The sequence below is a fragment of the Eubacterium ramulus genome, assembly GCF_003122485.1.
In the GTDB taxonomy this organism is placed as follows: Bacteria; Bacillota; Clostridia; order Lachnospirales; family Lachnospiraceae; genus Eubacterium_I; species Eubacterium_I ramulus_A.
The window spans coordinates 1-52,072 of sequence record NZ_JRFU01000008.1; the positions used below are offsets into that span (position 1 = coordinate 1).

41 protein-coding genes and 1 tRNA gene are annotated in these 52,072 nt (G+C 42.1%); 5 read left to right on the forward strand and 37 right to left on the reverse strand.

Going from position 1 to position 52,072, the window contains the following annotated elements:
- Positions 1 to 30: 30 nt before the first annotated feature.
- The 8 genes from LG34_RS00540 to LG34_RS00575 all read right to left on the reverse strand — a co-directional run bounded on the left by LG34_RS00540 (position 31) and on the right by LG34_RS00575 (position 9,688).
- Positions 31 to 780 carry an MBL fold metallo-hydrolase gene (locus LG34_RS00540; RefSeq protein WP_109214374.1) on the reverse strand — a complete coding sequence of 250 codons (750 nt, stop codon included), beginning with the start codon at positions 778 to 780 and terminating at the stop codon, positions 31 to 33.
- A 77-nt stretch (positions 781 to 857) separates the two neighbouring features.
- Entirely contained in the window at positions 858 to 1,859 is a 1,002-nt protein-coding gene (locus LG34_RS00545) for a lipoate--protein ligase (RefSeq protein WP_109214375.1), read from the reverse strand.
- A 268-nt stretch (positions 1,860 to 2,127) separates the two neighbouring features.
- The gene (locus tag LG34_RS00550) at positions 2,128 to 3,438 is read right to left on the reverse strand and encodes an acetyl-CoA hydrolase/transferase family protein (protein ID WP_109214376.1); all 1,311 of its coding nucleotides are present in this window, start codon (positions 3,436 to 3,438) and stop codon (positions 2,128 to 2,130) included.
- A 102-nt stretch (positions 3,439 to 3,540) separates the two neighbouring features.
- On the reverse strand, positions 3,541 to 4,653 hold the full coding sequence (locus tag LG34_RS00555) for a 4-hydroxybutyrate dehydrogenase (protein WP_109214377.1): 1,113 nt from the start codon (positions 4,651 to 4,653) through the stop codon (positions 3,541 to 3,543).
- A gap of 21 nt (positions 4,654 to 4,674) precedes the next feature.
- Complete coding sequence (gene lpdA, locus LG34_RS00560) at positions 4,675 to 6,414, reverse strand: dihydrolipoyl dehydrogenase (protein WP_109214378.1); 1,740 nt, start codon at positions 6,412 to 6,414, stop codon at positions 4,675 to 4,677.
- Between the two features lie 9 nt (positions 6,415 to 6,423).
- The gene (locus tag LG34_RS00565) at positions 6,424 to 7,764 is read right to left on the reverse strand and encodes a dihydrolipoamide acetyltransferase family protein (RefSeq protein WP_109214379.1); all 1,341 of its coding nucleotides are present in this window, start codon (positions 7,762 to 7,764) and stop codon (positions 6,424 to 6,426) included.
- 24 nt (positions 7,765 to 7,788) lie between these two features.
- Positions 7,789 to 8,763, reverse strand: a complete 975-nt coding sequence (locus tag LG34_RS00570; protein ID WP_109214380.1) for an alpha-ketoacid dehydrogenase subunit beta — start codon at positions 8,761 to 8,763, stop codon at positions 7,789 to 7,791.
- 16 nt (positions 8,764 to 8,779) lie between these two features.
- Positions 8,780 to 9,688 carry a thiamine pyrophosphate-dependent dehydrogenase E1 component subunit alpha gene (locus LG34_RS00575; protein ID WP_109214411.1) on the reverse strand — a complete coding sequence of 303 codons (909 nt, stop codon included), beginning with the start codon at positions 9,686 to 9,688 and terminating at the stop codon, positions 8,780 to 8,782.
- Between the two features lie 406 nt (positions 9,689 to 10,094).
- Here LG34_RS00575 and LG34_RS00580 point away from each other — a divergent pair, with 406 nt between their 5' ends.
- A complete protein-coding gene (locus tag LG34_RS00580; protein WP_109214381.1) occupies positions 10,095 to 12,230 on the forward strand; it encodes a sigma-54-dependent Fis family transcriptional regulator in 2,136 nt (711 codons plus the stop codon).
- 164 nt (positions 12,231 to 12,394) lie between these two features.
- On the opposite strand, the gene LG34_RS00585 is transcribed toward LG34_RS00580, so the two are convergent.
- The 12 genes from LG34_RS00585 to LG34_RS00635 all read right to left on the reverse strand — a co-directional run bounded on the left by LG34_RS00585 (position 12,395) and on the right by LG34_RS00635 (position 25,187).
- Positions 12,395 to 13,246 carry a MerR family transcriptional regulator gene (locus LG34_RS00585; protein ID WP_109214382.1) on the reverse strand — a complete coding sequence of 284 codons (852 nt, stop codon included), beginning with the start codon at positions 13,244 to 13,246 and terminating at the stop codon, positions 12,395 to 12,397.
- A 260-nt stretch (positions 13,247 to 13,506) separates the two neighbouring features.
- Positions 13,507 to 13,941 carry a transcriptional regulator GutM gene (locus tag LG34_RS00590; protein WP_146190156.1) on the reverse strand — a complete coding sequence of 145 codons (435 nt, stop codon included), beginning with the start codon at positions 13,939 to 13,941 and terminating at the stop codon, positions 13,507 to 13,509.
- 26 nt (positions 13,942 to 13,967) lie between these two features.
- Complete coding sequence (locus LG34_RS17220) at positions 13,968 to 14,093, reverse strand: hypothetical protein (RefSeq protein WP_256385919.1); 126 nt, start codon at positions 14,091 to 14,093, stop codon at positions 13,968 to 13,970.
- A gap of 128 nt (positions 14,094 to 14,221) precedes the next feature.
- On the reverse strand, positions 14,222 to 15,718 hold the full coding sequence (locus tag LG34_RS00595) for a sodium:solute symporter family protein (protein WP_109214384.1): 1,497 nt from the start codon (positions 15,716 to 15,718) through the stop codon (positions 14,222 to 14,224).
- Positions 15,719 to 15,835: 117 nt separating this feature from the next.
- Positions 15,836 to 16,435, reverse strand: a complete 600-nt coding sequence (locus tag LG34_RS00600) for a nuclear transport factor 2 family protein (protein WP_109214385.1) — start codon at positions 16,433 to 16,435, stop codon at positions 15,836 to 15,838.
- 12 nt (positions 16,436 to 16,447) lie between these two features.
- A complete protein-coding gene (locus LG34_RS00605; RefSeq protein WP_109214386.1) occupies positions 16,448 to 17,662 on the reverse strand; it encodes an MFS transporter in 1,215 nt (404 codons plus the stop codon).
- Positions 17,663 to 17,690: 28 nt separating this feature from the next.
- Positions 17,691 to 18,881, reverse strand: a complete 1,191-nt coding sequence (locus LG34_RS00610; RefSeq protein ID WP_181369241.1) for an MFS transporter — start codon at positions 18,879 to 18,881, stop codon at positions 17,691 to 17,693.
- Positions 18,882 to 19,051: 170 nt separating this feature from the next.
- Entirely contained in the window at positions 19,052 to 19,771 is a 720-nt protein-coding gene (locus tag LG34_RS00615) for a cupin domain-containing protein (protein ID WP_158582261.1), read from the reverse strand.
- Positions 19,772 to 19,838: 67 nt separating this feature from the next.
- Positions 19,839 to 20,843, reverse strand: coding sequence for an NAD(P)-dependent oxidoreductase (locus LG34_RS00620; RefSeq protein ID WP_109214389.1), 1,005 nt, complete (start codon positions 20,841 to 20,843; stop codon positions 19,839 to 19,841).
- Positions 20,815 to 22,053, reverse strand: coding sequence for a M24 family metallopeptidase (locus LG34_RS00625; RefSeq protein ID WP_109214390.1), 1,239 nt, complete (start codon positions 22,051 to 22,053; stop codon positions 20,815 to 20,817). Before LG34_RS00625 ends, LG34_RS00620 begins: the two co-directional genes overlap by 29 nt.
- A 332-nt stretch (positions 22,054 to 22,385) precedes the next feature.
- Positions 22,386 to 23,390, reverse strand: a complete 1,005-nt coding sequence (locus LG34_RS00630; RefSeq protein ID WP_109214391.1) for an amidohydrolase family protein — start codon at positions 23,388 to 23,390, stop codon at positions 22,386 to 22,388.
- Between the two features lie 294 nt (positions 23,391 to 23,684).
- Positions 23,685 to 25,187, reverse strand: a complete 1,503-nt coding sequence (locus LG34_RS00635) for a sodium:solute symporter family protein (protein ID WP_109214392.1) — start codon at positions 25,185 to 25,187, stop codon at positions 23,685 to 23,687.
- A gap of 297 nt (positions 25,188 to 25,484) precedes the next feature.
- On the opposite strand from LG34_RS00635, the gene LG34_RS00640 reads away from it, so the two are divergent.
- Positions 25,485 to 27,494: a sigma-54-dependent Fis family transcriptional regulator gene (locus tag LG34_RS00640; RefSeq protein ID WP_109214393.1), complete on the forward strand. Its 2,010-nt coding sequence runs from the start codon at positions 25,485 to 25,487 to the stop codon at positions 27,492 to 27,494.
- 333 nt (positions 27,495 to 27,827) lie between these two features.
- On the opposite strand, the gene LG34_RS00645 is transcribed toward LG34_RS00640, so the two are convergent.
- The 9 genes from LG34_RS00645 to tig all read right to left on the reverse strand — a co-directional run bounded on the left by LG34_RS00645 (position 27,828) and on the right by tig (position 39,078).
- Entirely contained in the window at positions 27,828 to 29,936 is a 2,109-nt protein-coding gene (locus tag LG34_RS00645) for a SulP family inorganic anion transporter (RefSeq protein ID WP_109214394.1), read from the reverse strand.
- 8 nt (positions 29,937 to 29,944) lie between these two features.
- On the reverse strand, positions 29,945 to 30,754 hold the full coding sequence (locus LG34_RS00650) for a metal ABC transporter permease (protein ID WP_109214395.1): 810 nt from the start codon (positions 30,752 to 30,754) through the stop codon (positions 29,945 to 29,947).
- A complete protein-coding gene (locus LG34_RS00655; RefSeq protein ID WP_330427517.1) occupies positions 30,755 to 31,591 on the reverse strand; it encodes a metal ABC transporter ATP-binding protein in 837 nt (278 codons plus the stop codon).
- Positions 31,588 to 32,580, reverse strand: a complete 993-nt coding sequence (locus LG34_RS00660) for a metal ABC transporter substrate-binding protein (protein ID WP_109214396.1) — start codon at positions 32,578 to 32,580, stop codon at positions 31,588 to 31,590. Before LG34_RS00660 ends, LG34_RS00655 begins: the two co-directional genes overlap by 4 nt.
- On the reverse strand, positions 32,570 to 33,178 hold the full coding sequence (gene yihA / locus LG34_RS00665; protein ID WP_109214397.1) for a ribosome biogenesis GTP-binding protein YihA/YsxC: 609 nt from the start codon (positions 33,176 to 33,178) through the stop codon (positions 32,570 to 32,572). The genes LG34_RS00660 and yihA overlap by 11 nt, the downstream gene beginning before the upstream one ends.
- The gene (gene lon / locus LG34_RS00670) at positions 33,168 to 35,504 is read right to left on the reverse strand and encodes an endopeptidase La (RefSeq protein ID WP_109214398.1); all 2,337 of its coding nucleotides are present in this window, start codon (positions 35,502 to 35,504) and stop codon (positions 33,168 to 33,170) included. Before lon ends, yihA begins: the two co-directional genes overlap by 11 nt.
- Before the next feature lie 185 nt (positions 35,505 to 35,689).
- Positions 35,690 to 36,949 (reverse strand): ATP-dependent Clp protease ATP-binding subunit ClpX, encoded by a 1,260-nt coding sequence (gene clpX, locus LG34_RS00675; protein ID WP_109214399.1) that lies wholly within the window; start codon positions 36,947 to 36,949, stop codon positions 35,690 to 35,692.
- A 24-nt stretch (positions 36,950 to 36,973) separates the two neighbouring features.
- Positions 36,974 to 37,558, reverse strand: coding sequence for an ATP-dependent Clp endopeptidase proteolytic subunit ClpP (clpP, locus tag LG34_RS00680; protein WP_021737465.1), 585 nt, complete (start codon positions 37,556 to 37,558; stop codon positions 36,974 to 36,976).
- Positions 37,559 to 37,734: 176 nt separating this feature from the next.
- The gene (gene tig, locus LG34_RS00685) at positions 37,735 to 39,078 is read right to left on the reverse strand and encodes a trigger factor (protein ID WP_109214400.1); all 1,344 of its coding nucleotides are present in this window, start codon (positions 39,076 to 39,078) and stop codon (positions 37,735 to 37,737) included.
- Between the two features lie 346 nt (positions 39,079 to 39,424).
- On the opposite strand from tig, the gene LG34_RS00690 reads away from it, so the two are divergent.
- Positions 39,425 to 40,978: a putative DNA modification/repair radical SAM protein gene (locus tag LG34_RS00690; RefSeq protein ID WP_109214401.1), complete on the forward strand. Its 1,554-nt coding sequence runs from the start codon at positions 39,425 to 39,427 to the stop codon at positions 40,976 to 40,978.
- 17 nt (positions 40,979 to 40,995) lie between these two features.
- Positions 40,996 to 41,754: a TIGR03915 family putative DNA repair protein gene (locus LG34_RS00695; RefSeq protein ID WP_109214402.1), complete on the forward strand. Its 759-nt coding sequence runs from the start codon at positions 40,996 to 40,998 to the stop codon at positions 41,752 to 41,754.
- Positions 41,755 to 41,959: 205 nt separating this feature from the next.
- Here the strand turns inward: LG34_RS00695 and deoD are convergent, their stop codons facing one another.
- The 7 genes from deoD to LG34_RS00730 all read right to left on the reverse strand — a co-directional run bounded on the left by deoD (position 41,960) and on the right by LG34_RS00730 (position 50,309).
- Positions 41,960 to 42,682: a purine-nucleoside phosphorylase gene (gene deoD, locus LG34_RS00700; protein ID WP_109214403.1), complete on the reverse strand. Its 723-nt coding sequence runs from the start codon at positions 42,680 to 42,682 to the stop codon at positions 41,960 to 41,962.
- Positions 42,683 to 42,827: 145 nt separating this feature from the next.
- On the reverse strand, positions 42,828 to 43,670 hold the full coding sequence (locus LG34_RS00705) for an N-acyl homoserine lactonase family protein (RefSeq protein ID WP_109214404.1): 843 nt from the start codon (positions 43,668 to 43,670) through the stop codon (positions 42,828 to 42,830).
- Positions 43,671 to 43,691: 21 nt separating this feature from the next.
- Complete coding sequence (locus tag LG34_RS00710; protein ID WP_109214405.1) at positions 43,692 to 44,621, reverse strand: glycyl-radical enzyme activating protein; 930 nt, start codon at positions 44,619 to 44,621, stop codon at positions 43,692 to 43,694.
- Positions 44,618 to 44,920, reverse strand: a complete 303-nt coding sequence (locus tag LG34_RS00715; protein WP_109214406.1) for a glycine radical domain-containing protein — start codon at positions 44,918 to 44,920, stop codon at positions 44,618 to 44,620. Before LG34_RS00715 ends, LG34_RS00710 begins: the two co-directional genes overlap by 4 nt.
- Before the next feature lie 16 nt (positions 44,921 to 44,936).
- On the reverse strand, positions 44,937 to 47,195 hold the full coding sequence (locus LG34_RS00720) for a pyruvate formate lyase family protein (protein WP_109214407.1): 2,259 nt from the start codon (positions 47,193 to 47,195) through the stop codon (positions 44,937 to 44,939).
- 103 nt (positions 47,196 to 47,298) lie between these two features.
- Positions 47,299 to 48,543, reverse strand: coding sequence for a purine-cytosine permease family protein (locus LG34_RS00725; protein WP_177957401.1), 1,245 nt, complete (start codon positions 48,541 to 48,543; stop codon positions 47,299 to 47,301).
- A gap of 257 nt (positions 48,544 to 48,800) precedes the next feature.
- Entirely contained in the window at positions 48,801 to 50,309 is a 1,509-nt protein-coding gene (locus LG34_RS00730) for a sigma-54 interaction domain-containing protein (RefSeq protein WP_109214409.1), read from the reverse strand.
- A 182-nt stretch (positions 50,310 to 50,491) separates the two neighbouring features.
- On the opposite strand from LG34_RS00730, the gene LG34_RS00735 reads away from it, so the two are divergent.
- Entirely contained in the window at positions 50,492 to 51,841 is a 1,350-nt protein-coding gene (locus tag LG34_RS00735) for a uracil-xanthine permease family protein (protein WP_109214410.1), read from the forward strand.
- A gap of 156 nt (positions 51,842 to 51,997) precedes the next feature.
- On the opposite strand, the gene LG34_RS00740 is transcribed toward LG34_RS00735, so the two are convergent.
- Positions 51,998 to 52,070: transfer RNA gene (locus LG34_RS00740), tRNA-Gly, on the reverse strand.
- Positions 52,071 to 52,072 lie beyond the last annotated feature (2 nt).

A 52,072-nucleotide genomic window follows, 5' to 3' on the forward strand; every position in this document is an offset into this window, starting at 1 on the left:
CTTGCGCTGACCAGAATCACGCACCAAGTCTCACGTGCGTTCGACTTGAGCATCGATCCATGCCATATGTTCTGCAATTTCTACTTCTTCCCCGTATGTTCCAGTGAACCGTTCCACTGCCTGCATTCCAATCATCCAGTAATGGCAGGTGTCATCTTCCTGGGCCGGCAGATGATACAAAACGATCCGGTCTGCATCCAGTGCGTGAATACACTCCATTCCGCTCTCACTGCCAAGCTGATACAGATTCACAAAGGCAATATCGATATGATATGCATAACGATGAAATGCTGTCGCATCTTCCACACTAAGGACACCGTCTCCGGACACAAAAAATGCTTCGTTTCCCATTTTGACCAAAAATGTCTCATGTGGATCGTTTTTCCACGGTTCTCCACCGTCATGAATGGTCCGTCTGGTGATGATCTCTGCATTTTTAATGTGTATGCGACACATGTCCTCCCCAAGGTCATGAACCTCTGCATGGGAGGCTTCCCAGTCCGGTGCATATACGGTAAGCTGCCGTCCACGCTCTGCCATCTGACTGCAATATGCCGCCGTCAGCTGTTCCTGATAATGATCCGGATGCAGATGGGTAAAAAGCAATCCGTCTACTTGCTGCAAAATTCCACGGCATTGCTTCAAATCCGCCATCCACGCCTCCGGCATGGCAGACATTCCGACTTTACTTCCATCATAAATGCCATCGATCAGAATACCGGTGCCGTTCCGGTAAAAGAACAGACCGGCATTTCCGATATGAAAAATAGCTGTTTCCATCTCATTCTCCCTACTGATGATTCTGCCAGACTTAACTTGCAGGTCTACTCAAGATAAACTGACATATTCTAATAAAATTACTCTGTCAGCAGGCAAATAAAGGCATCTTTATCCAGATGACTGTAGCAGGATTCCAGATCAAAATCTTTCAGGCGCTCTGCCAGTGCCTCTGGCTGCAACGAACATCCCTTTAAGGTCTCCTGTAATTCTTCCGTATCACCATTTCCAAAATAATCGCCAAAACTGCGATATGCGGTAATACATCCGTGTTCTACATTCATACTGATCTCAATCTGTCCACACCCTTCAATTCTGCGCTTTTTCTGTACAGAGAACTCCGGTGATGCGCCGTAATTCCATTCCCAGGTATTGTAACGTTCTTCCTGAATCTGCTGAATGCGTTTTAATTCTTCTTCACTCAGATGATGGATTTCCACGTCTTCGCCCTGAACCATGTACTGTTTTAAAATATTTTTAAAGGTCTCCATGTCCATATCCGCCGGTGCGTACGGTTTGATATTCGTCACACGGCTTTTGACTGATTTAAAGCCTTTGGATTCGTATTTGTCACTGGAAACCTGCAGCGCTTTTGATACCACAGACAGATCCGAATCAAACATCAGTGTTCCATGGTGCATGATTCTTCCATGCTTGATATACTGGGAATTGCCGGAAAATTTCTTTCCGTCGATGGTGATATCATTTCTTCCACTGACTTCTGCCTTTACTCCGATCTGCTCCAATGTGTTAACTACTGGTGTACAAAATGCATGCAGATTTAATGTTTCCATATCTCCGGTATCCGCGATAAAGGTAAAATTCACATTTCCCATGTCATGATAAACTGCCCCGCCCCCGGACAATCTGCGTACTACCGTGATCCCATGCTCTCTGACATATGTCTGATTAATCTCCTGTGCCGTATTCTGATGTTTGCCCACGACGATGGTATTATGATTCTGCCATAGCCAGAAATACTCTCTATCATTCGGCATTTCGTCAAATACATACTGCTCCAGCGCCAGATTAAATCTCGGATCATTTGAGTTACTCTCGATAAAAACTACTTTTTTTCCCATGTCTTCTCCTTTAGTCTTCCTTTTATTGCCATTTTTTAACAGGAAATTATCCGTCTTCACTCGGGTTTATTTTATCATACATTCCATATATGTTCGATAGTTTTTTCGTAAATTTCCAAATTGCAAAAGTTCTCCTATCAGATTCTCAATACTGCAAAAGGAACCATCGCTGCCGATGGTTCCTTTTGGATAGAGGGTTAGATAAGGGTTTTGAATATACTCATCTGTTATCAGAGAGGGATGGCGTCCTTTTCTGAAACTCATATATTCAATCTTCCAGTTTGCAGCGAAATCTGTTTTCATACTCCTGTTTCAGACTTTCTCTGAACGCAGGCGCTGCGATATGAATCAACTGGCGTGCACGCTCTTTTAACGTACAACCATGCAATTTTGCTATTCCATATTCTGTTACGACATAATCCACATCACATCTGGATGTCGTAACTGCTGCTCCTTCGGCAAGCAGCGGTACGATTTTGGAAATGGTTCCTTTTGCAGCAGTGGCAGGCATTGCCATAATCGTTCTGCCGCCTTTTGACATATTGGCTCCACGTACAAAATCAACCTGACCACCGACACCGGAGATCTGTTTTAAGCCTACAGACTCGGAACAGACCTGTCCCATCAGATCCACTTCCACACAGGAATTGATAGATACCACATTGTCATTCTGGCAGATGACTCTCGGATCATTTACAATATCCACCGGTTTCATCTGAACCATCGGATTATTATCTACAAAATCATATAATTTCTTTGTTCCCATCAGGAACGTTGCCACGCACTGACCTTTGTCAATCTGTTTGCATTTGTTGGTAATAACACCCGCATTGATCAGATCAACTACACCATCGGAAAACATTTCCGAATGGATACCAAGATTTTTTTTATTTTTTAAAAACATCAAAACCGCATCTGGAATCGCTCCGATTCCAAGCTGCAGACAATCGCCGTCTTTTACCAGAGATGCTATATGCTCTCCAATCTTTTTCTGCACTTCACCGATCTTTGGTGGCTGAAGTTCAATCAGATCAGTATTTACCGGGACAATGTAATCCAGCTCAGATACATGGATAAAATTATCTCCCATGGCTCTTGGCATTTTTTCATTCACCTGTGCAATCCGAATAGCCGCACACTCAGCTGCCGCTTTGGTATAATCACAGGATACTCCCAGAGAACAGTAACCATGTTCGTCTGGCGCACTGACCTGAAGCAGTGCTACGTCTACATGCATGTCCTTACGAAGCAAATCCGGCACTTCAGAGAAGAAAACCGGCGTAAAATCTGCACGTCCTTCCTCTACTGCCTGTCTGGTAGTTCCTCCGACAAACAATGCATTATGTCGAAAATGTTTTTCCATCTCCGGTGCGCAGTAACCGGCTTTTCCCATAGCAACCATATGTACCACTTCTATCTCTTTCCAGTCATATTTTTCAGCTGCTTCTGTCATTGCATCTGTGAGAACGACCGGTTCTGCGCAGGCATGCGCTACAACGACACGATCTCCGGAATGGATGTGGGATACTGCTTCTTTTGCCGTACAGATTTTTTGTTTATATACTTCTTTCCAGTTCATAAAAACTCCCCATTTCTTGCAGAACCCATTACTACTGATTTTTCTTATAAACCTGGCAAACGAAACACTTGATTTCGTCCGCCGGGTTTGTTCCTGTTTTTATCAGTAAAGTTCTCGATATATTTTGATCAGTCTGTCTCTGTCTAACGGCACGAAGTTATTTGCCAGCAGACGCTGCTGATTTTCCAGTACAGAATCTGCAAATTCTTCAATCTCAGACTCCTTCATGCCATACTCATGTAATGTTTTTTTCTGGATGATCACATTTAACAGTTTCTCCAGCTCCTCATAGACATCTTTCTCATCGCATCCAAGAATATGTGCAATAAATTTATTCAGAACTGCGATCTCCCCATCGGTTTTCAGTTCCATATAATTTTTCATAACTCCGGTAAACATCGCATAATTGGATTCTCCATGTGCCACATGATAAGTAGCACCCAACGGATAGCTCATTGCATGAACGGCTGCACAACCTGCATTTGCAAAGGCAATGCCCGCATAGTTAGAAGCCATCAGAAACTGGCTGAGCAGCGCAATCCGTGCCTCTTTTCCTTTTTCTGCAATTTCTTTATAACCATTTAAGATCATGCTGATCGCCTGATAGCCAAGCAGCCTTGTTGTCTCATTTCCCTTCGGGGAAAGGCTGGACTCAATGGCATGGATCAGTGCATCAATAGAACTTGTTGCAAATACACCAAACGGAAGTCCTTCCAACAACTCTGGAATGAGTACGGCGGTATCGGCATACATCTGATCCACTGCCAGACCTTTTTTGGTTCCTCTGCTGTTTAACGCAAGGATGGAAATGTTGGTCACTTCGGAACCCGTTCCACAAGTGGTCGGAATCAAAATCAGTTCTTTATTTTTTACCGGTGGGATTTTGCCGTCATACAGATCCAGAACCGGGGAAACTGTCCGTAACGCAAACAGCTTAGAAATATCAATAACGGTTCCGCCACCGATGGCAATGACACGTTTATGTTCCCCTTTGATATCCTTATACATCGCTTCTACCATGTCATCGGATGGCTCCCCTGCACCGTATTTTTCCTGAAAGATCACATCACATTCCAGATTCATCTGTCCGAAATACGGATTGTAAATATACTCATTTGTGATAACCAGATCTCCTTTGCCCGGTTTGAATTCATCTACAAATTCCTTTACAGTATCATATTTAAAAATGGTTGGTTTTAACATTAATTCCTGCATTTGTTCTCCTTTCGCCGATGCTTAAAAGTTAATAGCCCGGCCATAGAAAGCTGCCATAAATGCCTCCGGCATTGCCTCAGAAACTGTCGGATGCGGATGGATGGCTCCGATCACTTCCTCAGCAGTTGCTTCCAGATTCATTGCTACAGAGATCTCTCCGATCATATCTGTCACATGTTTTCCGTACAGATGTACACCAAGAATCTCTCCCAGTTCTTTATCCAGGATCACTTTTACAATTCCGTCGGTGTCTCCCTCTACCAGAGATTTGCCGTTTGCCATCATCGGGAATTTGCCAACCTGAATGTCATAGCCTTTTTCTTTTGCCTGTTTCTCTGTCAGACCGATGCAGGCAATTTCCGGATCAAGATAGATACAGGATGGGATTCTGCCGTAATCCATTTCATGATCAGCTTCACCACAAATGTCTGCCACTGCAACAAAACCTTCGTGGGATGCGGTATGTGCCAGCATAACTTTTCCATTGACATCACCGATGGCATAGATATTCGGAATATTTGTATGCATATGACCGTCTGTCTTGATTGCTTTTTTCTCAAATTCGATGCCGATGCCCTCTGTATTCAGCCCGTCGGTATTTGCCACACGTCCGACCGCCATCAGTACCACTTCTGCCTCTACAGCTTTCTGTTCTCCGTTGTATTCATAAATCACGCTGTTATCTTTTACTTTCTGTACTTTTGCACCGTTGCAGAATACCACACCGTTTTTCTCCATACGTTTTTTCGCCATATCGGATACTTCTTCATCTACCATTGGCAGGATGTGATCCATCAGCTCCAGAACGGTTACTTTGGAACCAAGGTGTGAAAATACATGTGCAAACTCAATTCCGATTACACCACCGCCGATGATTGCGATGGACTCCGGAAGCTTATCTATATTTAATGCTTCGCGGCTTGTGATTACATTTGTATTGCCTTCCAGCGGAATAAACGGCGGCATAAATGTGTTGGAACCGGTAGCAATAATGAAGTAATCAGATGTATAAGTTTTTCCTTCTACTTCGATGGTATGTGTATCCACAAAGGAAGCATGACCGTTGATGATCGATACTTTATTCGCGCGTAACAATCCCTGTACGCCGGTTGTCAACGTCGTTACTACACCGTTTTTGCGATCCTGCAGCTTCTTCATATCTACTTTTAATGCAGATTGATCTACTCCGAAAATTGCAAATTTCTCTGCTTCTTTCATCTCGGTATACAGATTTGCGGTACGAACCAATGTCTTTGTCGGGATACATCCCTCATTCAGACATACACCGCCAAAATGTTTTGCTTCCACAATGGCTGTTTTCTTGCCGGACTGAGCAGATTTGATTGCTGTCTCATAACCGCCAGGGCCAGCACCGATCACGATCACTTCGTAATCGTATGTTCCGGAAGCTGCTGTCGGAGCCGGTGTCGGTTCTGCTGCTTTTGCAGGTGCTTCTTCCTGTACCGGAGCCGGTACATCCACCTCTGCGCCTGCTGCCGCCAGTGCTGCGTCCGCATCCTCGCCCGGATCGCCGACAACGGCGATCGGGGTGAATACGTCAGCAGTTTCACCTTCTGCAAGGACAATTTTTAATACGGTTCCATCTGCGGTAGCTTCTACCGGCATCGTTGTTTTATCTGTATTGATTTCAAAAAGGACTTCACCCTTTTTGATGCTTTCGCCTTCTTTTCTGTGCCATTTTACCAACTCGCCTTCATCCATATTGAAACCGAGTTTTGGCATAATGATTACTTCTGCCATGACGCCCTCCTACAGTAAGATTTTTAACGGATTTTCCAGCAGTTCTTTCATATACTCTACAAACTGAGAAGCTAACAGTCCATCGATCAGTCTGTGGTCAACAGAAAGCTGGATGTTCATCATCGGACGGATCACAATCTTATCCTCACCATCTTCTTCGATGACAACTGGTGTCTTACGAACAGAGCTGATGGAAAGAATTGCTGCCTCTGGCGGATTAATGATCGCAGTAAAGTTGCCGATACCGAACATTCCAAGGTTGGAAATTGAGAACGTTCCGCCTGAATACTCCTCCGGTTTCAGATGGCCTTCTTTTGCACGGTCAACCAGATCTCTGTTTTCTTCAGAAATGGCTGTCAGCGTCTTCTCCTGTACATTTTTGATGACAGGAACGATCAGACCATTATCACCAGCGACTGCCACACCGATATTGGTACTCTTATATGTCACGATATTGCCATCTACCAGAGAAGAATTAATTCCCGGGAATTTCTGTAATGCTTTGCTTGCTGCATAAACAAGGATGTCAGATACTGTAATTTTTCTGTCAGATACTTCGTTCATCTGTTTACGGAAAGCAGTCATATTTGTTGTATCTACAGCGTCTGTAAAATACAGATGTGGTGCGGTAAATTTGCTCTCAGCAAGTTTATCACCGATAATCTTACGTACTCCCTTGTAAGGAACAGAAGAAAGAATCTTCTTGTCCGGATTTTCTGCAGGTGCTGCCGCCGGAGCTGCACTTGCTGCTTTCTCCACATCGGCTTTCATGATCTTGCCATTGATGCCGGTTCCTGCTACGGTAGCGAGATCCACACCACTCTTTTCTGCCAGTTTTCTTGCAAGTGGTGATGCTTTGATATCTTTCGCTGTGATGCCGCCTCGGAAACCTGTTCCTTTGATATCTTTTAAGGATGCAGGATCAATCCCCTCATCTTTTACCAGTTTCTTTGCCTTCGGTGTCAGCTTCAGATCTTTGACATCCACTGCCGGAGCTGCTTCTGCGGCTGTTGCAACAAGTGCCGCGTTTTCTTCCTCAGCAGGTGTTGCCGGAGCGCTTCCACCTTCTGCACCCTCACCATAAGCTGCCAGTGCTGCGTCTGCATCTTCTCCTGCTGCACCAACAACTGCGATCGGAGTAAATACATCTGCATATTCGTTTTCTCCGAGCATTGTTTTTAATAACACACCGTCACCGGTTGCTTCTACCGGCATCGTTGTCTTATCCGTATTTATCTCAAAAAGCACTTCGCCTTTTTTTACTTCTTCGCCGACTGCTTTGCACCAGCGTACAAGCTGTCCCTCGTCCATATTAAATCCGAGTTTCGGCATACAGATTACTTCTGCCATTTTTATGTCCTCCCATTTTTATACTTATAACATCTCTTTGATTGCTGCGTAGATTTTCTTGTCATCCGGAATCAGCGGGAACTCCAGAGCCGGGCTGAATGGAAGCGGAACATCTGCCGTACCGAGACGTTTCACCGGTGCCTCCAGATCATAGAACACTTCCGGCATAATTCTGGTTGCAATCTCGCCGCTGATACCAAAGCTCTCATGTCCTTCATCTACGATGAGCAGTTTTCCTGTTTTCTTCACAGATTTGATGATTGTATCTGTATCAAGAGGTACAATAGTTCTCAGATCGATATGATCAACAGAAATGCCTTCTTTCTGTAATTTTTTAATTGCTTTCTCTGCTTTTACAGTCATGATAGAGTTTGTTACAACTGTAATATCATCACCCTCGGATACCATTCTTGCCTGTCCGAATGGGATGGTATAATCTTCATCTTCCGGAACATCAAATTTGGTTGTGTAAAGCATTTTATGCTCGAAAAATACAACCGGGTTGTTGTCGCGGATTGCTGTTTTCAATAAACCTTTTGCCTCTGCTGCTGTGGACGGAACAACAACTTTCATACCCGGACAGTGAGCAACCCATGCATGGAAAGACTGGGAATGCTGTGCTGCGGAAGAACGTCCACCACCGATCGGCATACGGATAACCATCGGAACGCTTACCTGTCCACCGGACATATAAGTGATTTTTGCCATCTGGTTACAGATCTGATCCATACAAACCATCATGAAATCACCGAACATCAACTCAATAACCGGGCGAAGTCCACGTAAGGCAGCTCCAACGCCCATGCCGACAAATCCCTGCTCAGAGATCGGTGTATCTTTACATCTTAAGTCTCCGTACTTGTCCATCAGACCTTCGGTACATTTGAAGTTTCCACCGAGGAATCCAACATCCTCACCCATATTAAATACAGTGTCATCTCTTGCCATTTCTTCATCTAATGCTTCCCGAACGGCATCTCTATACATCATATTTTTCATTTTTCTGTTCCTCCTCTTAATCTACAAATACGTCGGTATAGGCTTCTGCCATATCCGGATATGGACTTTCTTCTGCAAATTTACATGCTTCCTGAATCTCTTTTTCTACCATCTCTTTAATCTCAGCAATTTCTTCGTCTGTCAGAAGTTTCTTATCCTCAAGGATCTTCAGTGGTTCTTTTGCTTTCCACTCTTCTACTTCTTCCTCCGGACGATACAGACCAGGATCACCTACGTGATGTCCCTGCCAACGGTAAGTCATACACTCAATAATGGTTGGTCCGCCGCCTTTTCTTGCTTTTTCTACTGCTTTCTGTGCTTCTTCATATACTTTAAATACGTCATTTCCATCAATTGTGATACCTTCGATACCGTATCCTGCGGCACGTTTTGCAATATGATACTCTTTTGTTACACGACGGATATCTACGGAAATACCATACAGGTTATTTTCTACCACATACACGATTGGGAGATCCCAGGCTGCTGCCATGTTGATGCTCTCATGGAATGTTCCTTCATTGGAAGCGGAATCACCGAAGAAACATACGGTAACTTCATCTGTTCCCATGTATTTGGATGCATATGCGGAACCAGTTGCGATTGGAATCTCTCCGCCTACGATACCGTTTGCACCAAGAATACCTTTGTCCATTGCCATGATATGCATGGATCCACCTTTACCTTTGGAGTATCCGGTTGCTTTTCCGAGGATTTCTGCCATCATCTTGTTCAGATCTGCCCCTCTGGAAACCAGATGTCCGTGTCCACGATGTGTACTTCCGATAAAGTCACGTTCCTCTAATGCGCCACATACGCCGGCTGCTACTGCCTCTTCCCCAAGATACAGATGTGCCAGTCCCGGCATCAGACCTCTTTTATAAAACTCAAATACTTCTTCCTCAAATCTTCTGGTCCGATACATAATTGTGTAAAACTCTTTTGCTTTCTGTTTTTGTTCCTGCTTTGTCACGTCAAACCTTCCTCCCTTTCAACAATTTGATTGTGATTTTCTTGTTACTCTATATTCAGCAAAACTTGTGCCAATTTTTTCTGATTATTTCCTGCTTTTCTATCATTTTATCCGATTTTTATGTGACATTTTGGCGCATGTGTGCTATTATCTTGTGTGACACATATTTGTATGGCACACTTCTGGGTGGCACACTTTTGTGCAGCACTCCTTTAAGCGACACACTTTTCGTATTGCAGTTTGTTGTCACACTTTTATATGATATTCTTGATGCTACATTTTCTGTACAGCAGATGTGTACACATAACACTACTTATAACTAAATGTAAATGGGATATTTTACAGGGGAGGAGATTTTATGATTTCAGATACTTATCTGTCTGCCTTAAAGCAGGCACGCAAAGATTTTATGGAAGGAACCGGTCATCCGGAAATGATCATTCGGGAAGAAGTGCTGGATTCCTGGCGGCGTTCCCGGGCATTTCATATCAATGCACAGGATGCCCGCTGCAACATTTTGACACAGGAGCAATTACAGGAAGCCATTGCAGAAAATCAGGTCCTTTACGATATCGCATCTTCCTTCATTGATTATCTGTACCAGATCGTAAAAGGCTCCGGATTTATGATCATGTTTGCAGATCAAAACGGGCATGTTCTGAAACTTGTAGGAGATGCAGACATTGTAGAAACGGCTAAAAATCAGGATATTCCATTGACAGAAGGCAGCTGTCGTCTGGAATCGGTGCTTGGCACAAATGCCATCGGCACACCATTGTTTTCCGGTAAACCAATCCAGCTGTTTGCTTATGAGCACTATTTTGAGCTGAGTTCTAACTGGACCTGTTCCGGTGCTCCGATTCTGCTCAAAGACCAAATTCTCGGTGTCATCTGCATCAGCGGTTCCTGGGAACGGGCACATCCCCACACCCTTGGCATGATAATGTCTGCTGCCGAAGCAATTTCCCGTCAGCTTTATCTGACCGAAGCAAACGAACATCTGATTGCTATGCGAAATCAGCTTCAGACCAGTATTGATTCCATTCACAGCGGTATTGTTCTGCTGGATGCAGATTATAACATTTCATATGTAAATGCGATCACACTGCGTACTCTGAATTTTGCGAAAGAGGACATGTTAAATCATTCCTACCGGGAGATTTTTCCAAATCTGGAACTTGAAAAATTAAAAGAAAATACCTACGATTTTGAAACAACCGTCTGCGGAAAACAGGAAGCCTTTAAATGCTATATCAGCATTAAATTTGTGGCACCAACCAACTACAGCAACAAAGAAAGTTTTCTGATTTCTTTCCGGAAAACAGAATATATCCAGCAGCTAGCTAACAAAGTTATGGGTTCGGACGCTCATTATACTTTTCAGAACATTATCGGCGAATGTCCTGCACTACAGCGTTTAAAAGGTCTTGCCTTAAAGGTTGCTCAGGGAAATACCAGTGTTCTGATCACCGGGGAAAGTGGAACCGGAAAAGAATTGTTCGCCCAGTCCATCCACAATAACAGTCCACATTCAAACGGTCCTTTCGTTGCCATCAACTGTGGTGCGATTCCGAAAGATCTGATTGAAAGTGAGCTGTTCGGCTACGATTCCGGCGCTTTTACCGGGGCAAAAAAAGAAGGTCGCGCCGGTAAATTTGAGCTGGCAAACGGTGGCACAATCTTTCTGGATGAAATTGGTGATATGCCTTACGAAGTACAGGTGCGGCTGCTGCGTGTCCTTCAGGAAAAATCTGTCACACGTATCGGCGGTAAGAAATCCATTCCATTAAATGTGCGCGTCATTGCAGCGACCAATGTCAATCTGGAAGAAGCGATTGAAAATCACGTATTCCGAAGCGATCTGTATTATCGGCTGAATGTTTTTAGTCTGCATATTCCTCCGCTTCGCGAACGTGGTAATGACATTTTTCTGCTGACAGATCACTTTCTACAGAAGTATCAGAATCCGAAAAGTGAACCGATCACAAAAATTTCAGAAGAAGTTCGAACAATCTTTGCAGCATATACCTGGCCGGGCAATATCCGGGAACTGGAAAATGTAATTGAACGCTGCTGTATTCTGACCTCTAACGGAACACTGACAAAAGAAGCCCTTCCTTCCAATATGCAGCATGTCCTAGAAAACCAAAATCAGATACAGTCAGAAAATGACATGAAAACAACGGCAGCCAGTTCTGCATCACCTGTTGTTTCCGGCAATTTGCCACTAACAGACATCCCTGCTGAAAATATGTCATCGGTTCAGGATACTTTTGTATCCCCGACAGAATCCGTGATGAACACGGATCACATCACTTCAGCTATTACCGCTGAAGAATCGGAGAAATTACTGATTATCGAACATCTGAAACAATCCGGTGGAAATGTAAAAAAAGCATCCGACAGCCTTGGTATAAGCCGCCGCACGCTTTATCGTAAACTTGAAAAATATGAAATTGATCCGGCAGAAATCCGATATCTGACTCACCGATAGGATAACAAAAGCGGAACAAACATTCATTATATCACCGAAAAATGATGTAAAAGAGAGCAGAAAAACTTACCTCTGCAGCTGACGGTCGTCTTGCCGGGAAAAGTTTCCTCTGCTCTCTTTATTTACGTTATTTTTTATCAGAAAGTCTTTCTTCTCTGTTTACCTCAACGTCTGATATAGATCTGAAGCTGCGAAAAGTCTACTTTTTCCGTATCCGTTATTCCCTGAAATGTCGTATCCAGTAAACACTCATCGATCAGATTTCCCTCTGTCTTTATATCATGTTGTTTCGCCCATTCCAGCAATTCGTCTACTGCCTTTCGTTTATATGGCATGTCGAACCGATTCATACACAAATACTCTCCTGCTGGAAGTGTCTTGATATTTTCACTATACTGCGCTATATCAATTTCTGCGTTCTCCGGCAGATAAATAAATCCACCTGCTTCTTCCAGCCAGTCCTCATTTTCCAGATTTTTTTCCGGGAAAAATGCTCCCCATCCAAGATCATCTGAAAAATCCTGCTTTCCAAGTTCTTTTCTGATATTCATAAACGTCTGATACAGTTTACTTCGTGTCATGAATGTTGTCCCCCATGGCATCATAAACAGCATTCTTTTGGGGAAATATTTGATCATTGGAATCGATACTGTATATAACTCCAGTCCTGCCCGCTCTAATGCATAAATCCGGTTGTTGATTTTTTCCACTTTACGGTTCATGCTTTCAATATCTGTCAGCATCTTCTCCCGCGATGCCTTCAATCCCTTCTTGATATTATCCAGACTTTTCTTTTTAATATTCGCCTTGATAACTTCCAGCGGAACATTATTATTCTTCAAAAAAAGAATTTCCCGCAATTCCATGATCTGACTTGTCGAATATTTCCGGTATCCATTCGTGTCAATAAATTCCGGTTTAAACAAATCAATGGAGTCATAATAAATCAAAGTCTGGCGCGACACCCCAACCGTATCTGCCAATTCTTTCACTCCCAACCATTGCCTGTCTTCCATTTAAGTACCTCCTCTTATGTTGAAAAGTTTATTTGACTTTTACCCCCCCCCAAGACCATGGACTGAAAATCGCGCATTGTATTTTCCCATGTAATCATTATAACCGTTTTTTCCTCATATTTGAATTTTTTTTCGAAGTACAAAAAAAGCCGAAAATTCCCGGAATTACTCCGGGAATTTCGTGTTCCGTCATATACGGATATTTTTATGTATCTGCCATCTGATCATACAGTAAAGCGGACATTCGCAATCCGCTTTCGCTACTTGCTCATGAACGCAGTCGCTTTGCGACCTGCGTTCAGATTACAGCGTTTCCTGTAATCTTCCTGCAAATTGCACACTGCGCGGTAGACTTTTTTATCCTGTTGCAATTTTGTTACGTCTATAGTCGGAATATATTGACCAATAAGCTGATCGGCCTTTACTTCCCTAGAAGGTTTTAAGAGAATTGAGGTATATAAATAGCTTGCATCCAGAATCTTTCCCTCCGCATCAGAAGCTGCAAGAACATACATCTGCAATGCGAAAAATTTACCATTGATTCCACGAAAGACACGTGGTGCTTTTGCACCAAGCCGGTGAAGTATGTTATTCATTTTTACTACCTGAAGATATTGAAAGAATCCGGTAATCGCCCAGATTACTCCTACAACAATAATAATGTTCGAAATTGTATAAATTGATATATGTCCCATATCTTTCACCAGCCTTTTTCAAAATTCTATTTCGTGTTTTCCTGTTCTTTTCGTTTTTTTGCTTTTCCAACTCCAATCAGGCAGCTCACTGCAAAAAATGCCATAATGCACATTACACCTATCATATATACCTGAGCAACACTATCTGCCATAATATGTTCTCCTTCCTGTTATTTCTTTCTGTGTGTCAATGTGTAAATTAACTGACCGCATGCACACAGTACAAGAATTAATACGATTGTAATAATAAAAAGTTTTAAAAACATCCTGTACCTCCTGTCTAGTTCTGCTGCTCTCTCATTTTTGCTTCTGCGATCTTGTAATATCCCGGCTCGCCGTTTTTACTTACAAGATTACCGATCACGAGAATTACGATTGTCAGAATGCATGTTACATATGCATTCGGTAAAGTTACGCCGATTGCACCTGCAACAGCTGCCTGAATACCGGTAAAGGACCATAAAATGTTTGCAATCCAGGAAACTGCCAGTGCTGCGATTGCAACTTTTGAATTTCTTTTCCAGAACAGTCCAAATGCAACCAGGAAGAATACCGGAATTACCCATGAGAATACCCATCCGATCGCATCAAGAATCGTCGGTAATGCAGTTGATGTGATCATTGCACATACCGCCAGAATGACGATGAGGATTCTTGTCACATTTGTTGCCTGTTTCGGAGTTGCTTTCGGATTAATATAACCAAGATAAATATCATTTACCCAGATAGTGGACGGTGTTAAACTTGTCATTGCAAAGGTTGAAAGAATTGCTGCCAGCAATGCTGCCAGTAAAACAGCACTGATCCAGCCTGGTAACAGATCAACCAACATTGTCATAGCTGCTTCTTTTGCTCCGGCTGCCGCATATTCCGGAATCGCACGTGCTGCCAGACCAAGAATGACCGCAAACACACCGAATAAACCATTTAATGGAGCTGCCAGCCATACCGAACGACGGATCGTTTTCTCGTCCTTCGCACTCATCATCGTCTGCATCAGCATCTGGGAAATACCCTGACAGAATGTAACTGCAATAATCTGACCTACTGCAAAGGATATAAACAGGTTTGCATTTCCAAACACATTTGTCATAAATGATTCTTCACCTGTAAATGTATCCATAATAAAGTTAAAGTTTCCACCCGGCATCTTAAATGCTACTGCTACTGTCGCAATAATCAGACCAATATACATCACGGTTGCATTTACTACGTTTACAGCACCAAGCTCTTTCATTCCCGCAAAAACAACCCAGAGAATACCGATAATCGCACCTACAATAATAGAATTCTGAAGCGGCCATCCCGTCAGTGCGGTAATAACAATACCCATACCCTGACATTCCAGAACAAGTACACCCCAAACCTGTCCTGCCATCGTACATGAAATAGCCAATGCCACTCCAGGACCATACATATCTTTTAAAAGTTCCGGTACTGTGGTGATACCAAAATGGCGAACCCACTGTCCGGTTGCAAAACAGGCTACAACAACCATTAAAACATGCGCCAGGCTGAACCAGATTGCTATTGCGCCCATTCCGTAAGACATTTCAAATACACCTGTAATATGTGCCGAACCTAAAACCGTCAACGCAATCGTCGGTGCCAGTGTAATAACTCCCATGTTACGACCTGCCAGAAGGAAGTCTTTATCATCCCCACTTACTGCTGCAGTATGGGCTTTCTTCTTTTCTACCGCCTTTAAAACTATTGAGACGATTGCTACCACTGCTATTTCATATATAATAACAGCAAGAATCAATCCAACTTTCATTTTCTACCTTCCTCTCCTTAACAAGAAAATTTTTTTAAAGAATTAGCGGACTCAGATAGAGTGCTAGAATATACACTTATGATTGATTCAAACATTGACACAGAGGAGCTACGCCAATTAATCAAATACTTTACCTGGATCCGGGATTGGATATTCTCCCTTCAGAATATTGTCACGTTGACCGGACCACCAGGCAACATTATTGTCTATCGCTTTTACAATTAAGTCCCAGTTTCCATCTGCCATATCGTAATAATATGCCAGACTGTCGTTCACTGCATCAATTTCGCAGACCTTGCCATCACGGAAGCGCCAGTATTCCACGACCCGCATTTCAACACGCATCCCTTCTCTGCGTTCGCCTTCCAGAAAGCCAGCGTATGCACCAATTGGGAATTCACCGGACCATATAAATTCCCATACTAACAAGTCCTCTGTTTCTACTGCAGATTTGTCCGTTATTTGAACATTTTTCCATCCGTTTCCATCTGCCCGGAAATAACGCGACATGGTTTCAACTGCAAATTCACCATCCATCCACCCCTGTTTTTCAACAGGATTAATCATATGGAATTCCGGCGTTCTATGCCGATAGTCTTCGGTACAACAATCCTTGAATACATCTTTATCTCCTGCAAACATTCTGTTTACCATGGCTTTTGCAAATTCCAATTTGCTTGTAGATTCTGTTGCTTTGATGACTTTTACTTCGTTCATTAAAAACCCTCCTTAATGTGTGGAATATTCCGATAAATCGTAATTGTGCTTTGGTTTAATCACAAAGGCCAAAATCATGGCAAGAGCACCACACACAATGTATAAAATTCCTCCAACAACACACTGTGTCCTTCCATCAAGTCCAAAGCTATTGAAGATAAATGGGGAAAGGAATCCACCAACGCCTATCATAAAGCTCACAATGGATATTGCCTTTGATTGATTTTTATATGGAGTCAAGCTACCATTCTTTGCATAAATACTTGGCATCAGAAACGCGGATCCGGCCCCCAGACAAATAGCACCTATAATAAAGACCCCGGTTGTAACTGCATTCGAAGCGATCAGTAACGCAACACCGCCAAGCCCCATGCCAATAAAAAGGGTGACATATTTAATCTTTTGGAATACTTTACCGAAAATCAGACCAAAAATAATGGTTCCGACATTAATGAACGCATAAATCATGCCGCTCTGAGCCGGCGTAGCAATCTGTTCACTGATAACAATCATTGCAACGTTTGTGATGAACACATAGAAGAAAATCCAATGTAATAAGACAAAGATTGAAAACAACCAAACAGACCCGGGGACTTTGACATCCACGCTTTGATTACCCAGAACTTCCTTTTCAAATTCCATCTTGGCTTTCCGGTCAGGCTCCGGAAGGAAAATAAGAGGTATTGCGATAAACGCAAAACCGAGAAGCACTGCCCAGAAGCAATAATACCATTGAATTCCTGCAAGCCAGCCTCCAATCAGCGTAAACGCTGCCCCACCAAGGCTATTAAAGGTATCTCGCATTCCTGTCAGCGTATGCTTTTCCTTTCCATCAAAGAAATCCACAATAAGGTCAATAGACAAAATAGTACAGAACCCAACTGCAAATCCGAGTATGATTCTGAAAATCAGAATTACATAAATGTTTGTATGGAAAACTGCAGGTCCTAAACCTCCAACCAGCAACAACACTGCACTCAGCCATAGAATCGATCTTTTCCGCACATGAGTGATGAGTGGCGTATAGAAAAATGGAACCACAGACATGATTAACGGTGGAACCGTTGAAATCATGCTTACGACAGTATAACTTGCGTCCGGAAATATACTCGCAATGGTTCCAAGTGCGGACGTCGCAGAGCCCATAACATTATTAAGCATTGCTACACAAAGTATTGCCAACTTAAGTGTCGCGTTGTTTTTTCTTGTTCTTTCATGTACTTGCATCTTTTTTCTCCTTTAAAAACTATAGTACCTATATGTCTCTTTTCACATCGATCCTCCTGTTTACAATGAACAGAAAAACCGCTGTTGCTACGAATAATATGGCTGTTAACCACATTTGCCCTCTTGCATCCAATCCGATATTATTGAAGATGTACGGCGAAATGAAGCTGCCGATTCCCAGAAACAGATAGGAAACAGAAACGGCTTTTGTTGCTCCTTCATAACGAACCAAACTGGTATTACGTTCCATAATTCCCGGAGTTACAATTCCACTACTGAAACCCAATAGAAACATTGCAACAATAAAACTCCCGATAGAACGCGCCATGAACGCAGTAAACATTGAAACCGCCGCCACCATCATTGCTAGTGGAAGAATGATATATCCCATTTTTTCGAGCAATTTCCCGAAAAAGGCAGAACTGATTACTGTACCCAGCGTCATAAAGGAGAAAATCAATCCTACCTGTGATTGCGCTGCGATTCCCTCAGTGATTAACACCGTTGATGCATTGGTAATAATTACATAAGCAAACAGCCAGAATAAGCACAGAAAGAATCCGGTAATCCAAACAGAAAAAGGAGTTTTGACCTTTTGGTGCGTTATATTTTGGTTTTCTACCTTCCGGTTCGCCAATTTTTTCTCTCGCATCGGTTCCGGTAAAAAAATAACTGGAAAAAGAAGAAAGATGACTGCTACGAGATAGGCAAAAAAGCAATAACTCCAATGATAGCTTGCTAAATATCCTCCTAATGTCTGGAACAGAATCCCACCAAATCCAGTAAAAGTAGAAGACCATCCAACCATTTTGGCACGTTCGTTTCCTTCAAAAAAGTCTACAATCAAGTCGATGCACAGCGGCATAAAGATCCCGCAAGCGACTCCAACCAGTAATCTGAGGAGCAAAATGATAAAAATATTAGAATTGATAAAGGCCGGACCAACACCTCCAACCAAGAACAGCACAGCTGTAATGATTAGTATCCAACGTTTTTTAAACAGCTGAACCAACTTGGGATAAAAGATTGGCATAATAGCCAACATAAGCGCAGGCAAAGTTACTATCATGCTAATCAATTGATACCCGGCATTCGGGAAAGCCTCGGAAATGGACTGCAATGCAGGTGTCGCTGCTCCCATTCCATTATCCTGCAAAGCAATCAGCAGAATCAGTATCTTTAGTACATTTCTGTTAATACCTTTTGTGTGCAAAGCCATGCCTCCTTCTACATTTTTTCGTGTTGTTGATTCCTTGAAGTGTCTGTAGGACACAGACATGTTTACTTTATACATAGTATATCATGTTAAAAAAAACGGCAGACTAGTCATAATTTATAGATTTGTCTGCCGCCTTTTTAATACCTATGTTTGTTTGTAAAAACTGTTACCTAACGGCAAGGGCTTAATGATAAAGCAAAACGTACGCACTGTTTGCTTACATTTTCAATCTCCCATTTTGCTCCCATTGGAATAACAACAGCATCTTCCTGTCTGTTCATTTCCAGTTTTTCACCATCAACAGTTGCTACACACTGACCATTGTACATATATGCGATCACGTCAGATTTCGGAGTATCCAATGTCAGTTTTGCACCCGGATATACATCAACAATATGGAATTCCTGTGTCGGAGAACCTGTTATTTCTTCATCTGCCAGTGTAAAGAAAGTTACGCCTTCTTTTTCTGTTACTTTTGCATCATTTACGTTCTTGATATACGGCTCAGACTGTTTAAATCCTCTTGGACAGAGTGTAACAAGGAATTTCAGATTTGCTGTTCCGTCCGGATACATCTCATGGTCATAATTACCTGGTGTCCACATGATATCGCCTGCTTTGTAAGCATAACGTTTTCCGTTCATCATGGAATATCCTTCACCTTCCAGAATGTAGAAAATGTGATCTGCCGGACCGTGGTTTGCGATTAATGCAGCTCCGCCATATGTAATCTCACAGGTTGAAAAATACTGATATGTCCACTCTGTTCCTGCCGGATCATAGCCCATCTTTGCCGCATTTGCAAACGGTCTGGAATGTGCGCCTACGTGCTGAACCGGTGCCATATCTCTCATATCATAAAAATTCTGTACATATGCTTTAAAGCTCATAATAATATCCCCCATATCATCTTAATCTTTTTATTCAATATTTCCTGTTTTGTTTATCTGTTACCTGTTATCTCTTATATCCACATGCATCTTCCAGAACCTGTGTCAGAATAGAGAAATCTTTCTCTGCTCTGCCTGTTGCAGAAGCTGCCTGAAGCTGCTGTCTTGTGATTGCTGTAGCAGGCATGGATACGCCATACTGTTTTGCTGCATCAAACGCAAGATCCAGATCTTTCATCATCAGTTTTACAGTAAATGCCGGTGCATATTCGCCCTCTGCGATTAATTTTGCTTTGTATCCGCAAAGTGGTGAACCTGCTGCAGAACCTGCAATAACTTCACAGACCTGAGCAACATCCAGTCCTGCTTTTTCGGATAATACAACTGCTTCTGCTTCAATCTGCATGGTAGATGCGATCATTGTATTGATTGCAAGTTTCAATACAACAGCCTGCTCTGCATCGCCAAGATAGAACTGGTTTTTGCCAAGAATTTCAAAATAAGGAAGCACAATATCATAAGTATCCTTATCGCCGGAAGCAAGAATACCAAGTGTTCCGTTCTGTGCCAGCATAGTACTTCCTGTAACCGGTCCACGGATCAGTTTACATCCTGCGCCTTCTACTGCAGCATTCAGTTCCTCGGACTCAGCCGGCGCAACAGTACTCATGTTGATCACGATTTTTCCTGCTGTCAATCCTGCAACTACACCATCCTCGCCCTGTGTTACGGATTTTAATGTAGGCCCGTCAGAAACACAGATGAAAATAATATCGCAATTTTCGCCGATTTCCTTTGGTGTTGCCGCAAGTTTGGCACCTTTTGCTACCAGTTCATCTGCCTTGGATGCAGTACGATTCCATACTGTAAGATCCTTTCCTGCATCAAGCAGACGATTGCTCATTGGCTTACCCATGTTTCCAAGTCCAATGTAACCTAATTTTGCCATTTTTTTATCCTCCTTTTTATATGAAGGAACTGTTATACCTTTTTCTGATTCCCCCTGATATAACAGTCCCTGCGAATCATTGAAACGTTTTGTTTTACGGGAACATACAGCCTGCAAAACCACAGGATACGATCTCGTCAGATGGGAAGTGTGTGATCACTTCGTGTCCGGTTTCTGTAACAACGATTTCTTCCTCGATTCTTGCGGAACCGGTACCGTCTTCTGACGGGCACCAAGTCTCAATTGCAAATGTCATACCCGGTTTGAACTCTAATGGATTATCCAGTGAGAACAGACGGGAAATTGCCGGATTCTCCCAAAGTCCAAGTCCGATGCCATGTGCAAACTGAAGCAGGAATGCCTCTTTTTCATCGTTAAATCCAAGTTCCTGTGCGGATGGCCATACTTTTGCAACATCTGCTGTCGTAGCTCCCGGTTTGATCTGGTCAATACCGTCACGAATCCATTTCAGTGCTTTTGCATACGCTTCTTCCTGTGCTTTTGTCGGTCTTCCACAGGAGAATGTACGGTAATAGCAGGTATGATATCCGTTATATACATTTCCTACATCAAAGTAAACCAGCTCACCCGGTCGGATCATACGATTGGATGTTGTATGGCTGTGTGGATTTCCACGCTGACCGGAAATACAGTTTACAAACTCTACAGACTCAGCTCCCCATTTAAATAGCTGATGCTGGATCAGTGCTGCCATCTCATTCTCGGTTGCACCCGGACGAAGGTTTTTCGCAACATCCCAGTATGCAGCATCAACCATTGCTGCTGAGCATTTCAATAACTGAATCTCGTCATCTGTCTTAATCATTCTCGCATTGACCATAACAGCCTGACCATCACCAATCTTGACACCTGCTCTTTCCAGCTCCTGATATAATGGAATATCCACAATATCAATTCCAAGCGGCTGATCAAAAACATCATGTTTTTTCAGGTAGCTGATAATTTCTTCTACTTCCTGCTGTACCATACCGACAGAAGCCGGAATGGAACCTCTCATAGAACCAACTGCAGGCATGATGTTTTCCGGACGAATCCATGAAACACGCTGTCTCTTGGACGGGCAGGCCGGATCAAACAGAATCGGCTGATCATATCCGTCAATCAACAAACAATGACGGTTCATTTTATTTCTGTTCCACTCGCCTACATGTGTACCTGTAATGTAGCGGATATTGTCAAAATCATAGCAGAGCAATGCTCCAAATTCTGACTCATGTAAAAATTTCTTTGCTCTTTCGAGTCTCTCTGAGTGAAGTCGCTCAAAGTTAATATTATCCTCGAAATCAACCCCGTTAAATCCTGATCTTGGCATAACTTTTTCTCCTCCTAATTTAATTTTCGGTTATGTGTTCTTCATGGCTTTATCCTATCCCCCCATCCTGCTATAAGGTCAATCACAAAGTCTCCACAAAAATAAACATATTTTTGCACAGTTAATCTTGTCTATTTCTTTGTTTTTTATACACATTGCACAATTTTATGTTTATTAAGCTATAACATCATGCAACGCCAAACCTTATAGTCGACTATAGAGTTGTGATAACTAACTGTATTTCCAAACAAAAGAGAGCATCCAACAGCTTACACACGCCGTCAGATGCTCTCTTTTCCATGTTCAGACTGATTCTCTGCTCTATTTTTGTTTTATAAGTATAATCCTAATTTCTCTGCATTTTTATAATACAGTTTCTCTTTTTCTTCTTCTGTCATCGGACAGGTTTCCAGATATCCCACACATTCTTCCATATGCTCAAATGGATAATCTGTTCCCAGCATAATACTGTCAATGCCAATTGCAGCTCGTGTACACTCAAATGCCGGTATGGATGTATTTCCTGAAGTCGTCACAAAAATATTCTTTCCCCAATAAGCTCCCATCTGTTCCTTATTTTTTTGTTTTGGATTCGGCAGCCAGCTAAAACGATTCTCCATTCGTTCCATCAAGAATGGAAGTGCTTCTCCAAAATGTCCCAATACGACTTTCAGATCAGGGATCTCATCAAAAATTCCAGACAGGATCATGCGTACAATACTTCCCATTGTATCAATCGTAAACCCAAGTCCCGGTGCCGCCATTGCATAACCATATTCGTTAAACTTTGGCTGATGTGATACAGTCGGATGTAAATATGCAAAAATTCCAAGATCTGCAACTTTTTTCCAGACCGGCCAGAATTTTTTCTGATCCGGATCAATACCTGCACCATAATTGGAATGCGTCTGCCACATTACAAATCCATAGTCTTTCACACAATGTTCCAGTTCTTCCACTGCCGCATCTACATCCAGTATCGGTAAGATGGCTGATCCCAGAAACCGTCCCGGAAATTCCTGCATCACTTTATATAAAGCATCATTTGCCTTTTTGCAGGCAATGCGGCTTTCTTCCGGCGGCAATGCCTCAATACCCGGTGCCAGAGAAATGACTGCTTTTTCAATTCCAAGTTCATCCATTATCTTTAATCTGATATTTGCAAAATCCAGCAGATTTTCATAAAATTTATCCTGACACATCGCGATTCCTTCCAGCCAGTGAATCGTATTTGTTTCCTTATCCCAGTATGGATAATCTCCTTTTGCCCTGGACTGTAATGCCTCCACGGAACTAATGTCATAAAAATGGTTCTCCAGATCAATCTTCTTTATCATCTTATTCTTCTCCTTTTTCCTACTGCTTATTTTTTATTTCCTGCATTGCAGATAAATCCTGCGATCAGATAGATGGCAGGTACGATCATTACCAGTGCCATATACTGAACTTCTGCTATTTCATAGATAAATGTCATCTTCCACACTCCTTCTACTGTTCATCGTAATCTTTGATAAACACTCCGGCAATTGTTGCTGCAACTGCCAAAATGACACATACTCCAATTCCTTTTAACATAAACGCTGCAAACCAACTCATATTTACGCCTCCAATTCCATAATTTGCATGCATACTTATCTGATTCCATGTTCTTCCTTCCAGAGTATCATGTATCCTCGCTCACCTTTTGTTACTGCATAGGAGATCACTCCTACTACAATACAAACAATCAAAACAATATAAATCAGTGGCAGAGTAATGCCAAGTACAGATGGTAACGGTGTAAATGTATAAAGCAAAATTACGATCCACGAAACGCCCATCGTCGCTGCTGCACCAACCCGGCTCTGTTTCCAGAACAGACCAAACACCAATGTGAAAAATAACGGGGTAATCCATGCAAAGGACCAGTTTGCGCTGTTAATGATATTCGGAAGTTTGGAAGCAATTGCCATTGCAACAACACCGGTAATAACAATCATAATGCGTACAACCATTGTTTTCTGTTTTTCTGATGCGTCCCGATGTTTCAGAATATAAATATTATTTAAAAATATGGATCCAAGTGCCATGGTAGTGATTGCAAAAGTAGAAAGAATCGCTCCTAAAAATGCTGCCAGTAACAGACATACTACCCACCCAGGCATCATCTGTATAATAACCTGTGTACCAATTGCCTGTCCTGTCGCTTTCACACCTTCCGGAAGTGACAGATTTCCTGTTTCTACCATATATTTTCCTGCCAGTCCCATTGTCATGGTAATCAGTCCGAAAATACCATTTACCGGTGCTGATACAAGAACGGCCCGCTTAATATCTTTTTCACTTCTTGCAGCAATTGCAGACTGCACACCCATCTGTGAAACGGATTGTGCACAAAGCAATGCCAGAATATTATTTAGCGCAAATGAGAAAAATACTCCAGGTGCGCCAAAGAAATTTAACATATGCTCCTGACCGCTGCTCATAAAATATGCTTCAAAATCGCTCCAGCCATTTCCCGGAAGTACATGTCCTAAAATAATTGCTGCTGCGATCAGACCAACATACATTACGATTACATTCACAACATTGACCATACCGACTTCTTTCATTCCTGCTATGATCACATAAAAAATTCCAATGATTCCACCGATGATCGCTCCCATTGCAACAGATACCTTACCGGCAGATAATGCATTAAACACAGTTCCAAGCCCCTGCGTTTCGATCGTAAGAATAACAAATGTCTGAAGTGCTATTACCGCACACACAAATAACCGGATTTTCTGACCATACATTTTTCCAAATAATTCCGGCATGGTGGCAACTTTCAGTCTTCGTACCCATCGCCCGGTTCCAAGCGATATCATGATCAGTGGAAATATCGTTGCTATGGAAAACCATGCTACAACCGCCCCAAGATTAATCGCCTGCTGCATGATACCAAAAATTTTTACAGTACCCAGTAATGACAATGCCAGTGATGCCCCTACCACAGGCCATGTCATACTCTGTCCCCCTGTTGAGAAATCGTCTCCGGCCGCAGCCTGTCCGCCCTTATTCTTTCGCTCTTTCATCTTAAGGTATAGCGCACAGCCTCCGATTGATACGATTTCATACAAAATTACTACCGCTATGATTACCGAAGTGTTCATATCCTGTTTTCCTCCTTTCCAAGTCCCATACAGTCATTACATTTCCTTCCTCCTCTCTGTTTTTATATTCTTATTTATGCAACTTACATGCCAGTTTCTATTTTTACTTTTTGACTGGGTATTGCGCACGCTTTTTCTTTTTTGTGTCATTTTGTGCCATTTTGTGCCATTTCGCGACTTCCTGACACATATTTTTCCCAATTATGACACATTTTGGCACACTCTTTCTGGCATATTTCTTGCAATGAACTATACTGACACTTATTTTCCATCCACAACAGAAGGAAGGGTATTTATATGTTATCTGAAAAGTATGAAAAATATATCATTTACGATCAACCGCTGCCGGAAGCAGACAAGGATATTTCCCCTCAGGTACTTGAAAGCTGGAAACGGTCAAAAAATTTCCAGCTTCCCTGGCAAAAACTGAAAGAATATCACTTATCGTCCCAGGTTCTGCAGGATATTCTTTCCAAAAACCAGTTTTTGCTTGAAACAGGTCATTCCTATATGACTACCTTATATCAGTATTTGAAAAATACCGGGATTCTGCTTTCCCTGACAGATGCACAGGGAACAATCATTGATTTTATCGGCGATAATATCACTCTGTCAGATATTACAGAACATACGAATCTGTATCTTGGTGCCATGCGCGATGAAAAACATGCCGGAACTACGGGGATCGGGCTTTGTCTTGTCACCCAATCTCCAACACAGATTCAGGGCGCGGAACATTATTGCCAGACCTTTCATCATTATATCGGAACCGCTGCACCAATCCTCAATCGCAACGGTCAAATTATTGGTGTTCTCGGTTCCGTTGCCCCCATTGAACAGGCCAACCAGAATTACATTCTGGCCATGATCTGTTCCGCTGCTGACAGCATCAGTAAAGAATTATCTATGGAGCAGAGCCTCAATCATGTCCGTAAAGTCAAAAATCAGCTCTCCGCCACCATAGAAGCAATTCCTAGCGGGATCCTGTTTACAGACACTCTCGGTGTCATTTTACAGCACAATCGGATTGCCTCACAATTGCTTGAATCCTATCAGAATCTCAAAGGCGAAAAAATAGATCAGCTTATTTTTCCAAAGGCTTCCGGGCAAAAAATAACGGATCTGACACAAAATATACATAATGTCGAATATAATATTATCGGATACTCCAAGCGTAAGAAATCCATTTCCATATCAACGTCCTTTGTATATGATCTGCACCACAAGGCAATCGGAAAAATCATTTTATTGGATGAAACAAACAAACTGCATCAGCTGGCCGGAAAACTCAGCGGACTACATGCCACTTACACCTTTGATTCTATCATAGGTTCTTCCCCGGAACTGTCAGCCGCAATCACCCTTGCGCGCACTGCTGCGGATTCATCCTCAAACGTTCTGATTCTGGGGGAAAGTGGAACCGGCAAAGAACTGTTCGCTCAGGCAATACACAATGCCAGCAATCGTGCAGATTTTCCTTTTGTAGCCATTAACTGTGGCTCTTTACCCAAAGAACTAATTGAAAGCGAGCTGTTCGGTTATGTTCCAGGAGCCTTCACCGGTGCTTCCAAAAATGGTCAGCCCGGAAAATTTGAACTGGCTAATGGCGGAACTATCTTTCTTGACGAAATTGGCGATATGCCACTTGCACTGCAGGTATCTCTGTTACGTGTCCTGCAGACAAAAACAATTACACGCTTAGGAGACACACACGAAAGAAAAATTGATGTACGGGTTATCACTGCCACCAATGTTAACCTGATGGAAGCTGTTCATAACCAGACATTTCGAAGTGATCTTTACTACCGGTTAAATGTTCTTTCCATCGAAGTTCCTCCTCTGCGCGAGCGAAAAACAGATATTCCCGATCTAATTCATCACTTTATTGCAGAAAAAAGCCGGAATCTTGAGAAAAACGTCACAAAAGTCAGTCCTCCTGCTATCGAAGCACTATGCAGTTATACATGGCCCGGAAATATCAGGGAACTGGAAAACATCATTGAGCGTGCTGTAAACCTGGCAGACCAGGATTTTATTACACCGGAGCACCTCCCCCGTCAGATTTTTGAAGATCTGTCAAACACTTCATCCAACAACTGTAAGGATTCCAATGAAAAACCGGAATCTTCGGTCCTGACTTATCCTGCACAGAGCAACCTTGACTTATTTCTACAGGAACTGATTCAGGTTCTTCATGATGAGAAGGGAAATATTTCACAGGCAGCTAAACATTTTAATATCTCCAAACGGACACTTTATCGGAAAATAAATAAATATCAGATTAATTTGAAAGATTTTCGTTTTTGAACATTGGCTTCCCGGAAAGTTATGTTAAGGGGAGCAGAAAAACTTACCTTTGCAGCTAACAATCGCTTGCCAAGGAAAGTTTTTCCGCTCCCTTATCTCTGTTATGATACCAATATCTATCATTTTATTTTAAGATTTTGTAAAACGAAAAAAAATGCACATCGTATGGCACGTAGTGCAGGGTGACGTAAAAAATTTACGATATTCACTGTGTAACTTAAGAACTCCGGCAATTTTTTCTCAAGGAGCGATTGTTAGCGACTGAGACAAAATTGCCGGAGTTCTTATTAAAACCTAATATAGTAAATTTTTAAGTCACCCTAAAACAAGAAACTATTGTTCACGTTCCCGTAGTTTTTCGATCAACGTAAACACCTCCGGATGCCGTTCTTTCAAATGTTCATCCAGCACATGTTTCCGCTCCCGGAAGCGCTCTGCCAGTTCCGGATGTTCCTTTGCGATCCGTTCATGGATTTCCTGACGGTGCTGCTCGATGCGCAATGCCAGCGTCTGCTCGTCTTTTCCGGAAATATTAACGATTTCTTTTAAGTGTTCTTCCAGATGCTCCAGCCACTCATCCATATCCCATTCATCCATATGAGACCAGCTTCCGTGTAATAATTCTTCCACATCTTTTGTTTCTTTCAGGTGCTCGATCTGCCGTATGATCTGGCGCTCCATCTCTGCTTCTGCATCAGCACCAAAAGCCCATACAAATTCCTGCACGCGGTTGTCCGCACGCTTACGCGATGCACTGCGCTCGATATTTTCCACACCGCCTTCCAGCGGATATGGACGATTATAACCGATATCTTTCAACGCAATATGTATCGTCCGGCGGACATTTCCGTTTTCGATCAAATGTCCCAGACCTAATTTTCGCATCTGGGTATTCAATCCGGAAATATGCTCTGTAACGTAAAAACGGATTCCTTTTTCCTTCAGTGATTCACTCAGCAGATTCAGGCGGTCTGCTGCCGTAATATCCATGCTTCCGATACCGCTGGCATCCAGAATCACCGCTTTTGTATCTTCTTTCAGCGCTGCCTCAATTTCCCGCTGCAATACGGAAATATTTGCAAAAAACAGGTTGCTGCTGAAACGGTAAATGATTACACCGGATATCGGATGGATCTGCTGCCCTTCTTTCAGATCCCGAAAATGCTTATGACCTGGTTGAATTCCAAGGAAGCAGGTTGCCGGTTTTGCTGTTCGGATGATCATTTCCGTAAAAGATAAAATAATGCCGATCAGTACGCCGTTGATGGTTCCAAGGAATAACACACCGAAAAATGCCCCCAGAAAAATAAAACATTCTGTCCGGCTGACTTTCCAGAGTCGTGGTATCAATTCAAATTCTGTTGCGCCAAGCAGTGCAGAGATCACGATTGCGGTTAAAACCGGAATTGGAAGATAGCCGATAAATCCAGTACAAAACAGCAGCAGAATGATCATGGAACTACCTGCTACCAGCCCAGTCAACTGTGTTTTTGCCTGATACTGTTCACCCATGGCAGTTCTCGATACGGAACCATTGATCGGACAACATCCGGTAAAGGCTGCCGCAAAGTTTCCAAGGGAAAATGCCAGAATTTCCTGATTATCATTGATCTGATATCTGTTTTTCTGTGCAAAGCTGTTTTCCGCCAGCAACGTTTCCGCCATAATCACGACTGCCACCGACAAACTGATGGTAACTGCTTCTTTTAATGGAACTGCTGAAAAATTCGGCAGACTCCATTTCGGAAGTCCCGGATCAACTGCTGCCAGTGTTTGAATTCCCCAGTCGCGCAATGGAAGTACCGCTGTCAATACCGCTCCAGCTGCCATAAGCACAACTGCCATCGGGAATTTCGGCATAATTTTTTTCGATAGTAATAAAATGGCAAGGGCAATCACGCCAAGGATAACGGATGGAACACTGATCGTTTTTGCTGTTTCTGCAATATGCTCTGCCAGTTCCAGAAATTCTCCGACACCTGCCGTTCCGCCCATCAGTTTCGGTACCTGCATTAGAATGATCGTGGTACAGATACCTGTGATAAATCCGCCCATGACTGGTGCAGAGATATAATTGACCAGTTTTCCGGCTTTTAATAAAGAAAATATCAGCAGCCACAATGCCACGAAAAAGGTCAGCATCGGAACTGCCACCAGTGCTTCTGTCGAACCGGCTGTGATATTCAATCCTGCCAACGCCGATCCAATCAGTGCCGCCGGAGCCGCATCCACCCCAAAGATAAACTGCGGTGATGTAGAAAACAGTGCAAAGATCAAAATTGGAAAGACGGATCCATATAGTCCGTACACTGCAGGTAAGCCCGCAATCTGTGCATATCCCATGGAAATCGGGATGGAAACTGCCATAATGATCAGTCCTGCCAGAATGTCCTTTCCAAGATTTTTCTTATCATAATTTCGAAGTGTATGTGCAAATTTCATAAGTCATCCTACCGATTTCTGCCATAAAAATACGTTGCAAAAAATATCACCGATGCAATGATCACGATCATTGGACCAGTAGCTACATTTGTATAATAAGAAATAAACAATCCTACAATTCCAGAAAACATTGAGAACAAAATCGAAAAGAAATGGTACTCTCTCAGATTTTCTGAAATATTCCGGCTGGATGCCGCTGGCAGGATCAGCAGCGCATTGATGATCAGAATACCAACCCATTTAATGGACAGCATTACCATCAAAGCAATAAATACGGAAAACAGATTTTCAATCAACCGAATCCGAATATGTTTACTTTTTGCCAGTGTCCGGTGCAGACTGATTGCCTGTAGACGGTTATAGCACACGATCCAGAATACAATGGTGGCAAGAAATATCAAAAACAGATACACGATCTCCCTGCGTGTAATACTCAAAATATCGCCCACTAACAGACTGGAATATTTACTGAAGTTTCCGCCACGGGACAAGATTGCCAGACCAATGGCGATACAGCAGGAAGAAAACACGGAAATGATCGTATCCGTGGATGCTGTACTCTTGCTTTTGATCCAGTTTAACAATAACGCAAAGGCAATACCGAAGATCACCATGGACAGATTCGTATCCGGGATTCCAAATACTACTCCGACCGCAATTCCCGTCAAAGCTGAATGTCCCAGCGCATCAGAGAAAAACGCCATCTTATTGTTGACGATCATTGTTCCCAATATACCAAACAACGGTGTAATGATCAGTACCGCAATAAACGCACTGACCATAAAGTCATACTGAAATAAGGAGGTAATTCCACTCATTTACTCTTCCTCCTTCCATAAACCATGGCTGTGTTTCGGCATGGTGATCTCTTTTTTCTGCTGTTCTTTCACCTGACGGCTCGGTTTGTAGTTTTCCAGATCAAATCTGCCAAACACCTGTCGAAATTCTTCGCTCTCGTACACCTGACGCACGGTTCCCTGTTTTTTCACGGTTCCATCAATCAGAATAACCTGATCTGCGTACTGTGCCACATAATCCAGATCATGTGAAATCAGAATAATAGCCAGATCATAATGCTTCTTCAGCTCGGAAATCGTATGGTAAAACAGATCCATACCGTTCTGGTCAATACCGGAAACCGGCTCATCCAAAAGGAGCAGGTTCGGCTCATCCATAACCGCCATGGACAGCAGTACACGCTGCAATTCACCACCGGACAGATTGCACACCTGTTTATCAATCAGATCTTCTGCCTTAAAAATTGCCAGATGTTCTTTTATTTTTGCATATACTTTTTTGCTCTTTTTCCAGAAAACCGGATAACGGCTCTGGTAGCTTGCGATCATATCATACACACTGATCGGTGTCTTTTTTTCGATATTCAGCGACTGCGGCACATAACCGATCTTCATTTTCTGCATGTGACCGTTTTCGCGGTCTTTGAACTCAATAGTTCCGCTGTGCGGAATATCACCAAGAATCGCCTTGATCAGCGTTGATTTTCCCGCACCGTTTTTTCCGATAACGGCTGCCAGTGTTCCACAGTGGATATGCAAATTTACATGCTGCAAAATCGTATGGTCACCGATGGTCACACCGATATCCTGCATTTTGATACAATGCAGACCACAGGGCTGTATAATTTTTTTCATCATTGGAATGCCTCTTTTAATTGTTCAATATTGCTTCTCATGCCTTCCAGATAACTGTCTGCTGAATAGTCCCCCCGTGTCAGGGTATCCAGATAAACGACTTTTACGCCACTTTGCTTCGTCACCATTTCTCCCATATCCGTGCCATACAGTTCTTCCGCAAGCACAACAGAAACATGATTATCCTCAATGGAATGCAGAATATCAGCTACTTCACCGGCGCTAACCTGTCGTTCTTCATCCAGATTCATTTCTCCTGCCAGTTGCAATCCGTATTCCTGCACAATATATTCGTATGCCTCGTGGAAAATCACCACTGGCTGTGATGCGATCTGTGACGCAAGTTCTGCTGCCTCCTGCTGCAATTCCTGCACTTTTCCCTGATAGGTCTGTGCATTTTTGGCATACTGCTCCGCATGGGCGCTGTCAGCTTCGGAAAGTCCGTTACAAATGTTCTGTACCTGAATCTGATAATCCGCTAAGTTCATCCATACATGCGCATTTTCATCCCCATGAGAATGCTCGGAATGGTCATGATCATCATGGTCAGCATCCTCATTGGAACTTAAATCGTTATGAGATTCCCCTGTTCCTTCTGCGGACTCAAGTAAATCAATGCCATCACAAGCCTGAACAATCTTCAGATCCGGATAGGACTCTGCCACATCGGATAAAAAGCTCTCGATGCCACCGCCATTTACGATAAACACATCTGCTTTGGACAACAGTTTCATATCCGCCGCCGTGAGCTGATAATCATGCAGACAGCCGGTTTGTGGTTCGCTCAAATTTTCCAGCGTCACACCTTCCACATCACCAATGACATTTTCTGCTGCAACGTACATTGGATAAAAAGATGTCACCACCAGCAGATCTTCGTCTTTCGCCTGTTCCTTCTTCTGCTCCGCCCTGACATAAGCCATGGTCAACACACTTCCAACAAACAGGATCATCGCCAGCAAAACTGCCGTAAATACATATTTATTCTTCATTTGTCTCTCCTGAAGATGCTAAAATCTGGTCCACCAGATCCCAGATTTCCTCTCTTCCCTGCTTTGTCTCAGCCGAAAATGGAATCAGGATGGCTCCTTTTTCTGTGTTCAGTCCCAGACGGATCACTTTTAACTGTTTCTGCAGCTGGCTGCGTTTGATCTTATCCGCCTTTGTGGCAATGATGATCGGGTGGAATCCCTGGTATACCATCCACTCGTACATCATTTTGTCATTTGCGGAAGGCTCATGACGGATATCCACCAGCAAAAATACAGCACGCAGCTGTTCGGAACTGTTCAGATAATTCTCGATCATGGTGCCCCATTTTTCTTTTTCCTTCTGAGATACTTTTGCAAAACCATATCCCGGAAGATCAGTCAGATACAGTTCGTCATTGACATTGTAAAAATTAATGGTCTGTGTCTTACCCGGCTGACCGGAAGTACGCGCCAGTGCCTTGCGGTTCATCAATGCATTGATCAGGGATGATTTTCCCACGTTTGATTTTCCTGCAAAGGCAATTTCCGGCTTCGTATTTTTCGGTAATTTGCTGGTATAACCACATACCGTTTCCAGTGAAACATTTTTAATGATCATTGTTTTCTCCATTCATTGCTATTTTCAGCACATCTTCCATTTTTTTCACGTAACAAATCTGCAGACCTTCTTTGATTTCCTCTGAAATCTCTGCCACGTCCGCTTCATTCTGCGCCGGAACACATACGGTACGGATTCCGGCTACTTTCGCTGCCAGCAGTTTTTCCTTCAAGCCACCAATTGGCAGTACACGACCACGCAGTGTAATTTCTCCGGTCATCGCCACATCCGCACGCACCGGTTTCTTTGTGATGGCAGACAGCATTGCCGTTGCCATGGTAATACCGGCAGACGGACCGTCTTTTGGTACCGCTCCTTCCGGAATATGAATGTGAATATCATGTTTTGTAAAAAACTCTTCCGGAATGTCATACTGCTCGCCTACAGAACGGATATAACTGATACCCGCCTGTGCAGACTCTTTCATCACATCGCCAAGCTGACCGGTCAGTTTAAATTCACCTTTTCCCGGCATTACATTTACTTCGATCTGAAGAGTATCTCCGCCCACACTGGTCCATGCCAGTCCGCGCACAATACCGATTTCATCCTGATCGTTGATGCGATCCACATGGAAACGCTCTTTTCCAAGATAGTTCTCCAACTGATCCTTTTCTACATGCACTGCGGTACAGTTTCCTTCATAAATTTCTCTGGCTGCTTTTCTGCAGATCTCACCCAGTTTTCGCTCCAGATTACGCACACCAGCTTCTCTGGTGTATCCGCTGATAACCTGATGCATCGCCTCATCAGTAATCGTAAGCTGCTCTGTCGACAGACCGTTTTTCTCTTTCTGTTTTTCCAGCAGATGTTCTTTTGCGATATGCATTTTCTCATTTTCGGTATAACTGGACACTTCAATCAGTTCCATACGATCCAGCAACGGACGCGGAATCGTATGTACATCGTTGGCTGTCGCAATAAACAGCACTTCGGATAAATCCACTGGCATATCTACATAATGATCGATAAACTTGGAATTTTGCTCAGAATCCAGTACTTCAAGCATGGCAGAAGACGGATCGCCCTTGTAATCGCTGCTCATTTTATCGATCTCATCCAGCAGCATCAGCGGATTTTTCACGCCCGCCTGACGGATTCCCTGAATCAGTCGTCCCGGCATGGCACCTACATAAGTACGGCGGTGTCCGCGGATTTCCGCTTCATCTTTCACGCCGCCCAGACAAATGCGTACATATTTTTTATCCAGTGCGCGGGCAACGGAACGGGCAATACTTGTTTTTCCGGTTCCAGGAGGTCCCACCAGACAGATGATCGGGCTCTCACCGCTCTTGGTCAGTCCACGAACTGCCAGAAATTCCAACACACGCTCTTTTACTTTTTCCAGACCATAATGATCATCATTCAAAATTTGCTCTGCATTTTTCAGATCGGTATTATCCTCTGATTTTTTATTCCATGGAAGATCCAGTAACGTCTCGATATAACCGCGCACAACGCTGCCCTCGGACGGACTGTTTGCCACATTTTTAAAACGGGCAATTTCTTTTCGAATCCGTTCTTTGACAGACTCATCTGCTTCCAGTTTTTCCAGAGCTTCCTCAAACTGCTTGATATCGGAGGTGGTATTATCCTCTCCAAGTTCCTCCCGGATGACTTTCATTTCTTCCCGAAGAATGTACTCTTTCTGATTTTTATCTACCCGCTCTTTGACTTTTTCCTGCAGTTCATTTTTGATCTGCATGATGTTTGTCTCATACAGCAGAATCTGCATCAATGCTTCGTACTGCTCTGTCACGGATTCTGTCTCTAATAATTTCTGTCGTTTTTCAAAACTGATCGGCAGATTTCCGGCTACGATCCGGATAAAGCTATGCAGTTCATTTAATCCATCTGCCTGCTTTTTCAATTCTTTCCCGATTTTCGGATTGGAAGCACAATATTTCAGCAATTCTTCCTGCAATGCACGCAGCATTGCTTCCTCTACTTCCGGTGCAAGCACTTCTTTTTCTTCGCTTTCCTCTGCCAGCACAACCTGTGCTTTCAGCAATTCATCATTGTCTATAAAATAAGCCAGCTCGGCTTTTTCTTTCGCCTCAACGATTACCCGCACGACATGATTCTGCATTTTGACGATCTGTTTGATCTCTGCAATGACACCGATTGCATACACATCATCCTGTGTCGCATGCTCGGTCTGCATATCTTTCTGTGTTACCAGAAAAATGCAGTTGTCTCCGTTCATTGCCTCTTCCACTGCATGAATGGATTTCCGGGCACTGATATCAAAATGGGATACCACCCCCGGCAGCAATACAGAACCACGCAGGATCACGGCTGGTAATTCTTTCAAAATTTCACCCATGTTATTCCTCTCTCTATTTCCAGACTTTCCCAAAAGTCTTTGTTACATTCCAAGCATTTTCCTATCTCGCACATCTCTTTTCTTTCAATTATGTACTATAACGAAAATGCTACAAGGGGCGGCGCCATATATCTGACCCCGCCCTTGCAAAACGGAAAACACTTTTTAGCTGTATTTCCCTCTTTTTATTTCTCAGTTTCAATCGCACCATTACGATACTCAAGGATTGCTTCTCCTTTTCCTTCTACCATATCTTTTGTAATCGTGCATTTCTTAATATTTTTATCAGACGGAATCCGATACATCAGATCCATCATGACATTTTCCATGATGGCACGCAGACCACGCGCACCTGTCTTCCGGTTGATGGTCAGATCTGCCACTGCATCCAAAGCATCATCCTCAAAAACAAGTTCTACCTCGTCTAAGGAGAACAGTTTCTGATACTGTTTTAACAAAGAGTTTTTCGGCTCTTTTAAGATGCGGATCAGATCCTCACGCTCCAGTGCTTCCAGAGAAACCGTGATCGGCACACGTCCCATAAACTCCGGGATCATACCGAATTTTACAAAATCCTGCGGAAGCGCGTCTTTCAGAAGTTCACTGATATTTTTATCATTCTCTCCTGCCAGTTCTGCATTAAATCCAATGGAACCACGATCCATACGGTTTTCGATAATACGATCGATGCCTTCGAAGGCACCACCACAGATAAACAGAATGTTCGTGGTATCGATCGGGATCAGTTCCTGCTGTGGATGCTTTCTGCCCCCCTGTGGTGGAACAGACGCAATGGTTCCTTCCAGAATCTTTAACAATGCCTGCTGTACACCTTCACCGGAAACGTCTCTTGTGATAGACGCATTTTCGGATTTACGTGTGATCTTATCAATCTCATCAATATAAATGATGCCGTATTCTGCTTTAGACACATCATAATCTGCTGCCTGAATGATCTTCAGCAGAATATTTTCCACATCCTCACCGACATATCCGGCTTCTGTCAATGTGGTCGCATCTGCGATTGCGAACGGCACATTCAGGATTTTCGCTAATGTCTGTGCCAGTAATGTCTTACCGGAACCAGTCGGTCCAAGCATCAGGATATTACTTTTCTGCAGTTCTACATCCAGATCCGGCTCCGCCAGAATTCGTTTGTAATGATTATATACCGCTACGGATAGTACTTTCTTCGCTTCATCCTGACCAATGACATAATCATCCAGAAATGCCTTGATTTCTTCCGGTGTCAGCAAGTTAATATCCATATGGTCATTTTCTTCGTAATCCTGCATTTCCTCTTCCAGAATCTCGTTGCAGGTCTCGATACACTCATCACAGATATAGATGCCTGCCGGTCCCGCAATCAGTTTGTGTACCTGATCCTGGGTTTTATTACAAAAAGAGCAACGTATTTTATCGCCCTGATTTATTCTTCCTGCCATTCAATCTTACTCCCACGCTACATTTTACTGTCTGTTTGTGATTACGGCATCAATCAAACCGTAAGCTTTTGCTTCTTCTGCAGTCATATAGTTATCACGCTCAGTATCTGCAGCTACTACTTCGTAAGGCTGGCCTGTATTTTCAGATAAAATACGATTTAAGCGTTCTTTTGTCTTCAGGATATTCTCTGCTACGATCTGAATATCAGTAGCCTGTCCTTTTGCTCCGCCAGAAGGCTGATGAATCATAATCTCTGCATTTGGAAGGGCATAACGTTTTCCTTTTGTTCCGCCTGCCAGTAAGAATGCGCCCATGCTTGCCGCCATACCGATACAGATTGTAGAAACATCGCATTTGATGTACTGCATGGTATCATAAATAGCCAGACCACAGGAAACAACTCCACCCGGAGAGTTGATATATAACTGGATATCCTTGCCCGGATCTTCAGACTCAAGGAACAGAAGCTGTGCTACAATCAGACTTGCAGTCGTCTCATTTACTTCTTCCCCCAGGAAAATGATTCTATCTTTTAACAGTCTGGAATAAATATCATAATTCCGCTCGCCTCTGCTTGTCTGCTCAACAACGTAAGGTACTAAACTCATATTGCTACCTCCTACTATTTTAATTGTTTTCAGTTTTTTCGCCCTTGCATACGATTTTTTATCGGACACTCGTTTTTCTGAAAAACATGAAAAGCAGACCGGCCTCGCCGGCACGATCTGCTTTTGTATTATTCATTTTATGATACAGGACTTAACGCACCTGCTTTATCTGAGAATTATTCAGCTGTTTCTGTTTCTGCTTCAACGTCTTTCTCTTTTTTTGTTTTTGCTTTTGCACGTGGTTTTACAGAGTCTGTGATCAGTTCAACTGCTTTCTGTACTGCAAGATCCTGTTTCATGTTCTCTTTCTCATCCGCGCCCATGTACTCTTTGAGCTTGTCAGCTTCCATATTGTACATTGTAGCCATTTTCTCAATCTCAGCATCTACATCTGCATCTGTGATCTCGATATTCTCTTCTTTTGCAATCTGCTCAAGAACAAGGCTGCTCTTGATACGTGTGATTGCATCCGGACGAACCTGCTCTTTTAACTGATCAATTGTCAGTCCTGAGAACTGAAGGTACTGATCCATGGACAGTCCCTGCTGAGCCATCTGCTGAGCGAACTGGTTGATCATGTTCTCGCACTGTGTATCGATCATCGCATCCGGGAGTTCCATTGTGGATTTGTCTACGATCTTGTTGATTGCTTCATCCTGGTATGCACTTTTGATCTCGTTCTGTTTCTGTTCTTCTAATTTAGCTTTTACATCAGCTTTGTACTCATCAACAGTATCGAACTCAGATACATCCTGAACGAACTCGTCATCAAGCTCCGGAATCTCTTTTGATTTGATCTCATGGATTTTAACTTTGAATGTAGCTTCTTTTCCAGCGAGGTCTTCTGCATGATACTCCTCCGGGAATGTAACATTTACGTCTACATCATCACCAGCGTTTTTACCGATCAGCTGATCTTCAAATCCTGGGATAAAGCTTCCGGAACCGATCTCTAAGGAGTGGTTCTCGCCTTTTCCGCCTTCAAATGCAACACCGTCTACAAACCCTTCAAAATCGATCACTGCTGTATCACCGTTCTCGATTGCACGATCTTCAACGTTGATTGTTCTTGCATTTTTCTCACGTTCTTTGTCGATTGCTGCTGTTACATCTTCGTCTGTTACAGTTCCGTCTACTTTAGTAACTGTTACACCGATGTATTTTCCAAGTGTTACTTCCGGTTTTGTAGCAACTTCTGCTGTGAAGATGAACGGTTTGCCTTTCTCAATCTGAGTAATATCAACAACCGGTCTGGATACGATATCCTCTCCACACTCTTTTGCTGCATCAGCATATGCCTGCGGGATTAATGCGTTTGCTGCGTCTTCATAGAATACACCAGCGCCATACATTTTCTCAACCATAGCTCTCGGAACTTTTCCTTTACGGAATCCTGGCATGCTGATATTTTTCTTCTGTCTGTTATATGCTTCCTGAAGTGCTTTCTCCAGTTCTTCTGCTGCAACTTCAATGGTAAGCTTTACTGTATTTTTTTCTAACTTTTCCACCTGTACGCTCATTCTGACAATTTCCTCCTTTATATATATGTAGTCACGTGTAATTTCTTTGAAAAAGGTATACTTTAACTACTTACAGTCATTTTTGGATTATAACACACTGGTTTTATAATTGCAAGTGATATTCATCTGTGCCGCGTCTCCCGAACATTGGTTCGTTTTTCCAGTTGCATTCTATTATTTTTTATGTTATGCTATTTTCGTAATCGAACAGATGTTCTGTGTCTTATTTAAAAATAATACTATAACACATAAATATTGTCAATATAGAAAACACACAGACACTGCCTCAAACTTTCCAAAAATGAAGCACTGAGGTAAATACTGCGGATTTGAGGTGAAACGAATTATGGAACTTTATGATACAACACTTTCTTTACATGAAAAACTGGAAATATTATCCGATGCTGCAAAATATGATGTCGCCTGTACTTCCAGTGGCGTTGACCGCCGTGGGAAAAAGGGAAGTCTTGGAAATTCCTGTGCTGCCGGTATCTGCCACAGCTTTGCAGGCGATGGCAGATGTATTTCCCTGCTAAAAATCTTACAGAGCAACGACTGCATCTACGATTGCAAATACTGTCTGAGCCGCGCCAATAATGATTGCCGGCGTGCAACCTTCACCCCGGAAGAAATCTGCACACTGGTGATTGAATTTTATAAACGCAACTATATTGAAGGGCTGTTCCTAAGTTCCGCCGTATACAAAAATCCAACTCACACAATGGAATTGATGTATCAGACTCTTTTCCTGCTGCGTAACAAATATCGTTTCAATGGCTATATTCATGTAAAGGCTATTCCGCACGCTCCCGATGAACTTCTGGAACAGATTGGCTATCTGGCTGACCGCATGAGCATCAATCTGGAACTTCCAACCGCGGAAGGACTTTCTATGTTGGCCCCGCAAAAAACACGCGCCTCTATTCTGACGCCCATGCGCAGTATGCAGCAGCGAATCAGTGGATACCGGCTTGCCATTGGGAAAAGTGCCACCATGGAGCGTCATCGGGGTAACCGTTATCTGGATCACAGTATCTTTACAGATGCTGTGCATATTGGTAATTCGTCCGCGCATACTAACTCACGCAACACTGCTGATCTTACACACATTACCCCAGATATGCATGCGCTGCTGACAGAAAACACTCCCATTTCCGTTCACTCACAGCACCGCTTTTCTGACCATAATAAAACTGATTTAGATGCATTTTCGATATCGTCCACATCGGCTGCTTCTCCCCAGAACATGTACGGTCATCCGGATCGTCCTTTTGCCCCTGCCGGACAGAGTACCCAGATGATCATCGGAGCAACCGGTGAAACAGATTTTGAAATTTTATCTACCACGCAGGCACTTTATCAAAATTTTGACCTGAAACGTGTTTTTTACTCCGCTTATATTCCATTAAATGAAGATGCCCTGCTTCCTGCCATTGGGACACTGCCACCGCTGCTGCGTGAACATCGGCTTTATCAGGCAGACTGGTTACTGCGCTATTATGGATTTCATGCTTCCGAACTGCTGACCCCGGATCGACCAAATTTCAATCTGGCACTTGACCCGAAATGTGATTGGGCGTTACGCCATCTGGAACAGTTTCCGGTAGAAGTTGCCTGTGCAGATTACTCTACGCTCATGCGTGTACCTGGCATTGGTGCAAAATCAGCACTGCGTATTCTGAAAGCCCGCCGGCTCGGTCCGCTGTCCTTTGACAGTATCCAAAAAATGGGTGTTGTCCTGAAACGTGCCCAATACTTTATTACCTGTAACGGAAAAATGCATGTACCGATCCGCCTGGACGAAAGTTTTATTACCCGACAGCTTACGGCAACCGATGCCAAAGCCAATTATATGATTGCCGCTTCTGGAGAAATTTATGAACAGCTATCTCTATTTTGATTATTATGGAGGCAATGATGACGATCTATACTTGTGAAAATACATTTGAAGCAATGATGACGTGTATCTATGATGCATGGGCATCCAAAGAAGGACATCAGAATATCCGTCTGAAAGCAGAACCAGTAGGCGATATGGAATTATTCTGTGAATACCGCCCGATTCAGACAGATACGGAAAAAGCGAAGAAAGTTGTCCGTTCCATCCAGAAAAAACTGTCTTTCTCCGCATATATTATGATTTACCGTTGTGCTATGTCCGAACATCCGGATAAGCTCGACCGGATCTATCGCTTCCTGCTTCTGGGATTCGCTTATCCTGATAAAATCACGGATATGCTGCAGCATCCTTATGTCAGTGCCGTATTTGAATTAAGCCGAAGCGTCATGAATGAAGCTCATATATTCCGGGAAATTGTTCGTTTCCAGGCGCTTCCTGACGGAGTTCTGGTCGCACATATTGAACCAAAGTCGAATATTCTAACCCTGCTCTATCCTGCTTTTGATGATCGGATGCCTTCGGAAAACTGGCTCATTATAGATGATACCCGTTCCATTGCAGCCATTCATTCTGCCGATCAGGAAACTTATCTTACTACCTTGTCTACAGATGAGTTGCAGCGATTAAAACATACCGAAGATATGACAGATCCATTTATCGATATGTGGAAATCATTTTTTCATCATATTGAAATTGCAGAGCGGAAAAATCCAAGTTGTCAGCGTACGCATTTACCAATTTGGTACCGGAAACATGCAACCGAATTTCTTGATTAAGGTGGCTTAAAATTTACTATTTAAGTCTTAATAAGAACTCCTGCTATTTTTTCTTGGCAAATGATAAAAGTAGAATGGTATAAATTGAGAAAAGTAAATTAAGCGCCAGTCAGGCAATCTTTCCTCAGCGAGCGATTGTTAGCCGCAGAGGTAAGATTGATGACTGGCGCTTTCACAACCTAAATCTTGACCACAAAAGAAGCTATTACAGACTTCTCCATGCAGTTTCAAGTGCGATCTCAATCATCTCATCAAAGGACTCCTGACGCTCTAAAGCAGTCAGTTCCTCATGACGGAACATATGATCAGAAATAGACAGAATACTTAAAGCTTTCTTATGAGAAGCTACTGCTTCCCAGTAAATTCCTGCTGTCTCCATTTCTACACAGAGCATTCCAAGATCACGGCACAGTGACGGAATATTGGAATCTGCATTGTAGAATACATCTGTTGTAAATACATTTCCAACTTTTACGCTTGCTTCTCTCTCATTGCAGATATCAACTGCATCTTTCAGCAGATCAAAATCAGCAGTCGGAGCAAGTGTTCCCGGGAAACCATACTGTACATCAAATTTAGAGTTTGTAGATGCGCTCATAGCGATAACAACGTCACGTACTTTCATATCATCACGAAGTGCACCTGCAGAACCTACACGAATGATAGAATCTACATCAAAGAAGTTATACAGTTCATGTGCGTATAATGTCATAGACGGAATACCCATACCGCTTCCCATAACAGAGATGCGTTTTCCTTTATATGTACCTGTATATCCGTACATATTACGAACAGTGTTGAATAATTCCGGATTCTCCAGATATTTTTCTGCAATATATTTTGCGCGCAGCGGATCTCCTGGCATCAGGACTGCTTTTGCAACTTTTTCCTTATCTGCAACGATGCATGCGGAAGGTGTTGAAATCATAATTGTTTCCTCCTTATACAAACTTTATTTTCGTTTATTACCTTACACACTATAAGGGATGAAAAATAAATTGTCAAACAAAAAGTATACACGATTTTATTCCTTCGCACACTTTTATATTTTCACGATTATTTATCTGAGAAACTTATTTTTCCACGTAAGCAACATGTAATCCATCACCAGTACATACAGATTCATATTGATTCCATGTTCCCATTTCGTGTCCGATCAAAACATTATCTATTTTTCCATCTGCATATTTCAAAATATCCTGCATGGTTAGAATTGACTGATAAGCACTTCCTATTCCAAATCCATTTGGCATAGAAATACCATCATCGTTTCCTCCCATAATATTTCCTTTTACATAAGCACAATCGCCTACCATGACATATTTTTTTCCTGCCGTTTCTACAATCACTATATTACTTGCAAAAGAATGTCCCATTTGTCCTACTCTGATACTAATACCTGGAAACAAATTATCTACCTCTCCATCTAATAAAACTAAGCGATTTTCTTTTATCAAATTTATGCAGTTTTCTATGGACACATTAGACATGGAAACCTTTAATGTATTGTACTTATACGGAAGACACATTGTCTTAATCCAATTACAAAGTTCATCTGATTGTATATAAAACTTTGCGTTTGGAAATAAATTTACACCTCCCATGTGATCCCAATGCGCATGCGTTAAAATAACATATTGTACATCTTCTGGCTCTATTCCAATTTTACGAAGTACTTTCGCTGGACTTCGGTATTGTGTAATATTCATTCCTTCAGCTAATTTCCGATGTTCTTCGTAGCTATCATCATAACCAGTGTCAATTACAATAATTCCAGCCTCGCCTTTAATTACATTTATTGTATAAGTAACATCCGTCTGTTCACCATTTCCATAATAACCTGAAAATACAAATGTGTTAGAAAACCCTCTTTGCACTGCATATTCTAATACCGTAATAGAATATTTTCTTTCCATTTTTATTTCACCCTTTATTTTCTAAATATTATATCCTCCAACAGAAAATCTGACTCCAACCTCCTCAAAAATCTTTTTTATTCGCTGCATATCTTCTGATTCTTGTGGTTGCAAATCCTCTGTCGGATATCTTTTTCCAATTGTTTCATACTTGGATGCTCCAAAATTATGGTATGGAAGCACATTTAATAACGGTTTTCCACGCAATTCTTTCACAAACTTTGCTGTATCGCGTACGTTTATATCATCATCGTTTAATGTTGGAATCAACGGTAAACGTATAATCAACTGTTTTCCATGTTTTTCACACCACTGAGCTGTCTTCACTATATTTTCAAGAATTATTTCATTGCCTACTCCTGTAAGTGCTTTATGTTTTTCCCGATTCATACATTTGCAATCCAAAAAAACAAGCTTTGTGTAACCAAGAATTCGTTTTAAATCTTCCCATTTTCCATAGCCACTTGTCTCAATAGCAGTGTGAATACCATAATAAACACATTTTTTCAAAATCTCGCCGACAAAGTCCGCCTGACCTAATATTTCACCGCCAGATAACGTAACACCGCCGCCACTACGACGATAAAACATTCTATCATCAAGAACAGCTTTTACGACTTCCTCAACTGTTTTTTCTATGCCAACCTGAGCGCGTGCCTGAAAATTACATACCTGTACACAACGCAGGCACTGTCTGCATTTTTCAAATTTCTGGACAACAACACTTTTTTTTTCATTCCATGTAATCGCATTTTCAGGACATATTTGAATACATTTTCCACACCCCACGCATTTCTGAGCTTTATAAGAAAGCTGTATTCTCTTTTCCAACCCATATGCATTACTGCACCATTTACAGCGCAATGGACATCCTTTCACAAATACATTGGTACGGATTCCCGGTCCGTCCTCCAACATATAATGACTGATATCAAAAATAGTACCTGTCATATATGGTGCTCCGTACGATTAATGATATCATCCTGAACTTCTTTTCCAAGATCTGTAAAATATACACTATATCCAGCTACTCGGACCATCAATGTCGGATATTTTTCCGGATGTTTTTGTGCATCCAGAAGTACCTTCTTGTCCTGACAATTAAACTGCATATGATGAATATGCTCATCACACAACGCTGTCCTGATCAATGACGCCATCTTGTTGATTCCCTGATATTTATAATGTTCTTCTTCCGGATCTGGAAGTAATGCATCTATACCAACTTTTTTTACATCATAGCATTTCATGAATAATCACCCCTTCTTATTCTGCAATTAAATCAGTTTTGCTGATCCACATATTCAAAATTGTTCCATTCGTGCATGCACTGTGATTAATTTTACCATATGACTGTATCGCTGCCAGCGGACCATTCACATCCATATGCTGTTCTGCTGAGAGTGTATCTGCTAATGGGGTTAAAGCTTTTCGTCCTGACGGAAGTGCCCAACACATCTCTCCCATTGCTACATTTGTCTGCGTTGGCTGAACTCCTGCTGAAGAATAGTTTCCGGCTCTTCCACACTTCAATGTTGCACAATATTCTGCACAATCCTGCAAAGCTTTCGATGTAAGCATATCAACCTCATCGATATTATTTCCATATTTTGGTACATTGAGGCACATCTGACGAATTTCCTCATATCCTTCAAAATCCGCTTCAACAGCTTTCAACAGTTCATCCATAGAAATCACTTTATCATCATAGACAAGTTTTTTCACTACTTCAAGGGAATCTCCCATATCTGCAACACCGGTAAGCATATAATGCGGACCTGAATTTAACATAGCTCCACCGGCAACAACATCGATACCTTTTTCAATTGCATTCGTTGCCATCATAGTAAAAAGTGGCATCTGATGTTCTTCTGCCAGCAAACGTTCCGCTACAAGCATATGCTCCTGACACAGATTAATCTGATACTTGTACTGACGCATGAATGCTTCATAAAATTCATCGAATGTTTTAAACGCACGCGGATCACCACTCTCACAGCCAATTCTTGTACCGGCTCCATATCCCGGACACCCTTCAGGCAAAATACCATTTGTCAGAGTCAGACTGACTGTATTTCCAAGATTTGTAATATTTGCATTTGTATGTCCATAACAGTAACCTTCAATCTTCGGTTCCACACAGCCTACCGTTGTTGCACGCTCACGAATCAATTTTAACGGAAGATTATTTGCCCCATTCAGACCGGCACCGTTATACTGAATCATGTTATAAACACTGTCGATGTCAAAGAATGACGGATGCCCCAGTCCTTCTGCTGCAAGTTTTACCGCTTCCATCAGGAACGATTCCGGTGTCTTACTTCCAATATGTACATGTACCGCCGGTGCTGTGGTACGTGTGTCACGTGCACTTCTCAGACAAATATAGGACAATAAATTCACAGCATCATTTCCATTTGCATCATAACCGCCAACACTATAGCCACCAGTCCAACGGTAATAGCCACCAAAGCAATGCGCCAATCCTTCCGGAAGCAGCCACGGAATGTTACAGCATTTAATATTATATTCTTCCATCCATTCCAAAGCACTCTCTACCGTTTCTACACCACTCTGAAGATCCTTCTCCAAATATGGCCATAACAGCTGATCCAAACGTCCCACATTGATACACGGTCCAGATGCTTCCACATTCAGCATCATTGTATTAAGCCATACGGCGTGTAATGCTTCTGCAAAATTTTCCGGAATATCCCAACAAATTTTCTCTGCTCGTTTTCCGGCAGTTCTTAATTCCTCTGCACGTTCAGGATCTGCTTCCTTCTCTGCCTGTGCGTCTGCTGCCTGATGCAATCGAATACCATAATCGCGAATTCCCTTGCAGACTTCCATCATTCCAATATAAAAATCCTGTTTTCTGACATTATCCGGATCGATCAAATCCAGATCTGATAATAACTTTTCGCATTTTTCATAATATCCACGATATCCGATTTTAAAAAGTTCATGATAGTCCGGTACAAAATGAGAACCCGGATTTGATATATAGTTACTGCAATCTACATAACCGGAAGATAACAAAACATCTGGTTCTCTTGTCTGTGCCCGGAATTTTGAAGTTAATGTCTTATCCTTCCAATATGGAATATGTTCATTTTTTAATTCTTCTTTATCTTTTGCGTCAATTTTCCAGGGATCAAATAATCTGGTTTCAAATGTATCAAAATCTGACTCCAGCCAATGTGCATGTGACTCAATACTGAAATTATTACATCGTATTTTTCCCCCCTGCCATCCAAGCAGCCGTTCTCCCGGTTCAATATGAATTGGTAATGTCCGATATACTTCTGCCATAGCAAAATATCTTTTGCGAATCTGAGATTCGCTTTCATGGGTTTTAAAATATTTCGTAAACACTCGCGTCCTCTGCATTTCCAGATTCGGTCTTGCCGCATGAAGAATTCCATTTAATTTGCGGATACGTTCGGTACAGCCTACCTCTGTAACCTGCCCGGTACGCATTTCCATACCGCCCTTACTTCCTACTTCTATTATCTTTTCCATTGTTTTCCCTCTTTTCCTTTTATCCGATATGCTGCGGTGAAACTGATCATTTTATCTATCCGTCTTTATGATCAGTTTCGCCATTCAGCCTGGACTTCGCTCATTAAGCCTTCTTCTCAGCACCCGCTTTTGCAACAATTGCATATAAAACAGCTGTAACGATCAATACTAAAAATGTACTCAATTTAATAGCCGGAACTAATTTCAGTGCAAAGGAAAATGCCAGACCAATTATGATACAAATAACCGGACGCGCATTAACAACCGGAAGATCTTTTTCCTCTTTTATATCAAGTTTTCCTTTATGAACAATATAGAAATCTGTAAGCATTACAGCTACTAAAGGTGCCATGATTGTTCCAATTGCAGTTACAATTGTATTAATAAAATCAACGCCTGGTCCATACATAATCACAAACGAAATCACTCCTGCAACTAATGGAATAATAATTGCAAACCATTTTCTGGTAGTATTAAACACTGCTGCAAATGAATTACTGTACATATAATCGCATGCCGGTGTTGTATTTCCCTGTGCGATCATAACGAAAATACTTCCGATCAGGAAAATTGCTCCGCCCAGAGATGCACAGATATCTGCAAGTGTATGTACTCCTGTACCCATAAATCCAACCTGACCTACTAAAAAGCAGAGTAATACAAATCCAGATCCGCAAAGTGCTGCAATAATAACAGATTTTTTATTTTTGGCATCTGTAGTCAGATCAATTGCTCCTACATAACCTGCCATCCACATACCAACCATAGTCTGTGCAATCGTTCCTATTGTGTAAGTAGTTTCTGTTGGCTGATATGCCATAAGGCCTTCCAGTCCACCGGCATGTCTGACAGATACAATATAAATAATAACAAACAGAACAATGGCGATTGGAATACTGATATTAGAAATCAATTTAACACCATCCATTCCGTAAACACCACCAATAATCGTAACAACAAGTAAAATTACCATTGCCAGTGCAAATCCAAAATTCTTATGTCCTTCCGGAAAGATATTATATACTGCCTGAGCTGCATTAAATAAATCGAAGCAAGCCCAAAATGCCATACAAAATGCTACTGCAAATGAAAAAATCCGAAAACCTTGTCTTCCAAACATCTGCTTCCAGACTGCATCTTTTTTCAATCCGGTTTTATAGCCAATCATTGTCGATAGTGCAATTAACACTGCTCCAATCACAAATCCCAGAGCCATACCTGCCAGTCCCGTGGTGAATTTTGCTCCTTGTCCCACCAGACCTCCTGTCGGCACGGCTGTAATACTGCAAAAGTAAGCCATAAATACGGCACCCAATGCCACTGGTCCTATTTTTTTTGTCTTTTCCATAGTTTTTCTCCCTTCTTTGGTTCTAATTTTTATACTTTTATAATTCGCAAATTCCATGCCACTTTTCCAAGCAAAAACTTTTCTGTATATTTTATCCAAAAAATCCTTTCTATTTTCACACTACAATTCTTTCATTTAGTAATTATGCTTATTTCTACTACGTTTGTTTTTCATATGTATCTATATGCAAGAAAAAAGAGTGAAAAAACGCACCTTATATGTGAATTTTTTCACTCTCGAATATTTACTTAATCATACTACTCTATCTCATATCTTTTACACTTTTTCAGGAAAGTGGTTCTTTCACATCCTAGCGCCTCTGATGCCTTTTTCTTATTTCCTTCCTTAAGAATAGCATTCTGAATCATTTGCTTTTCAAATTGTTCTACAGCCTCTTTTAACGTATATTTTTCTTTCTGATCTGTCGATACACATATTCCAGTTACTCCAAGCACTTTCTGAATCTCCGAACATGTAATCCTTCCATCTTTCCCAAGAATCACCAAACGTTCCATCATATTTCTCAATTCCCGAATATTTCCAGGCCAATCATAATGGCGTAATAACTGCATTGCATCAGCTTCTATCAAAGTAATTTTTTTATATTTCTCATCAAACTCTTCTAAAAATCTTCCCACCAGAAAAGGAATATCCTCGGATCTGTCTCGCAGTGGTGGTAACTCTAACGGCAAAATATTTAATCTGTAATATAAATCTTCTCTGAAATTTCCATTTCGTATTTCCTGAAGCAGATTACGATTCGTTGCTGCAATAACACGCACATTTAACTTTATTGCCTGTTGACCACCAACTCGATTTACTTCATTTTCCTGTAAAACTCTAAGCAATTTTGCCTGTACCTGAAAAGGAAGTTCTCCGATTTCATCCAGTAAAATAGTTCCCCCATCTGCCTGCTCAAATGCGCCTTTTTTTCCTCCACGCTTTGCTCCTGTAAATGCTCCTTCCTCATATCCGAACAATTCTGATTCCAACAAATCCTGTGGAATCGCTGCACAATTGACTTTTATGTAAGTATTATCTGCACGACAACTGTATTTCACAATCACTTTGGAAAGAAGTTCTTTTCCTGTTCCGGTTTCTCCTGTAATCAGAACACTTACATCTGTCTGGGCTACCGTTTTCGCCAAAGAAATCAAATCCCGCATTACATCACTAGTATATAAAATTTCCTCCTCATCAGCAGTATGTACTGACACTGATCCGGCTTCATCTGTACTATCAGGAATCTCTCCTTTTTGTAACTGTTTCAGACGATTTTCCATCTCCATAATTGACATAACATCCCAGTCTGTCGTTATTGCATATCTTAATTTTCCGTTTTCATCCTTCACTGGAATCCCTGCCACAAATCCACGATAATCTGTAGATACCACATATCCAATTGCATTGATTGGTTTTTCTTCTTTTAACATTCTCGGAATGACATCACACTGAATGACGTTTTCTTTTTGCAATTCAAAAATCGTTTTTCCAAGAATATACTCCTTCTTTAACCCAGTACGTTCTTCATAAGATGGATTAACATAACAAACATACCCTCTATCATCCGTGACAAACAGTGTCGTATTCAGATGATTACAAATCAATTGGAAATCTATCTGCGTTTTTTTATAATTTGCAACCATTTCAACCATTTGTTCTGTCAATTCCAATATATCTTTTTTTACATTATCCGAATTAGTTAATATTATTTGAAACTGCTCTAATTTTCTTTCCAAATCTTCTATACATAAAACTTTTTCCATACCAACTTTCCTCTTCGCATTTCATACATACTTCACTGTAAGTTGTTTCTATTATACTAATTCCAAACACATTGTGCAATGAAGTCACTACTTATTCTGGTAACCAAAAGGTATGTATTGCTTTTTACAGCTTTAAATTGTATACTCACGGTATACCACATTAAACAAAAGGAGATTATGTTATGAAACAGACACAGCCAAATACAACTGCAAACAAACATGGCATGCTCTATGATCTGGAAGATAAAGTTCCTGCCGTACAATCTGTCATCTATGGTATACAGTATCTGGTTTACTTTCTTGCCGGAAGTGCCATTATGCCAGTTATCATAGGCGCATACCTTGGTCTTGATCAGGCTGAGATCGCCCAAATGCTGCAGCGAACTTTCTTGCTCAGCGGTGGCGTTTCCATTTTGCAGGCAATCCTCGGACACCGTTATCCTATTATTGATGGACCAGCCGGTCTCTGGATGGGACTTCTGATCATTCTTGCAGAGACCTGCACCTCTTTCGGTCAGGATCTTGCCGTTTTACGAACCAATATGGAAGTGGGTATGATCATTGCCGGTATTATGGTTATTATTGTTGCCCTGACCGGACTGGTAGATAAGATTCTTAAAGTATTTACCCCTATTGTAAACGGAACATTTCTTATCCTCATGGTTATGCAGATGAGTGCCACCGTCATTAAAGGTGCAACCGGTATTTCTTCTGGATACAAAACAATCCAGCCAAAATTCCTTGCGGTCTTTCTGATCACAACCGCAGTAATCTTAGTGATCAACCTGAAAGCCAAAGGATTTTTGCAGTCCATCGCAACCCTGATTGGTGTTGTGTGCGGCTGGATTCTGGCATACGCGCTTGGCATTTCACCGGATTTCATTTCATCCGGTAATGGTTTCCTGGCCATCCCTCAACCCTTTGCCTGGGGAACACCAACCATTAACCCAAGTGTTATCATTACCTGTCTAATTGGTGAATTTATGCCTTTTTCAAACTTTGCAACCAGTCTGAATGGTATGTCAGAATTGCTGGAAGTAGAAAATACTCCAAAACAGGTGAAAAGAAGTACGGTTCTCTTTGGCTGTACCGCTATACTTTGTGGTGTATTTCCGGTTACCGGATTCGTACCATTTGCTTCCGCACCAAGTACTACCAAACTGACACGAGTTGCTGCAAGAGGACCTTTCATCATCGGTGGACTCTTTATGATGCTTCTTGGTGTGATTGCTCCAATCTGTACCTTCTTTGCGGCGATTCCTCCGGCAGTTGGATATTCTGCCATGATGATCGTATTTGCCATGATGTTGCAACAGGGGATTCAGGAATTTAAGAAAGTAGAACTGACCAATCGTGAAGGCTTCATTATCGGAATTTCCTTTATGATTGGTGCAGGTATTATGTTCCTGAATGCGGATGCATTTATGACATTACCTCAGATGCTGCGTTATATCGTCTCCAACGGACTGATCATAGGATTGATTGTAGCGCTTTTGATGGAACACATACTGCTGCGAAAAAAAGTTAAATAATAGTGAGGCGGTAACAATTTACATATTAAATTAAAATATTTTTTCTCTGATATTTCAAAGTATGTCATAGTATTAATTTGTAATCTCGCTCATGTTTTCTCACCAAGACCAATTTGTATAAAAAAATAGGTATCCAACTGGATACCTATTTTTCAGAGCGCGAGACGGGACTCGAACCCGCGGCCTCGACCTTGGCAAGGTCGCGCTCCACCAACTGAGCCACTCGCGCAT

Excerpts from the sequence above, each read along its gene's own strand:
- LG34_RS00540 (WP_109214374.1), bottom strand. The coding sequence starts at position 780 with ATGGAAACAGCTATTTTTCATATCGGAAATGCCGGTCTGTTCTTTTAC.
- LG34_RS00545 (WP_109214375.1), bottom strand. The coding sequence starts at position 1,859 with ATGGGAAAAAAAGTAGTTTTTATCGAGAGTAACTCAAATGATCCGAGA.
- LG34_RS00550 (WP_109214376.1), bottom strand. The coding sequence starts at position 3,438 with ATGAACTGGAAAGAAGTATATAAACAAAAAATCTGTACGGCAAAAGAA.
- LG34_RS00555 (WP_109214377.1), bottom strand. The coding sequence starts at position 4,653 with ATGCAGGAATTAATGTTAAAACCAACCATTTTTAAATATGATACTGTA.
- lpdA (WP_109214378.1), bottom strand. The coding sequence starts at position 6,414 with ATGGCAGAAGTAATCATTATGCCAAAACTCGGTTTCAATATGGATGAA.
- LG34_RS00565 (WP_109214379.1), bottom strand. The coding sequence starts at position 7,764 with ATGGCAGAAGTAATCTGTATGCCGAAACTCGGATTTAATATGGACGAG.
- LG34_RS00570 (WP_109214380.1), bottom strand. The coding sequence starts at position 8,763 with ATGAAAAATATGATGTATAGAGATGCCGTTCGGGAAGCATTAGATGAA.
- LG34_RS00575 (WP_109214411.1), bottom strand. The coding sequence starts at position 9,688 with ATGTATCGGACCAGAAGATTTGAGGAAGAAGTATTTGAGTTTTATAAA.
- LG34_RS00580 (WP_109214381.1), top strand. The coding sequence starts at position 10,095 with ATGATTTCAGATACTTATCTGTCTGCCTTAAAGCAGGCACGCAAAGAT.
- LG34_RS00585 (WP_109214382.1), bottom strand. The coding sequence starts at position 13,246 with ATGGAAGACAGGCAATGGTTGGGAGTGAAAGAATTGGCAGATACGGTT.
- LG34_RS00590 (WP_146190156.1), bottom strand. The coding sequence starts at position 13,941 with ATGGGACATATATCAATTTATACAATTTCGAACATTATTATTGTTGTA.
- LG34_RS17220 (WP_256385919.1), bottom strand. The coding sequence starts at position 14,093 with ATGGCAGATAGTGTTGCTCAGGTATATATGATAGGTGTAATGTGCATT.
- LG34_RS00595 (WP_109214384.1), bottom strand. The coding sequence starts at position 15,718 with ATGAAAGTTGGATTGATTCTTGCTGTTATTATATATGAAATAGCAGTG.
- LG34_RS00600 (WP_109214385.1), bottom strand. The coding sequence starts at position 16,435 with ATGAACGAAGTAAAAGTCATCAAAGCAACAGAATCTACAAGCAAATTG.
- LG34_RS00605 (WP_109214386.1), bottom strand. The coding sequence starts at position 17,662 with ATGCAAGTACATGAAAGAACAAGAAAAAACAACGCGACACTTAAGTTG.
- LG34_RS00610 (WP_181369241.1), bottom strand. The coding sequence starts at position 18,881 with ATGGCTTTGCACACAAAAGGTATTAACAGAAATGTACTAAAGATACTG.
- LG34_RS00615 (WP_158582261.1), bottom strand. The coding sequence starts at position 19,771 with ATGAGCTTTAAAGCATATGTACAGAATTTTTATGATATGAGAGATATG.
- LG34_RS00625 (WP_109214390.1), bottom strand. The coding sequence starts at position 22,053 with ATGCCAAGATCAGGATTTAACGGGGTTGATTTCGAGGATAATATTAAC.
- LG34_RS00630 (WP_109214391.1), bottom strand. The coding sequence starts at position 23,390 with ATGATAAAGAAGATTGATCTGGAGAACCATTTTTATGACATTAGTTCC.
- LG34_RS00635 (WP_109214392.1), bottom strand. The coding sequence starts at position 25,187 with ATGAACACTTCGGTAATCATAGCGGTAGTAATTTTGTATGAAATCGTA.
- LG34_RS00640 (WP_109214393.1), top strand. The coding sequence starts at position 25,485 with ATGTTATCTGAAAAGTATGAAAAATATATCATTTACGATCAACCGCTG.
- LG34_RS00645 (WP_109214394.1), bottom strand. The coding sequence starts at position 29,936 with ATGAAATTTGCACATACACTTCGAAATTATGATAAGAAAAATCTTGGA.
- LG34_RS00650 (WP_109214395.1), bottom strand. The coding sequence starts at position 30,754 with ATGAGTGGAATTACCTCCTTATTTCAGTATGACTTTATGGTCAGTGCG.
- LG34_RS00655 (WP_330427517.1), bottom strand. The coding sequence starts at position 31,591 with ATGATGAAAAAAATTATACAGCCCTGTGGTCTGCATTGTATCAAAATG.
- LG34_RS00660 (WP_109214396.1), bottom strand. The coding sequence starts at position 32,580 with ATGAAGAATAAATATGTATTTACGGCAGTTTTGCTGGCGATGATCCTG.
- yihA (WP_109214397.1), bottom strand. The coding sequence starts at position 33,178 with ATGATCATTAAAAATGTTTCACTGGAAACGGTATGTGGTTATACCAGC.
- lon (WP_109214398.1), bottom strand. The coding sequence starts at position 35,504 with ATGGGTGAAATTTTGAAAGAATTACCAGCCGTGATCCTGCGTGGTTCT.
- clpX (WP_109214399.1), bottom strand. The coding sequence starts at position 36,949 with ATGGCAGGAAGAATAAATCAGGGCGATAAAATACGTTGCTCTTTTTGT.
- clpP (WP_021737465.1), bottom strand. The coding sequence starts at position 37,558 with ATGAGTTTAGTACCTTACGTTGTTGAGCAGACAAGCAGAGGCGAGCGG.
- tig (WP_109214400.1), bottom strand. The coding sequence starts at position 39,078 with ATGAGCGTACAGGTGGAAAAGTTAGAAAAAAATACAGTAAAGCTTACC.
- LG34_RS00690 (WP_109214401.1), top strand. The coding sequence starts at position 39,425 with ATGGAACTTTATGATACAACACTTTCTTTACATGAAAAACTGGAAATA.
- LG34_RS00695 (WP_109214402.1), top strand. The coding sequence starts at position 40,996 with ATGACGATCTATACTTGTGAAAATACATTTGAAGCAATGATGACGTGT.
- deoD (WP_109214403.1), bottom strand. The coding sequence starts at position 42,682 with ATGATTTCAACACCTTCCGCATGCATCGTTGCAGATAAGGAAAAAGTT.
- LG34_RS00705 (WP_109214404.1), bottom strand. The coding sequence starts at position 43,670 with ATGGAAAGAAAATATTCTATTACGGTATTAGAATATGCAGTGCAAAGA.
- LG34_RS00710 (WP_109214405.1), bottom strand. The coding sequence starts at position 44,621 with ATGACAGGTACTATTTTTGATATCAGTCATTATATGTTGGAGGACGGA.
- LG34_RS00715 (WP_109214406.1), bottom strand. The coding sequence starts at position 44,920 with ATGAAATGCTATGATGTAAAAAAAGTTGGTATAGATGCATTACTTCCA.
- LG34_RS00720 (WP_109214407.1), bottom strand. The coding sequence starts at position 47,195 with ATGGAAAAGATAATAGAAGTAGGAAGTAAGGGCGGTATGGAAATGCGT.
- LG34_RS00725 (WP_177957401.1), bottom strand. The coding sequence starts at position 48,543 with ATGGAAAAGACAAAAAAAATAGGACCAGTGGCATTGGGTGCCGTATTT.
- LG34_RS00730 (WP_109214409.1), bottom strand. The coding sequence starts at position 50,309 with ATGGAAAAAGTTTTATGTATAGAAGATTTGGAAAGAAAATTAGAGCAG.
- LG34_RS00735 (WP_109214410.1), top strand. The coding sequence starts at position 50,492 with ATGAAACAGACACAGCCAAATACAACTGCAAACAAACATGGCATGCTC.